Raw genomic sequence first — 55,956 nt, forward strand, 5'->3', positions numbered from 1 at the left:
ATGCGGAAGAAGCGCAGCGGATAGAGCGCCGCCAGCCCTGCCAGGCCGAATGCCGCGACGACGCCGATGCGCGCGATATCCGGCAGCCGGGAGAAGATGCCGAACCAGGACACGCTCAGGAACAGGCTGGCGACAACAAGCAGCGGGAGCAGCAGCGGCCAGCCGCGCTCGACCATCATCGAGACCCGTGTCGCCAGCCGGCTCAAGGCAAGGCGCCCGGCCAGGCCGCGGTCGTTGCTGAAGGTGGGTCGTTCGGTCATCGGCCCTTCCTAGAGCCTGTTCCATCCCGAAAGAAACGGGGTGGGGCTCTATCTCTTTGAGCATGATCTGTTTTCGGGATCATGCCGTGGGGCGGGGCAGGATAGCCCAAGCCTCACGACTCGAAGAATACCAGCAAACACGGCAAAGGCGAGGCAGTTTGAAAAAACGTGAACCCGGCCGAAACGGCTGCAATCAGAAATTGGCGGGGTTTGCGTTGGCGCCGCAGACCAGCACGGCGACCCGTTCGCCCGGCGCCGGCGCATAGCGACCGGACAGCACCGCGGCGAAGGCTGCCGCCCCGCCCGGCTCGGAAATGATGCGAACGCGGTTCCACAGGGCCTTTTGGGCAGCAATGATATCGTCGTCGCTGACCAGGATGGAGCGTTCGACGAAGGCTTCGGCGATCGGGAACATCATTTCGCCGACGCGCTTCGGCGCCAGCGAATCGGCTGCGATGCCTTCGGCCGGCGCGTCGACTGGATGGCCGGCCTCGAAGGCGCGATGAAGCGTCGGCGCACCCTCGGGCTCGACGGCGACGATACGGATGCGGCCGGCGTACCAGGCGGCGATGCCCCCGATCAGGCCGCCACCGCCGACGGCGACCAGCAACGTGTCGATCTGAGGCAAGTCCGCCTCGATTTCGAGACCGAGCGTGCCCTGGCCGACAAGCGTTTCCTCCTGGTTGAAGGCGTGGATCTGCAAGGCGCCGGTTTCCTCGGCGAAACGTTCGCTGGCGGCCAGCGCTTCCGCATAGCGAGCGCCACCGACGACAAGGTCGGCGCCATAGCCGCGAATGCGGTCGAGCTTGGCTTGCGGGCTCACTTCGGGAACGAAGATCGTCGCCTTGTGGCCGAGCCGCATGGCGGCATAGGCGACGGCGGCGCCATGATTGCCGCCCGATGCCGCGACGACACCGGCCGCCGGAACCTGCCGCTCGAGCAGATTGGTGAAGGCGCCACGCGCCTTGAACGAGCCGGAATGCTGCAGGCATTCGAGCTTGAGGTCGATGGCCAGCGGCGGCCGGCCGAAGTCGGCCATGTCGACGCGCAGCACCGGCGTGTGGCGCACATAGGGGCGGATGCGCGGTTCCATCGCGGCAATGCGTTCGCGGGCGACGGTGTTGCCTTGCGCCATGACTTGCTCCTCGTCGTGAGATTGCGCCTTATGCGAGCCAGTCGGGGACCGAATCCAGCCCGATCAGGTCGTCATAGGTCAGGCGCGGGCGCACGACGTGGAAGCGGTCGCCGTCGACCAGCACCTCCGGCACCAGCAGGCGGGTGTTGTAGGTGCCGGCCTGCACGGCGCCATAGGCGCCGGCCGTGGAAACAGCGACGAGGTCGCCGGCCTTCAGCCTGGGCAGGTCACGGTCGAGGCCGAGATAGTCACCGGTCTCGCAGACCTGGCCGACAACATCAACCATCATGCGCGGCGTATCGGCCGGCGGCTGCACGACCGGCCTGATGTCGTGGAAGGCATCGTAGAGCGTCGGCCGTATCAGATCGTTCATGGCGGCGTCGACGATGAGGAAATTCTTCGCGTCGCCTTCCTTCACGAAGATCACTTCCGAGACGAGGATGCCGGCGTTGCCAACGATCAGCCGGCCCGGCTCGAACATCACCTTCAGCCCGAGCTTGGCGACATGCTTCCTGACGATCTGGGCATAGGCGTCGGGAAGGGGCGGAGGGTTGTTGTCGACGCGGTAGGGAATGCCCAGCCCACCGCCGAGATCGACGTGCTCGATCGAATGGCCATCGGCACGCAGCGCGCCGACCAGGTCGACAAGAAGGGCGAAGGCGTCGTCGAAGGGCTGCAGTTCGGTGATCTGGCTGCCGATATGGGTGTCGATGCCGGTGATCTTGATGCCCGGAAGCGTTGCGGCGCGGGCATAGACCTGCCGTGCGCGCTGCCACGGAATGCCGAACTTGTTCTCGGCCTTGCCGGTGGAGATCTTCTTGTGGGTCTTGGCATCGACATCGGGATTGATGCGCAGCGAGATCGGCGCCACCTTGCCGAGTGCCACGGCGCGGGCCGAGAGGAGGTCAAGCTCCGGTTCGGATTCGACGTTGAAGCAAAGGATGCCGGCTTCGAGCGCGAAGTCCATTTCGCGCGCGGTCTTGCCGACGCCGGAGAACAGGATCTTGCTCGCCGGAATGCCGGCGGCCAGCGCACGGCGCAATTCGCCTTGCGAGACCACGTCGGCGCCGGCGCCGAGCTTGGCCAGGGTCCGCAGCACGGCCTGGTTGGAGTTGGCCTTCATGGCGTAGCAGACCAGCGTGTCGAGGCCGGCAAAGGCCTGGGCGAACACCCGGTAGTGCCTGGTCAAGGTGGCGGTGGAATAGCAGTAGAACGGCGTGCCGACCTGAGCGGCGATATCGGGGATTGCCACGTCCTCGGCATGCAGCACGCCGTCGCGGTAGTCGAAATGGTTCACGAGAGTCGTTCCGGAAAGTTGGAGCACGATGAGATCGGGTTCAGAAGACCAAACCCGGTCCGATCGGTTCTAGATCAGCGGGTCAAGGATGAATTTCTTGTCCTTGACCGGTTTTTCCGGCTCCGGCGGCAGGGGCTGCTTGGCCCTCTCGGCATCCTTGCGCGCCTGGACGGCCGCCTCGTAGGGCGTGTCGAGACCGGCCCTGCGGCCGCAGGCGGTCACGACGGCCATCGCCGCCAGCAGCGTCAGCGTCACCAAAATCCTGCTTCCGGTCATCGATCCATCCGTCCGAAACGTTCTGTCAGCCGCCGCTTTTAGCCGAGTTCTCGGCGCATTGCACCCCGGATATTGCGATCGCAATATCGGGCATCACGCCTTCGCCAGCCGCTTTTTCCAGTAGCGGATCTGCTTCCTCACTTCCGACGGCGCGGTGCCCCCGAAGCTGGTGCGGCTCTTGACCGAATTCTGCACCGCCAGCACGGAGAAAATATCGGATGTGATGCCTGGATTGATCGACTGCAGGTCCTCCAGGGAAAGCTTCTCCAGCCCCACCTTCTTGTCTTCGGCAAGCGCCACCGCACGGCCGGTGACATGATGCGCCTCGCGGAACGGCAGGCCCAACGTACGCACCAGCCAGTCGGCGAGGTCGGTCGCGGTCGCGTGGCCGGAGCCGGCGGCCTTCTTCATGGCGGCGGCGTTGACCGTCATGTCCGAGATCATGCCGGTCATCGCCGCCAGCATCAGGTCGAGCGTCTCGGCGGCATCGAAGACCGATTCCTTGTCCTCCTGCATGTCCTTGCCATAGGTCAAAGGCATGCCCTTCATCACCGTCAGCAGGCCGACCAGATGGCCGTTGACGCGGCCGGTCTTGCCGCGCACCAGTTCGGCGGCGTCGGGGTTCTTCTTCTGCGGCATGATCGAGGAGCCGGTGGAGAAACTGTCCGACAACCTGATAAAGCCGAATTGGGGCGTCGACCAGATGATGATCTCCTCGGCCAACCGCGACAGATGCGTGGCGCAGATCGCCGCCATGCCGAGGAATTCCAGCGCGAAATCACGATCGGAGACGCTGTCCAGCGAATTGCGCATAGGCTCGCGGAAGCCGAGCGCCTTGGCCGTTTTATGGCGGTCGATGGGGAAGCTGGTGCCGGCCAGGGCGGCGGCGCCAAGCGGGCTCTCGTCCATCCGCTCGATCGCATCGCGCACGCGCGACAGGTCGCGCGAAAACATCTCGACATAGGCCATGCAGTGATGGCCGAAGGTCACGGGCTGTGCTGCCTGCATGTGGGTGAAGCCCGGCATAACGGTCGCCGCGTGCTCCTCGGCCCGCTCCAGCAGCGCGGTGATCAGCCCTTTCAGCGCCTCGGCGACGCGAAAGCACTCGTCCTTGACCCACAGCCTCAGATCCACCGCCACCTGATCGTTGCGCGAGCGGGCGGTGTGCAGGCGGCCGGCTGCGGGGCCGATCAGGTCGGCGAGGCGAGCCTCGACATTCATGTGGATGTCTTCAAGCTTGGTCGAAAACTCGAAGCCGCCGGCCTCGATCTCTTTCAGGATCGTGTTCAGGCCGTGAGCGATTTTTTCTTGATCGGCCACCGAAATAATGCCCGTTTGCGCCAGCATCTCGCTATGGGCGATCGAGCCGCGTATGTCCTGCGCGTAGAGTTTGCGGTCGAACGAGATCGACGCGTTGATCGCTTCCATGATCGCGGCCGGACCCGAGGCAAATCGTCCGCCCCACATCTGGTTGCTGGTCTTCTTGTCGCTCATCGCTATAAAACCCGTGCTTCGGAGCAGTTTTGAGAAAATGGCAGACGGAAACAGATTTTTCCCGGCCCCGCGCCTGATCCTCGCCGCCCTGGTGGCGGGAGCGCTGGCCGGCGCGGTCGCGGTATATGTCAGCGAGAGCCGGTCTGGCAACAACGCCGCGCCCCAAGCGGCGGTCGGCGAGAGCAAGGACGACATCGCCTGTGCCGCCAAGAACGACCGCGCCAAGAAGGTAGCGGCCTCGGCCACCGGCGAGGTCGCCGCACTTTTGCCCGCCGATCCGCCGCAATCCATGAAGAGCCTCGCCTTCAATGGCCCGGATGGCAAGCCGATGACGATCGCCGACCATGCGGGCAAGACAGTGCTGCTCAACCTCTGGGCCACATGGTGCGCGCCGTGCCGCGCCGAAATGCCTGCGCTCGATGCGCTGCAGAAGGAGAAAGGCAGCGCCGCCTTCCAGGTCGTCGCCGTCAATGTCGATGCCGGCGACGATGTGAAGCCGAAGAAGTTCCTCAGGGACACCGGCGTCGAGGCGCTCGGCTATTACCGGGATTCGACGGTGGCCCTGTTCAACGACCTCAAGGCACGGGGCCTGGCACTCGGCCTTCCCGTCACCCTGCTGATCGATGGCGAAGGCTGCCTGATCGCCCATATGAACGGTCCGGCCGAATGGTCGGGGCCTGACGCCAAGCGGCTGGTCGAGACGGCGCTCGGATCGTGAACATCAGAGTGTCTTGAGGCAATTCCCGGGGAAAACCGTTTTACCCATTTCCTCGAATTGCTCACGCGGAGCGCACGTTTGGTTTGAGCAAGACGAGATTGCCGTCCTGGGGAGCGACGCGCACCGGAGCGCGCTTGCCATGGCCGGTCAGATCGTCAAACGCCTCGATCGGCGCCGGCTTGCCGAGATAGTAGCCCTGGCCGATCTCGCAGGCTTCCGCGTCCAGGAATTTGAGCTCGCCAAGCGTCTCGACGCCTTCGGCAAGGACCGGCAGGCCGAGGCCACGTCCCAACCCCAGCACGGCGCGCACGATCGCCGCTACCTGACCGTTCGTGTCGACCGCCTTGATGAAGGAGGCGTCGATCTTGATCTTGTCGAACGGGAAGGCGCGCAGGTTGGAGAGGGAGGAATAGCCGGTTCCGAAATCGTCCATGGCGACGCGCACGCCAAGCGCCTTGACCTGCCGCAGGGTTGCCAGCGCGCGCGGCATGTCCTTCACCAGCGCTGTTTCGGTGATCTCGAGTTCCAGTCGTGTCGGGGCAAGGCCTGTCTTCAGCAGGGTCTCATGGACCTTGCGGCTGAAATTGGGATTGTGAAGCTGTACCGCGGAGACGTTGACGGCGACCATCAGCGGATTCTCCCAGCGGGCGGCTTCCTCGCAGGCCGCGTCGAGCACCCAGTCGCCGATCTGCCCAATGGCGCCGCTGTCCTCGGCGACCGGGATGAATATGGCCGGGGAAACGTCGCCGCGTTCGGGATGGCGCCAGCGGATCAGGGCTTCGAAGCCAACCATCCTGCCGCTGCTGATCTCTTTCTGCGGCTGATAGACGAGGTAGAATTCGCCACGCGCGACGGCCTGGCGCAATTCGTGCTCCATCACGCGCCTGTCGCGGGCCTCGGTGCCCATCGACGCCTCGAAATAGCGATAGGTGTCCCTGCCTTCGGTCTTGGCCCGGTAGAGTGCCGTATCGGCATGGCTGATCAGGCTGGTCTGGTCCCCGGCATCGAGCGGATAGATCGCGATGCCGATGCTGGCAGAGACCAGCCCGCCACCGGCCGCTGACCGGTTTTCTTCACGCATGGCGGCGAGAACCGAGCCTGCGATGCGGCCCGCCGCCTGCGGGTCGGGCAGGTTGGGGGCGATGATGGCGAATTCGTCGCCGCCAAGGCGTGCAAGCAATTGTCCTTGGCGCAGAACGCCCGCCGCGCAGCTTGCCACCTTGTGCAGCATCGCATCGCCGGCGCCGTGTCCGTAGAGGTCGTTCACTTCCTTGAAACGGTCGAGGTCGAACAGCAGAAGTGCGAGATGCCGGCCTTTGACGGCCGTCTCGGCAGTGCCGGCCCGGTTCATGGATGCGATTTCCGCGTCGAGGCGGCTCGAGAAACTGCGGCGATTGGCAAGCCCTGTCAGCGGGTCGAAATGGGCGAGGCGAAGGATTTCCTCCTCAGCCTTCTTGCGTTCGCGGATGTCGCGGACGGCGATGACATTGTGGGGTTTGCCGCAATAGTCGATGCTTCGGGCGATCAGTTCGACGGGAATTTGCGCGCCGTCGCTGTTCCTCAACTCCGCCTCTCGCGGCTGGCCTTCCAGGCTGGCCGCGTCGGTTGCGGTGCGTTCGTCGAAGAGCTCGCCCAGTTCCTTGCCGTGCAGCGCCGCGGCTGGCGTGCCGGCCAGCTTGCCCATGCTGTCATTGGCGCTGACGATGCGGTTGCCGTCGCAGACGATCAGCCCCTCCACGGCGGCATTGGCCAGGCCGTGCATGCGGTCGACCTCGAGCTTCTGGCGACGGAAACGCAGGTCGATCCACAGCGCCGATGCCGACAGCACCAGGATGACCAGCGTGGCGGCGGCGACCGCGAAGGCCTGCGAGGTCGGCGCGATCGTATATTCGGAGATGGTGATCGAGGAATCGGGAAAGATCGAGACGGCGCTCATGCCGATGAAGTGCAAGGTGCAGATCGCCAGCGTCAGAAGCACCGCGCCGACGGACGTCGCCGGCAAGGAGGGGCGGCGCAGCACGACACGCAGCGCCAGCGCCGCGAGCGTTACGCCCGCCAGCAGGGAAACGGCGACCAGCAACAGGTTCCACTCGATCCGGCCCTGAACCTCGAATGCCGCCATGCCCGTGTAGTGCATGGCCGCGATGCCACCACCTAGAACGGCGCCGCCGACGAGATGATAGTCAAGTTCGTCCCGCAAGGTGGCGATCCAGATACCTGCCGCCGTCAGCGTCACCGAAGCGGCCAGCGAGAGCACGGAGAGCCCCGGATCGTAGGCGCTGGGTATGCCCGGCGTGAACGCAAGCATGGCGATGAAATGCGTTGCCCAGATGCCAAAGCCGGTCGAGGTGGCCGCGATCATCAGCCAGGCAAGCCGGTTCCTGTCCGTCGAGCGGCTGATGTGGTGAAGCAGATTGACAGCAGAGAAACAGGAAATTCCGCAGATCAGCGCGGCGAGTGCGACCAGTCTCAGATCGTGCTGGTTCACGATGCAATTATAGACCGTCAACATCTTATTTCCCCAAGCCCATCGGAAATAAAAAACGAAATATGACTGATTAATGCTTGGCCGTTGAAGGATCGATGAAGTCGCCTGCAACTGTAGCGTGCATTTCCGGCGTGAAGCCCGTAGCATGCCAGGATTTCGGTCGCCCTAGCTATCCAAGGCGCCGGTGCGACGTTTTGATGCCGGCCAAGCCGCCGAGCGAGAGCAGCGAGCAGCCGTGCAAAGGCCTGAGCGCCACAGCAGAACTGTCACATACCTTCTCTAAGAGAGCGGGCAAGGACTTGCGCAAGACCCTTGTCACCAGCCACTCAAGAGGGAAAAACCATGACCATGATCAAGCGGGGCCTTGCTGCCCTTGCCGCAGGTGCGCTCAGCACCGCGCTGGCGATGCCTGCCTTTGCGGAGCCGGTAAAATTCGATTTCTGGTTCGGCCTTTCGGGCGACCTCGCCCGCGTCGTCGACACGCTGTGCAAGAATTTCAACGAGTCGCAGAAGGACTATGAAGTCGTCTGCACCAGTCAGGGCAACTACGACGCCACGCTGCAGAACACCATTGCCGCCTTCCGCGCCGGCAAGCAGCCGGCCGTCGTCCAGGTCTATGATGTCGGCACCGCCACCATGATGCTGTCCGGCGCCTACAAGCCCGCCGACAAGCTGATGGAAGAAAACGGCTACAAGATCGACTACGCGGACTATTTCCCCGGCATCGCGCGCTACTACGCGACGTCGAAGGGCGAGATGCTGTCCTTCCCGTTCAATTCCTCGACCGCGCTGATGTACTGGAACAAGGATGCCTTCGCCAAGATCGGCAAGGCCGAGGCGCCGAAGACCTGGGAAGATGTCGGCGCCGATCTCAAGGCGATGAAGGAAGCCGGCTACGAATGCCCGATGGCGATCAACATCTCGGCCAACGAAAGCTGGCAGCTGATGGAACAGTTCTCGGCGCTGCACAACCAGCCGATCGCCACCAAGAGCAACGGCTATGACGGCCTCGACGCGCGCCTGGAAGTCAACAAGACCAAATTCGTCCAGTACGTCACCGATCTCAAGAAGTGGTATGACGCCGGTCTCATCAAAATCAAGTCCAAGGATCTTGGCCAGGACATGGTCCAGGCCTTCGCCTCGGGCACCTGCCAGGTCATCCTGACCTCGGTCGGCGACCATGGCACCGTCGGCAAGACGCAGAAGGAAGGCATGAACTGGGATGTCGCCGAGCTGCCCGTCTATGCCGGCACCGAGCGCAAGAATTCGCTCGTCGGCGGCGCCTCCCTGTGGGTTCTCTCGGGCAAGTCGGATGCGGAATACAAGGGCGCGGCCGCGTTCCTCAACTTCATCCACGACCCCAAGACCGCCTTGTTCTGGTCGACCAACACCGGCTACATCCCGGTGACAAAGTCGGGCTTCGACTACATGAAGTCGAGCGGGTTCTACGACAAGGCTCCCTACAAGGGCCGTGAAGTCGCGATCGCCAGCCTGACCGCTTCCGAACCGACCGAAATCACCCGCGGTGTGCGCCTGGGCAATTTCACCCAGATCCGCGCCGAGTTCGGTACGCAGATGCAGGCGATCTTCGCCAACAAGGTCAGCGTCCAGGAGGGCCTCGATACGTTGGTCAAGAATGGCGATGCCATCCTCGACCGCTTCCAGCAGACCTATCCGGGCAAGACCCTGCCCTAATCCCGGATAGCGGAGCGGCCGTCCGTCGGGACTCGACGGACGGCCATTTCGTACAAGTTTTGATTTACGCATGCCCTTATCCCGAAACCGGGATCCGTTTCGGAGACATGCAGTAGTCTTCCGCCGGGAAAGCGGACCGGCGGTTCAACGGCATCGGCGGATCGATGGAAAAACGCGTCACTTTCGGCAAATGGACGATCGGCATCCTTTTCGCGGTGCCGCAGCTCCTCCTGATCTTCACGTTCTTCTATTGGCCCGCCGGCCAGGCCGTTTACTGGTCGCTGACGCTGCAGCAACCCTGGGGCGGCGGCAACATCTGGGTCGGGCTCGACAATTTCCGTTCGATCCTGTCCAACGCCGATTACTGGAACTCCATCACCGCCAGCCTGATTTTTGCCGGGATCAGCACCGGGCTTGCAATGTTCATCGCGCTGGTGCTCGCGGCCCTGACCGATCGGCAACTCGCCGGCTCGCGTCTCTATCGCGTGGTGCTGATCTGGCCCTATGGCATCGCCGCGCCGGCGCTGGCGATGGCGTTCCGCTTCATCCTGGCGCCGGAAGCCGGCTTCATGGCCGTGGTCAACCGGGTCTGGCCCGGCTTCTGGGATCCCGGCCTCGACGGCGCCGACGCCATGGCTTCGATCATCGTCGCCTTCTCGTGGAAATACGTCGGTTACAACTTCATCTTCTTCCTGGCCGCCTTCCAGGCCATCCCGCGTTCGCTGATCGAGGCCGCCGCGATGGACGGTTCCGGTGTCATCAGGCGTTTCCGGGACATCCAGTTCCCGCTAATCACGCCGACGATCTTCTTCCTGCTGGTCATCAACATCACCGAAAGCTTCCAGGATTCGTTCGGCATCGTCGACATCATGACCGCTGGCGGCCCGGCGAACGCCACCAATCTGATGGTCTACAAGATCTATTCAGACGGCTTCAAAGGCCTCGATTATTCGGGCGCCGCCGCGCAGAGCATTATCCTGATGCTGCTTATCATCGTGCTCACCATCTTCCAGTTCCGCTTCATCGAGCGGCGCGTGCATTACAGGTGAGATCGCCATGGTCGAGCGCACTCCGTTCCTCAATTTCTTCACGCACCTGATCCTGTTCATCGGCTTCGTCTTCTGCATCGCGCCGTTCGTGGTCGTTGCGATCGCCGCGTCGCACAATCTCAGGGATGTCAACGACGTGCCGATGTCGCTGCTGCCGGGCAGCGACTTCTGGGTCAATATCAAGACCGCCTGGACGACGGCAGACCTCGGCCCCAAGCTGCTCAACAGCTTCATCATGGCGGCAGGTGTCGCCGCCGGCAAGGTGATCATCTCGGCGCTCACCGCCTTCTCGATCGTCTATTTCCGCTATCCCGGGCGCACCTTCATCTTCTGGCTGATCTTCGTGACGTTGATGCTGCCGCTGGAGGTGCGCATCGTGCCGACCTACGCGGTCGTTGCCAATGTGCTGTCGCCCTATCAGGCGATTCTGGACGTGACCGGCCTGAGCTGGCTGATCGAGAAGGTGTCGGGCGTGCAGGTCTCGCTCAGTCTCGGGCTGCTCAATTCCTATACCGGGCTGATCATGCCGCTGATCGCGACGGCCACCGGCACGTTTCTCTACCGGCAGTTCTTCCTGACGGTGCCGGATGAACTGACCGAGGCGGCGCGCATGGACGGCGCGGGGGCACTGCGGTTCTTCATCGATATCCTGTTGCCGCTGTCGCGCAACAACATGGCGGCACTTGGCACCATCATGTTCCTATGGGCCTGGAACCAGTATCTTTGGCCCCTGCTCATCACCACCGACCAGTCGCACGCCACGGCGGTCACCGAGCTCAAGCAACTGATCCCCAATGTCGGCGGCATTCCGGAATGGAACATCGCCATGGCGGGGACGCTGATCGTCATGCTGCCGCCGCTGATCGTCGTGGTGCTGATGCAGCGCTGGTTCGTGCGCGGTCTGATCGCCACCGAGAAATAAGAGGAGACAAAAATGGCCTCCATCGCAATACGCGGCGTCAAGAAGAACTATGCCAGGACGCAGGTCGTGCACGGTGTCGACCTCGACTTCGCCTCCGGCGAATTCGTCGTCATCCTCGGACCGTCCGGCTGCGGCAAGTCCACGCTGCTACGCATGATCGCCGGGCTGGAAGAGATTTCCGGCGGCGAGATCGCGATCGACGGCACTGTCGTCAACAAGTTGGAGCCACGCGAGCGCGGCTGCGCCATGGTGTTCCAGAACTACGCCCTCTATCCGCATATGAGCGTCGCTCAGAACATCGGCTATTCGCTCAAGGTCGCCGGTGTGCCCTCGGCCGAACGCACGCAGCGGATCCAGTCGGTTGCCCGCACTTTGGAGCTTGAACATCTGCTCGACCGCAAGCCGATGGCGCTTTCCGGCGGCCAGCGTCAGCGCGTCGCCATGGGCCGCGCGATGATCCGCGAACCGAAGGTGTTCCTGTTCGACGAACCGCTGTCCAATCTCGACGCCAAGCTGCGCGTGCAGATGCGCTCGGAAATCCGCAAGCTGCATCGCCGCCTGAACGCCACCTCCGTCTTCGTCACGCACGATCAGGTCGAGGCGATGACGCTCGCCGACCGGCTGGTGGTGATGAATGGCGGACGCGTCGAACAGGTCGGCACACCGGGTGAAATCTACACCCGCCCGGCCAGCCGCTTCGTCGCCACCTTTGTCGGCGCGCCGGCGATGAACATTCTGGAAGGCACGGTCGAGCTCGACGGGCTGTCGCTGCTTGGCGGCGGACGGCGCCTGGCTATCGCTCGCGCCGGCCTGCCGGTCGGCACGAAGGTGGCGATGGGCATCCGGCCGGAAGCCGTACGGCTGGTGGCACCGGGCACGGCCGGCGCGCTCGACGCCACCGTGGACCTGGTCGAGGAATTGGGCGCGGGGAGGGTGATCCATGTCGATCTCGACGGCGCGCCGTTTTCGGTGATGACGTCCGAGGCGGTCCGCCCCGAGCCCGGCAGTGCTGTTGGCTTGAAGATCTTGCCCGAGGACATGCATTTCTTCTCGTCGGAGACGGGAAGCCGCCTCGATGTCTTCAAGGCGTCCGTGCCCGAACCGGCGCTCTGATCTTCAGGCCTCCTCGAGCAGTGGCCGATCTGGTCAGCCGATACCCGCGAACGCATCGCCTGAACTGTCCATTGCGCGCCGGCGGTGCCGTCGCGCTTCAGGCGAACACATGCGCCTTTCCCGACACGGTGAGCCGCACGATCTCGCCGACGGCCGGCGCGTCCATACCGGATTTGCGCAGGATCAGCGGCGTGTTGCCTATCGCGGCGGCGTCCGGCGGATCGGCGTTGTTCAGGAGCCGCACCGCGATCGTGCACGTCGCGCCGGCGAATTCCGATTCCGTCACCTCGCCGAACAACATGTCCGGCGTGCCTGACATACCTTCGCGCGACGTCCGTTTCAGCCCGATCTGCTCCGGCCGCAGCATGATGCGGGCGACATCGCGACTGTCCGAAGTGTCGACGGCGATGCGGCCAAGCGGCGAGCTGGCGAAGCCGCCCGAGATGCTCGCCGGCAGGATGATGGCATCGCCGAGGAACTCCGCGATCATCCTGTCCTTCGGCTTGAGGTAGAGATCGCGCGGCGTGCCGACCTGCGAGAATATGCCGTCGCGCATCACCGCCACCTGGCTGGCGAAGGACAGCGCCTCGGCCTGGTCGTGCGTCACCAGGATGGTGGTGATGCCGGCCGCCTCCAGAAGCTCGGCCACCGCCTTGCGCATCGAGGCGCGCAGGCCGGTGTCGAGTGCCGAGAACGGCTCGTCCAGCAGCATCAGCCGCGGCTTCATCGCCATGGCGCGGGCCAGCGCCACACGCTGCTGCTGGCCGCCTGAAAGTTCGTGCGGGCGGCGCTTGAGGATCGCCTTGTCCAGCCCCACGATGTAGGCGAGCTCGACGATGCGCTCGGCGCGCTTGTCCTCGCCCCGGTCCATGCCGAAACCGATATTGTCCGATATGGTCAGGTGCGGGAACAGGGCACCGTCCTGTGCCACCACGCCGATGCCGCGGCGATGTGCCGGGACGGCGGCGCCGCCATTGGCCAGCACCTTGCCGTCGAGCATGATACGGCCCTGGTCCGGTGCCTCGAAGCCCGCGATCAGCCGCAGCAAGGTCGTCTTGCCGCAGCCGGAGGGGCCGACGATCGCGGTCCGGCTGCCGCTGGCGACATCGAGGTCGATGCCGGCAAGGGCCGCGACCGGGCCGTAATGCTTTTTCAGGCCGCTGATTTCGAGGAAGCTCATCGTCCCGCCATCCGTTTCGACTGGACATAGAGCAGCCATGTCAGAGGCAGCGACATCGCCACCATGATGAAGGCGTAAGGTGCCGCCGAGGCGTAATCGATCTCGCCGCTGTAGGACCAGAACGCCATCGCCAGCGTGCGGGTGCCGTTTGGCGCCAGCATCTGGGTCGCGGTCAGCTCGTTCATGATGCCGAGCGCCACCAGCGCCATGCCGGCCGCGGCGCCGGGCGCCGACAGGCGGATGGTCGTCGACCACAGCGCGTTGAGCGGCGGCCTGCCGAGGCTGGACGCGGCGCGCTCGAGCTCGACCGGGGCCTGGGCGATCGAGGCGCGCAGGCTGACCAGCGCGCGCGGCAGGAACATGAGTGCATAGGCGACCAGGATGGTGAACAGCGTCTGATAAAGCGGCAGGGCGATACGCACGGTGATGGTGACCAGCGCCAGCGCGATGACGACACCCGGCAGCGAGCCGACGATGTAGTTGCACCCCTCAAGCAGGCGCTGCAACGGTCCCGGCGCGCGGATCGAGATCCAGGCCATCGGCATGGCGGCGACGGTGGCAAGCAAGGCCCCGGCAAGCGACAGGAACAGCGTCTGGCCCAGTGCCAGGCTTATCTCGTCGAGACGCCAGACTTCGGCGCCGCCGGCGATGAGCCAGCGGCCGATGGTCACGAACGGCACGCCAAGCGCCAGCAACGTGGTGACGGCAAGCAAGGCCAGGCTCGGGATGGTGGCGCGGCCGAGGCGCGTGCGTTGCTGGTGGCGCGCCGCGCCGGAGCCGACGCGGGCGTAGCGCTCTTCTCCGCGCACCAGCACTTCGAGGCCCAGAAGCACGAAGCAGCAGGTCACCAGCACGCCGGCCAGCATGTTGGCGGCGGGTCCGTTGAAGGTCGACTGGAACTGGTCGACGATCGCCGTGGTGAAGGTATCGAAGCGGATGAAGACGTAGAGGCCATATTCGGCCAGCAGATGCAGTCCGACCAGCAGCGAGCCGCCGCAGATGGCCAGCCTGAGTTGCGGCACCACGACACGCCAGAACACGCGCCAAGGCCCGAGGCCAAGGGCTGAGGCCGCGTCCTCCAGGGCGGGGTCGAGGCGGCGCAGCGCCGCCGATACGGGCAGATACAGGAAGGGGAAATAGGCGATCACGGACACCAGTACGCCGGCCCACAGGCCGTGCAGCCCGGGAACCATGGTGATCCAGGCATAGGAGTGCACGAAAGCCGGAATGGCAAGCGGCGCCACGCACAGCCAGGCCCAAAGCCTGGCGCCAGGCAGGTCACTGCGCTCGGTCAGCCAGGCCAGCGCGACAGACAGCACGATGGCGATCGGCACTGCCAGCAGGACCAGCAGGGTGGTGTTGACCAACAGTTCGCCGACGCGAGGCCGAAAGACCAGCGCCGAAACGGTTTCCCAGCCCGTCTGCACCGCGGTCCAGATGATGAAGGCGAGCGGCAGAAGGGCGAGCAGCGAGACCAGAAGAGCGGCGGTGACAAGCCAGGGTGCCGCCCGCCGCCGCGCGTTTCGGCGCATCGTCGGCGGCAAGCCAGCGCGCGCGAGATCGACCGCGGGCTGCATCGGCTCAGACACCACACGGTTGGGGTGCGGTGGCGGCAATAGAGGGACCACGATCGCGGTCAGGAACGCAGCGTGTCGTCATCGACGAATGCCATCTCGAAAAACAAAACGCTCCCGCGGAAGGCGAAGTCCCGCGGGAGCTCGGTCGGTCTGTCCTTATTAGGACGAACAGCAACTAAAGCAAGCCGGCTGCCGTCATCAGGTCGGTGACCTTCTTGGAGTTCAGCGTCGCGGCGTCGACCTTCGGTGCCTGCAGATCGGCCAGCGGCACCAGTTTCGGATTGGATTCCGTGCCCTTGCCGACCGCGTATTCGAAGGAGGTTCCGTTCTTCAGCACTTCCTGGCCGCCCTTGGCCGTCACCCACTTCAGGAAAGCCTGGGCTTCCTTCGGATGCTTGCTCGAGGCGAGCACGCCGCCGCCGGAGACCGAGACGAAAGCGCCCGGATCCTGGTTCTTGAAATAGTGCAGCGCGACGTTCTTGCTGTTCTCGCCGGTCTTGGCCTGATCGCCAAAGTAGTAATAGTGGTAGATCACGCCGCCTTCGATCTCGCCGGCATTGACCGCCTTCATCACGGTGCTGTTGCCCTTGTAGGCGGTGAAGTTATCCTTCATCGCCTTCAGCCAGTCCGCCGTGGCGGCCTCGCCCTTGAGCTGCAGCAGCGCACTGACGATGGCCTGGAAATCGGCGCCCGAGGGCGATGCCGCCCAGCGGCCCTTCCAGCTCGGGTCGGCAAGGTCGAGCAGCGACTTGGGCAACTGGTCGGCCTTGAGTTTGGTGGTGTTGTAGGCAAAGACGGTGCTGCGCGCGGCCACGCCCACCCATTTGCCGCTGGCCGCCTGATAGTCCTGCGGCACCTGAGCCAGCGTGTCGGCGTCGACCGGCGCGAACAGGCCGGCATTCTCGACCAGCACCATGGCCGGCGAGTTTTCGGTGAGGAACACGTCGGCGGGCGAGGCGGCACCCTCGGCGACGATCTGGTTGGAGAAGTCACTGTCGCCGCCATTGCGCAGCGTGACCTTGATGCCGGTTTCCTTGGTGAAACCTTCGGCCCATTCCTTGGCCAGACTTTCATGCTGGGCGTTGTAGACGATGATGCCCGCATCCTCGGCCATTGCCGGACCGGCAGCCAGGCTGATTGCAAATGCGGCGACACCGGCAAGGGCAAGAAGGGGCGATTTCATGGGGTACTCCTCGGGTTGTCCGCGCTGCGGATGCGACCGAGTATCAATTCATGAATGCACTAGTCAAGATTGAATTCCGTTCATCACGGTTTTGCGCTTCGCGGCACCGAGACGACATGCCACCCGATAGGTGGCCCGGTGGCCGTGGCTCCGGGATACAGCCATCGACATGGAATTCATGGGCCGCCTCGCAAACTTTCGTGACTTGCCCATAGTTTGGCTTGGACATTATTTCGCCGGCCACGTAACAAATCTGCGCCGAGGTGCGAAAACCGGGGAGTGAACTCTTGTGAGCGGCAAGGACGAGGCCGAGCTTTCCCGGCTGTTGCGGGCCGCCATCGCGGGAGATGAAAAGGCCTATGCCGACTTTCTCCACCGGATTGCCGCACTGATCCGCGGTTTTGTGAGGCGCAAGATCGTGCAGGGCGGGGTCGATCCCGAGGATGTCGTGCAGGAAACCTTGCTGGCCATTCATGTGAAACGGCATACCTGGCGCCAGGACGCACCGGTCCTGCCCTGGGTCTATGCGATCGCCCGCTTCAAGCTGATCGACGCGTTCCGGCGGCGCGGTCGGCGCATCGAGATCGATGTCGACGATATCGCCGAGACCTTCGCCGAACCGGAAACCGAAACCGTCAGTGAGCGCGACATCAACCGTGCCCTTGACGGGCTGCCGCCGGCACAGCGTTCCGTGGTCTCGGCCGTATCGGTGGAAGGCCGCTCGATCGGCGAGACGGCAGCGAAGTTCGGCATCAGCGAGACGGCGGTGCGTGTGTCGCTGCATCGCGGGCTTGCCGCCATAGCCAAGCGATTTGGGCAAGGGCGATTTGGGCGGGAATGACATGAGGACCGAGGATCTCATCAAGGCGCTCGACGCCGATGCAAGCAGCAAGGCGATGCCGTTGCGCTCGGCCTGGTGGCTGGCTGCCGGTGCGGCCATTGTCATCGCGGCCGTCGTTTTCCTGCTGACGATCGGCCCGCGCCCCGACTTCATGGTGGCCGCGCATACGATGCGCTTCCTGTCGAAATTCGTTTTCACCATCGTGCTGGCCGTCAGCGCCTTCGCCCTGATCCGCGCTTTGTCGACGCCGGGTGCGTCGACGGGTCGGGCGATGGCAGGGATGTTGGCCGCGCCTCTGCTGGTGGCCGTGGCCGTGGTTCTGGAGCTCTTCATGGTGCCGGAGGCGTTGTGGGGCACGCGCATGGTCGGTTCCAACATGATGATCTGCATGAGCTTCATTCCGCTGATCGGCATTGGCCCGCTGGCGATCTTCCTGTGGATGCTGCGCTACGGCGCGCCGACGCGGCCGGTGCTTGCCGGCGCTGTCGCGGGCCTACTTGCCGGTGGACTGGCGGCGACCTTCTACGCCGCGCACTGCTTCGACGATTCGCCGCTGTTCGTCGCCACCTGGTACACGATCGCGATCGCTGCGCTCGCCTTGCTTGGCGCGCTCGGCGGGCGGTTCTTCGTGCGCTGGTAGCAGGATACCTGCGACCACCCCATAGCGCATACCGATCCTTAATCATGCCGGCAATTGTTTGCCGGTTGTCCATGTCGCCAACGCCCCGGGGCAACCTTTCCTTAAAATCGATCCTTCAGGGTTTTAGCGGGAAAAAGCGATTGCCCACGGGGGTGGTACGGATCGTGACTTTGCGAGGAATGATCGGGCCGGGAGCCTACAAGCATCCAGCGCTGGCGCTGCTTGTGGCCGGTTTTGGCGTGATGTCGGCCTCCCTTGTGCTGTCCAGGCTGGACCTTGGCGCCGAAGCGCTCAGACTTTGTCTTCAGATATCGGTAGCGGTGACAGTCTGCGCGCTTTTCTTCGCCTATCTTTTCATCGGTCGCATCTCGGAAGATCGACGACAGATGGCGGAGGGAGAGCAGCGCTTTCGCCGGGCGATGCAGGATTCGGTGATCGGCATCGCCATTGTCGCGCTGGACGGGCGCATACTCGAAACCAATCCGGCCTTCGCGACCATGCTTGGCTACAGCCGCGAAGAAATCGAGGCGCTGACCTTTTTCCAGATCACGCATCCCGACGATCTGCAGATCGGCCGCGAAACGATGGAGGATTTGAAAGCCGGGACCGCCCATGCGTTCCACTTCGAGAAGCGCTACCTGCGCAAGGACGGCACGCCGGTCTGGGCGCATCTCGCCGGCTCCGTCATTCGTGACGAGAAAAGCGGTCGTCCGCTCTATCTCGTCTCGCAGATCGAGGACATCGACGCGCGCAAGCAGGCCGAGGCGCGCATCGCCGAGGCTGAGACGCGCTGGAATTTCGCGCTCGCCGGCGCCGGTCAGGGCGTGTGGGACCTCGACATGCGCAAGGGCGGCACAACCTATTCCTCGACCTGGGTCAAGATGCTGGGGTTCGATGAGGGCGAGCTTGATGGCGATCCCGACCGCTGGCTGACCATGATCCATCCCGACGACCGCGAGACCGTCGCCGAAGCGGATCGTGCCCACCTTGACGGCAAGACGCCATTCTTCGAAGCCGAATTCAGGATGCGCCACAAGGACGGCCGCTGGATCTGGATACTCGATCGCGGCAAAGCCATCGAGCGCGACGAGGACGGGCGTCTGATCAGGGCCATCGGCAGCTTGACCGACATCACCCGGCGCAAGGAGATCGAGGAGCGCCTGACCGTGTCGGCGGCAATGCTGGCCGATGAGAAGGAGCGGCTGCGGGTGACGCTGCAGTCGATCGGCGATGCCGTTATCTGCACCGATGCGGCGAACCGCGTCACCTTCATGAACCCGGTTGCCGAGAAACTGACCGGCGTTTCCGGCGAGGCGGCTCTCGGCAAGACGCTCGGCCATGTCTATTGGGCGGTCGACGAGGAGACGGGTCACAGGATCGGCGTGACGCGGCCGGCGATCGGCGGGGAGGCTCCCGCCGACCAGAACAGCCGCGCCGTCTTGGTCCGCCGCGACAACACGCGTTGCAGCATCCGCCAGGTCGTGTCGCCAATCATGAACGAGCGCAATGAATTCTGCGGGCTGGTCATCGTCTTCCAGGACTTCACCGATGCGCGCGCGCTGCAGCGCCAGCTTGCCCACGCCGCAGCACATGACGCATTGACCGGCCTTGCCAATCGCTCGAGCTTCATCCGAACGATGGAGGAACTGGTCGAGCAGTCACGCAAGGACGGCACGCCGGCCGGGGGCGGCCATCAGTTCATGTTCATCGACCTCGACCATTTCAAGCTGGTCAACGACACGGGTGGTCACGCCGCCGGAGACGCCTTGCTGAAGCGGGTCGCCGAAGCCGTGCGCGGCGTGCTTGGTCCCGAGGACATCGTCTCGCGCCTTGGGGGCGACGAATTCGCCGTCATCCTGAAATCGGGTTCGACCGCCGGTGCCAGGATCGCGGCGCGCTCCATCATCGATGCGATAGCCGGCCTGAACTTCACCTGGGATGGCCGGCCGCACGCGATCGGCGCCAGTATCGGGCTGGCGGCGATCAATGCCGATTGCGGCGAAGCCGATGAGATCATCGCAAGGGCCGATGCGGCCTGCTATGCGGCCAAGGCCGCCGGCCGCGGATGCGTCTGCGTGGCGCCGGACGGCAGTATTGCCGACCACGGATCGGCAGCGCCCAAGCCGCTCGCCGCGGCGTCGTGAGCGGCGGCCGGCCGAAACGCCAGGGCACTTCACCGTTTCACGGAAACGGTGAACCACTCTAACGCCTTGTTCTGACGCAATTCCCTGGGGAAAGCGCTACGCGCTTTTCCCGGGAAATCCGCCCACATTTTCCTGGAGTTGCTCTAGCGCGTCGGAACGGGATGCTCGCCGCGATAGTCGTAGAAGCCACGCCCGGTCTTGCGGCCGAGCCAGCCCGCCTCGACATATTTCACCAGCAACGGGCAGGGGCGGTACTTCGAATCCGACAGGCCGTCATGCAGCACCTGCATGATCGACAGGCAGGTGTCGAGGCCGATGAAATCGGCCAGTTGCAGCGGCCCCATCGGATGGTTGGCGCCGAGCCGCATTGCGGTGTCGATGGCGTCGACCGAGCCGACACCCTCATAGAGCGTGTAGATCGCCTCGTTGATCATCGGCAACAGGATGCGGTTGACAATGAAGGCCGGGAAGTCCTCCGAGACCGTGATCGTCTTGTCGAGCTGCTTCACATAGGTCTTCGCCGCCTCGAAGGTCTGGTCCTCGGTGGCGATGCCGCGCACCAGTTCGACCAGCTTCATCAGCGGCACCGGGTTCATGAAGTGTATGCCGATGAAACGCTCCGGCCGGTCGGTCTGCGCGGCAAGCCGGGTGATCGAGATCGACGAGGTGTTGGTCGCCAGGATGGCTTCGGGATTGAGCTGCGGACAGAGCTGCGCGTAGATCTTGCGCTTGACGGTCTCGTCCTCGGTTGCCGCCTCGATCACCAGATCGGCGCCGGCGAGATCCGCCATCGTCGGTGCCGAGGCAATGCGCGCCATTGCCTGGTTGCGCAGCTTCTCATCGAGCTTGCCGGAGCCCACCTGGCGGGCCATGTTGCCGCTGATGGTGGCGATGCCCTTCTCGATGCGGTCGGGCGATATATCGTAGATCAGCACCTTGTAGCCCGAAAGCGCGGAGACATGGGCGATACCCCCACCCATCTGGCCTGCGCCGATGATGCCGATCGTCTCGATCTTGCTCATTACACCGATCCCGTCAAAAGGCCTTTGCAGCCTGCTTTTTGTGCGGTGCAAACTAAAAGGGCGGGGCGACTTCGTCTACCCCACCCCAAGCATTTAATACGCTTTGCCAGAGAGCGTCAAAGCGCCTTCTGCAACTCCGGCAGAATGACGAAGAGGTCGCCGACGAGGCCGTAGTCGGCAACCTGGAAGATCGGGGCCTCCTCGTCCTTGTTGATGGCGACGATGACCTTGGAATCCTTCATGCCGGCGAGGTGCTGGATGGCGCCGGAGATGCCGACCGCGATGTAGAGATCGGGGGCGACGACCTTGCCGGTCTGGCCGACCTGCCAGTCGTTCGGCGCATAGCCGGCATCGACGGCGGCGCGCGATGCGCCGACCGCGGCGCCGAGCTTGTCGGCTACCGGCAGGATGACCTCCTGGAACTTCTCCGACGAGCCGAGCGCGCGGCCGCCCGAGATGATGATCTTGGCAGAGGTCAGTTCAGGACGATCGGTCTCCGAGAGTCTGTTCTCGACGAAGGAGGACAGGCCCGGATTGGCGGCCGCCTTGACGGTCTCGACAGCGGCAGAGCCGCCCTCGGGCGCCGCCTGGAAGGAGGCGGTGCGCACGGTGATGACTTTCTTGGCGTCGGTCGACTGCACCGTCTGGATGGCGTTGCCGGCGTAGATTGGACGCTTGAATGTGTCGGGCGAGACCACTTCGATGATCTCGGAGACCTGCGCGACGTCGAGCAGCGCCGCGACGCGGGGCGCGACATTCTTGCCCGACGAGGTCGCCGGGGCGATGATGGTGTCGTAAGCGCCAGCCAGCGATACGACGAGGGCTGCCGTCGGTTCGGCGAGGCGCTCGGCGAGTTCGTCGGCTTCGGCGAGCAGCACCTTGCTCACGCCCTTCAATTTGGCGGCGGCGTCGGCAGCGCCCTTGGCGCCCTTGCCGGCCACCAGCACATGCACGTCCGAACCGATCTGCAGCGCCGCCGACAGCGCCTTGGCGGTCTGGTCGGAAAGGGTGGCGTTGTCGTGTTCCGCGATAAGGAGAATTGCCATTTTATCTGTTCCTTCCGATCTCAGAGCACGCCGGCTTCATTCTTGAGCTTGTCGACCAGTTCGGCGACGCTCTTGACCTTGACGCCCGCCTTGCGGCCGCCCGGCTCCTCGGTCTTGATGACCTTGAGGCGCGGCTTGACGTCGGCGCCGTAGTCGGCCGGCGATTTCTCGTCGAGCTGCTTCTTCTTGGCCTTCATGATGTTGGGCAGCGAGGCGTAGCGCGGCTGGTTGAGGCGAAGGTCGGCGGTGACGATCGCCGGCATCTTCAGTTCCACCGTCTGCAGGCCGCCGTCGACTTCGCGCGTCACCTTGGCCTTGTCGCCGTCGAGCACGAGCTTGGAGGCGAAGGTGCCTTGCGCCCAGCCGAGCAGTGCCGCCAGCATCTGGCCGGTCTGGTTGGAATCGTCGTCGATCGCCTGCTTGCCGAGGATGACGAGGCCGGGCTGTTCGGCCTCTACGACGCCCTTCAGCACCTTGGCGACGCCGAGCGGCTCGGTCTGTTCGTCGGTCTTGACCAGGATGGCGCGGTCGGCGCCCATGGCGAGCGCGGTGCGGAGCGTCTCCTGCGCCTGCTGCGGGCCGATCGAGACGACGATGATCTCCTCGGCCTTGCCGGCTTCCTTCAGCCGGATGGCCTCTTCCACCGCGATCTCGTCGAACGGGTTCATCGCCATCTTGACGTTGGCGAGCTCAACCGCCGAACCATCAGCCTTCACGCGAACCTTGACGTTCGCATCCACAACCCGCTTCACGGGCACAAGGATCTTCATTTGCCTGTCACCTCTTCACGCTAGTTGGGCGCGCTATAACAGCCTGCGCCCTTTCTGAGTTGTCGAAAGCCGACATTCCTGACCGAATTCCGGCCAGACGGAATTCTGGCCGGATGGAAATTCTGGTCTTTGCCCGTCTTGACTGCTCCTTAACAGCCCCGGGCTCGGACGGAGACGTTTCCGTAGTTGGGGCAACCCTTGACGTCAATACGCTGAAAGCGGCTCAAATCGGTTCAGTTTGGGCCAGAAGGGTTTCCCCGGCCCCAGCGCGCCGTGGTGGCGGGCGGTTCGGGCGCCGCTGGCCGAGCGGCAACCGTCGGCTGGTCGGGAGTGGGAACCACTGTATCCTCATCGGCGCCGGCAAAAAGCGGTACGCCGCGGCTGCGCAGGACAAGCACCAGCACCGCGCCTGCAATGATGCCGCCGATGTGGCAGGCCCAGGAAATCTGATCCTCGCCACCAGCGGCGAACATGAAGACTTGGAACAGCACCCACAGGATAAGCGGGATGAAGGCCGGAATGCGCAGTGGTATGCGGGCAAAGGCAAGCACCCAGACCTTCACCCTGGGATAGAGGATCAGGTAAGCGACGACCACGCCGGCGATGGCGCCGGAGGCGCCGATCAGCGGCACCTGCGAGTCCCAGGCGACGAAGCTCTGGAAGGCGGCGCCGGCGACGGCGCACAGGAGATAGAAAATGAGGTAGCGGATGTGACCGAGGGCATCCTCGACATTGTCGCCGAACACCCACAGGAACAGCATGTTGCCACCAAGGTGGAAGATGTCGGCATGCAGGAAGGAATAGGTGAGGTAGCTCAGGCTTTCGGGGATGATGACAAAGCGAGGGTCGAGTTCGGCCGTGTCATGGACGACTGACGGAATGAAGCCAAGGCCAAGCACGGCGGCGTTGGTGAAATTCTCGCCGCCGAGCGCGGTGGCGCAATAGACCAGCGCGTTGACCACGATCAGGCCGATCGTCACATATTGCAGGCGGATGTGGCGCAGCCTGTTGGTGTCGTAAAGCGGGATGAACATGCGTGTTTGGCCCCTCCCGCTTTCGGTCCGTTCAGCGGTTCTTGCCAGGAACCCATAGCACGTCGGCATTTCCATTGTCATTGACCGCCCGGGCGGCGACAAACAGGAAGTCCGAGACGCGGTTGATGTATTTCAGCCCGTCGCGGTTGACATGCTCGGCCGGATCTTGAGCCAGCGCCACCATCAGCCGTTCGGCCCGCCGTACCACGGTGCGGGCAAGATGCAGGGCAGCGGCAGCCGGCGTGCCGCCGTTGAGCACGAAGGATTTGAGCGGCTGCAGATCCTTGTTGAGGAGGTCGATGTCCTTTTCGACCCGGTCGGTCTGCACGGGCGTGATCCGCAAAGGCTCATATCCCAGCGGCTTGCCGTCGTCGGGTACGGCAAGGTCAGCGCCGAGGTCGAACAGATCATTCTGGATGCGCGAAAGCATGGCATCGATCGCCGGGTGGCTCACTGCCGTGTGGACACGGGCAACGCCGATGCAGGCATTGGCCTCGTCGACCGTACCGTAGGCATCCACCCGCAGGTCGGATTTCAGCCGCCGTTCCCCGGTACCGAGTCCTGTCGTGCCGTCATCGCCGGTGCGGGTGTAGATCTTGTTGAGCTTGACCACATCGCCTCCCGAACGGTCCTCATTTGCGGGTGAAATACACCGCAAGCAGGATCAGCACCAGCGCCACGGCCTGCAGCATGACGCGTGCCTGCATCAGCTTGTTCGAGGTGACGCCGGTACCGCCGCGCATCATGTTGACGAGGCCCCGGATCAGCACGATCACCACGGCGGCCATGACCAGAATGGCGAGGATATTGAAGACGGTTGCCATTGTTGCGTTTCCAGTTGTTTTCGCGTTCAGGCGCGTTTGGCCATCAGGCGGTAGAGCATCGATGCCGGCAGGATGCGCTTGAATACAACGCCGATCCTGGCCGGCACTGTTACCACATAGTGCGGGCGCGGGCGCCGCGACAGAAGTGCATGGCGCAGAACCTTGTGGACCACCTCCGGCCCAGGCTTCAGCGTCGATTGGCTGCCGCCGGCCCGCAGCCGTTCCAGCTGCGCGGCATAGTCCGCACTGTGCACGGAATTCTCGATATCGATGTTTTTCAGGAACCAGGGCAGGCCGTTGCTGGCGATCTTCGATTTCACCGGCCCCGGCTCGATGAGCGAAACATGGATGCCGCTGCCTTCCAGTTCCTGGCGCTGGCAGAGCATCAGCGCCTCGAGCGCATGTTTCGACGCTGAATAGGCGCCGCGAAAGCGCACCGGCACGAGGCCGAGTATCGACGAGCAATGGACAATGCGGCCGTGACCCTGGTGGCGCATCACCGGCACCAGACGGCGGGTCAGATCGTGCCAGCCGAAGAAATTGACCTCGAACTGCTCCTTGAGCGCGGCCACCGACAGGTCCTCGACCGCACCGGCCTGCGCGTAGGCGCCATTGTTGAACAGGGCGTCGAGCCGGCCGCCGGTGCGTTGGAGCACTGAAGTCACCAGGACGGCGATGGAATCCGGCTCGCCGTAGTCGAGGTAAAAAGCCTCGATGCCGTCCGCTTCGAGGGCGGCGATGTCTTCCGGCTTGCGCGCCGTCGCGAACACCCGCCAGCCCTCGGCCTTCAACGCTCGGGCGCAATAGGCGCCTACCCCTGAAGACGCGCCGGTGACGATGACGGTGCGCAACTCGGCCGCTGGAGAATTCGTGGTTTGACGAAGGGTTGCCATTTGCCGCATTCACTTCCCATATTCGCGGCGTCTAGACAATCGAAGGGGAGCGCGCGTTTTTGCTGCGGAATATTGTCGCCCTGCGCCGCGTGCTCTACGACGCTCTCGGCCATTTCAACACCGATGACGGCTGGGCTATGGCCAGCCATCTGGCGATCACTTCGCTGATGGCGCTGTTTCCGTTCCTGATCTTCGCCACGACGCTGGGCAGCTTCCTTGGCGCCGAGGCCTTTGCCGACACGGCCGTGCACCTGGTCTTCGACACCTGGCCCGATCAGATCGCCAAGCCGATCGCGCATGAGGTGCTGAACGTGCTGACCGTCCGGCGCACCGACCTGCTGACCTATGGCGTGCTGCTTGCCGCCTACTTTGCCTCGAACGGCATCGAAGCGCTGCGCACGTCGCTCAACCGGGCCTATCGCGTCACCGAGACGCGCGGCATCATCTACCGTCGTGTGCAGAGCATCTTCTTCGTGCTGATCGCCACCGCCGGGTTCCTTGCCATCAGCGTGCTCCTGGTGTTCGCGCCCTTGCTGGCGCGGCTGGCGGAAGCCCATTTCGAGTGGATCAAGCCCTATACCGGCACGATCACGCTGTGGCGCTACGTCATCGCCTCAACCGTCATCATCGGCGGGCTGTTTGCCGTGCACTACTGGCTGCCGGCCGGCAAGCGCCGCTTCGTCTCGCTGGTGCCGGGCATCGTCTTCACACTGGCGGCGTGGCTCATCGGCTCGACGATGTTCGCCACTTATCTCGACCATTTCTCGTCCTATGTGACGACCTATGCCGGGCTGGCCTCGATCATGATCGCGGTGGTCTTCCTCTACATCGTCTCGGCGATCTTCATCCTTGGCGGCGAGCTCAATGCCGCGATCAGCCGTTATCTGGAGGCGCGTGCCCGGGTGGGATGAGGCGGTGCCGGTCGGATTGAGGAATTGAAGAGCTGGAGAATTGAGGAAGTGAAGAAAAGTGGCCATATCCGGCGTGGCGTGCTTCTTCCTCAATTCCTCAATTCCTCCCTTGCCTGCAATCTTCCCCTGGTCTGCCGCGCCGTTGCCAGGCCAACGCCGAAAGTCGTGATGGCCATGCCGACGATCTGCAGCGCGTTGAGCTGCTCGTCGAACAACGCCCAGGCGATGACCGCCGTTACCGCCGGGACGAGGTAGAACAGCGAGGCGACCTTCGACATCTCGCCGTCGCGGATCATCACCATCAACAGGAAGATGGCGCCGAGCGACAGCACCAGTACGAGCCAGGCCATGGCGAAGATCAGTTCGCCGTTGATGACGACGGTGTGCGTCTCGAAGGCAAGCGCGGCGAGGATCATCAGCGAGGCGCCGCCGACATATTGCCACATGGTGGCGGCCACGAGGTCGCCGCCGGAAGCGAAACGCTTCTGCCAGATGGTGCCGGCGCTCATGCCGAGCACCGAGACCAACGAGGCGGTCAGGGTCGCGGCGGTGACGCCGCCGCCAAGCGCCCCAAGTTTTGGCCACAGCACGATGACGATGCCGATCAGGCCAATGCCCAGGCCAAGCCAGTGGCGCGGCAGGATTGCCTCGCCGAGGAACTTGCCGGCAAGCACCGCCGTGATCAGCGGTTGCAGGCCGACGATCAGGGCTGAAAACCCTGCCGGCATGCCCCTGTGGATGGCCCAGAAGACGGCGCCGAGATAGACGCCATGCATGAGCACGCCGGCGCCGGTGGCGTGCAGCGCCTCCTTGCGGGTGGCTCGCTTCGAGCCCAGCACCGGCATCAGGGTAGCCAGCAGGATGGCGGCGATGACGAAACGCGCGGCGAGGAAGGTGAACGGCTCCGCCCATGGCATGGCGTAGCGCGCGCCGATGAAGCCGGTCGCCCACAGGACGACGAAGGTGGCGGGGATGAACCGCTTGATGCTGTGCATTTTCCGGAGACCGCCGCAGAGAGTTGACCGTGGCGATGCTCTAGTCCCGTTCAACGCAGCGCGCAAAACGAAACGATTGATCCATGCATCACGGGAATTCAATCGGCGGCGCGTCCGGCATGCGGTTCTCCCGACCTCGTGGAGGTCAAAGTCCGATCATCCGCCTGATGTCGTCAGGTGTCGCGCCGGCCCCGCGCAGCTTGGCAAGGCCGGTGTCGCCAAGGCTCTTCGACAGTTTTCGCCCGTCCGGCCCGAGGATGAGCCGATGGTGGAAATAGGCGGGTTGCGGCAGCACGAGCAATTCCTGCAGCAGGCGCTGCACGCCGGTGGCGGAAAACAGGTCCTGGCCGCGCACGACATGGCTGACGCGTTGCAGGGCGTCGTCGACAATGACGGCGAGGTGGTAGCTGGTCGGGATGTCGCGCCGTGCCACGATCACGTCGCCCCAATCCTGTGGACGGGCCTCGACAGGGCGCGTCGCGGATAGCGTCTCATCGGTGAATTCGGTCCAGGCGAGATCCCTGCCGACACGCGCCATGGCGGCGCCGACATCCAGCCGCCAGGCAAAAGGCTCGTTGCAGGCGATGCGCCGTTTGCGTTCTTTCACCGGCAGCGCCTTGTCTGCTGGGGGATAGAGCGGCACGCCATCGGGATCGCGCGGCCAGTCACGCCCGCGCCTTTCGCTATCGGCGATGAAGGCCCTGATGTCGCCTCGGCTCATGAAGGCGGGATAGACGAGTTCTTCACGGATCAGCCGGTCAAGCACCGCCCGATACTCCGCGAAATGCTCGGACTGGCGGCGCACCGGCTCTTCCCAGCCAAGCCCCAGCCATTTCAGATCGGCAAGCACGCTGGCCTCGAATTGCGGCGTGCAGCGCGTGGTGTCGATATCCTCGATGCGCAGCAGCAGGCGGCCGCCGCTGGCCTTTGCGAGCTTCTGGTTGAGCAGCGCCGAATAGGCATGGCCGAGATGCAGTTCGCCGTTGGGGCTGGGCGCGAAGCGGAATGTCAGGAGCGTCATGTCTCTGGCGGCAATCGGGTTGTGCTGCTGTTTCGGCGGTTGCTACCTTGCGGCACATTCCAGGACAAGGAAACCATGCAACGCATTGCCACACTGGACGACATTGCCCGCGGGCTCGATGCGCTTTGCATCATCGACCCGCGCCTGGAAAAGGTGCGAGGCATGGCCGGCGAGGTGCCGCTCAGGCTTTCGGAGCCGGGGTTCAGGAGCCTGGCCTCGATCATCGTCTCGCAACAGGTCTCCCGGGCGAGCGCCGATGCGATCTTCGGCCGGCTGACCAGGCTCGTCGATCCGCTGACGCCGCAGGCGATCCTGGCCGCCGGCGAGGACATGTTTCGCGAGGCCGGCCTGTCGCGGCCCAAGCAGCGCGGACTGATCGCGGTTGCCCAGGCCGTGGCCGACGGGCTCGACCTCAATCACCTCTGTTCGCTCGACGCGGTCGATGCGATCACGGCGATGACCGCGGTGCCCGGCATCGGTCCCTGGACGGCGCAAGTGTACCTTCTGTTTGCCGCCGGGCACCCCGACATCTTTCCCGCGCGCGATGTCGCGCTGCAAACGGCGGTCGGCCACGCGCTCGGCATCGACCCGCGTCCGCCGGAGAAAACATTGATCGCATTGGCCGAATCATGGAGCCCGTGGCGAGGTGTCGCATCGCGGCTTTTCTGGTCCTATTATCGCGAAACCAGGGGCAGGGACGCCGCGCCGTCATCCTGAATCCGCAAAAAAGCATAAAAATCGGGGGTTTTTGACGCTTTGGGCAAGCGACAATCCGCTTCACATCCCTGTCATGTCGGGCTTACAGTATCCGCGCCGTTCGGGTCTAGAACCAAGGAGGTAAACACGTGACGGTCGCCGTATCTCCGGATGGGCTTCCAGCACTGGTGCTGAATGCGGATTACCGTCCGCTCAGCTATTACCCCTTGTCGCTCTGGTCCTGGCAGGATGCCATCAAGGCGGTGTTCCTCGACCGGGTGAACATCGTCGCCGAATACGAGCATGCGGTGTCTTCGCCGACCTTCTCCATGAAGCTGCCGAGCGTGGTCAGCCTGAAGGCCTATGTGAAGCCGTCCAGGCATCCGGCCTTCACCCGCTTCAATGTGTTCCTGCGCGATCGCTTCCAATGCCAGTATTGCGGCACACCCGAGGATCTGACCTTCGACCATGTCATCCCGCGCCATCGCGGCGGCGCGACGACCTGGGAGAATGTCGTCGCCGCCTGTTCGCCCTGCAACCTCAGGAAGGGCGGCATGATGCCGGCGCACGCCAAGATGTGGCCGCTGCAGAAGCCTTACCAGCCGACGGTGCACGACCTGCACAACAACGGCCGCCTGTTCCCGCCGAACCATCTGCATGAAAGCTGGATGGATTATCTCTACTGGGATGTCGAACTCGAACCATAGAGTTCGGCAGAAATCCGCCATGCTGGCCGCTTGACGCAGCTTTCTGTGCTTCCCCGTTCTACTGCGTCGCAGTTGGACTTTGCTCACGTACCTAAGTACGCTCCGCTCCGGTTCTCGAAAGCCGCGCCATTCGACTCAGCCTGCCGAATTTTGCTCGAACCATGCGCCGTGGGGCACAATCGAATTTGATCAGTCGCGGGCCAGCGCACCCCGGAAGGCGACAGCGGCCAGGACGAGGCTGGCGATGGCATTCCAACCGGCCAGCGACAGGCCGAGGATGCGCAAAGCCGCCTTGTCGCAGGAGGGCGGCACGAATTTGTCGAGCGCGTCGAGCACGCCCTTGCCGCCGGTGTCGACCGGGCCGGCGCCCGCCGTGCAGTCGGTCGGGCCGGCCCACCACTGCCATTCGACGCCGGAATGGTAGACGCCGAGATAGAGGCCGTAGAGCATCAGGAGACCGCCAATGCCCAGCAGGCCGCGCGTCAGCCAGGCGGGCGCGCGCAGCATCGATGCGATCACCGCCAGCACCATCAGCGGCACGCCGATATAGTAGGGGGTGCGCTGTTCCAGGCAGAGATGGCAGGGGATGTAGCCGCCAATATACTGGAAGCCGAGCGCCGAGCCGACGGTCGCGGCCATGGCGACGGCGAGAAACAGGGCGGTCCGCGTCCGCTGGCGTGCGGTATCGATATTCATGGTCGCTGTCATGGGCTTTCGTCCGTTGTGTTCGCCACCCGCCGGTCCGCTTGCTCCTCAAAACCGTCACCCGGTTTTGAGACCGGGGCCTCAGAGCGCGTATTTGATCAGGATATAGAGCAAAATCAGGGCAGCCGCGGCAGCGCCGACGATCAGGCCAAGGCGCTTTTCGATGAACTCGCGGATCGACTCGCCGTAGCGGCGCAACAACCAGGCCAGCAGCAGGAAACGGGCGCCGCGCGCCACGATGGCCAGCACGATGAACAGCGCCAGATTGACGCCGATGACGCCGGACAGGATCGTCACCACCTTGATCGGCGGCAGGTGCGCCGCGCCCGAGGTGATCAGCATCAGGATGATGAAGCCGATGCCCGACGAGGTGCGCAGTTGCTCGAATTCATCATACTTGCCGTAGAATTCGAGGATCGGCCGTGCCACCGCCTCATAGGCGTAGTGGCCGATGAACCAGCCGGCAATGCCGCCCAGCACCGAGGCGGCGGTGGCGATCAGCGCATAGCGATAAGCACGATCCGGCCGCGACAGCGCCATCGGCAGATAGAGCACATCGGCCGGCACCAGGAACACAGAGCTTTCGACGAAAGCGATGAAGGCCAGCCACCATTCCGCGGATTTGCGGGCCGCCAGCGACAAGGTCCAGTCGTACAGTCCGCGAAGCATAGGCTCTCCTAATGCATGGTCCATAATGCGCAGCCGCCCGGGGACAATGGCAGGGACGAAACAGGGGCCCAGGCTTGCGCGTCGGTGCCTTCAGACCCGCCACGCTTCATGCGCCGCCTGTCTAGAAAGATTTTCCGCGCTGCACAATGGCAGCACCGCCACGAAATCAAAAGGCGAAGATTGGTCGCATCTCGGGGTACCCGAGAATTGGCCTGTTGACGAACAGGCCTCCGACCGTATAGTCCGCGCCCATCCAGGCCGCCCGGCCTGAGCCCCTATGGCGGAATTGGTAGACGCGCTCGACTCAAAATCGAGTTCCGCAAGGAGTGCTGGTTCGATCCCGGCTAGGGGCACCACAGACCGCTGACAAGCCCAGTAATTTCAAGGCTTTCAAGGGCTTAGACATCCCCCGAGGTACATCCTAGAGGTACATCAAGGGGTCCAGCAATGAGCAGCGTGATCGTGGAACACTGGCAAGAGCGCAAGAGCAAGAAACTGGGGAGTTCAAGCTATCGCTACCGGCGCGTCGTCAAACCTGAGCTTCGGTCTACCTTAGGAAAGGGTGAAATCACCATTGCCTTGGGGAACGCCAAGGGTGACGCGCTCGCCAAATACCGTCAGGTGCATCGCGAGGTTGAGCAGATGCTGGCAGCGGCGTAGGACGAGGTGCGCGGCATCAGTCGCCCCAAGACGTCGCGGGAGTTGTTCCAAGAGACCGTCGAGCGGATCAAGGCTCTCGGTCTCAATCCGTACCGGCCTCCGCCGGGGATGGCTGAGGAGATCGCCGCAGCGTTGCCCGTCAGGTTCGTTGAGGCGGGATAGGCGAGATAGGCGGGTTGCCGTTTCCCGCTCAGTAGAGGCTGCGCTGGTGGCGCTGAGGTTTCGCCGCGACCATCTGAGGGTCAAAACTCAATTAGCTGGTTGCCGCAAACGGCCGAGATGGATGGAGAGCGGCCTTCTGCTGCTCATCACTTCAACATGGAGCGCATCGTCAGAAACATTCCGTATAAACTTATGCCGAGGGCCATCAGAAGAAGCGTGACCAGCAAGCGTGTTTCGATCGTCCATAGGGATTGGCGCTTCCACTCATTAAACCCCGTCCAAAGCATGAATGCCAAAAGGACTGTAAGGAAAACGCACATAACAAACATCGCGATGAAGATGCTCTTCGGATACACCGGCTGCAACAGAATGCCCGCTATGCCGATTGCGAGGTTGGCAGCGATGAGCGCCTTATAGCGACCTGGAAGCCTATGCTCGGTCATATCGATACCCCCGATAGCCACCAACCCATGCGGCGCGTATTCATTCCATTCTCCACGGCTAACACGCTTTGGTTGCACCAGAGTTAAGCGGCGGCTTGACCCGAGGTACAGCGCCTGATACCCACTGAGGTACATCGAGACTACAGGCCTTCAGGGGCGATAAGCCAGTAAGGTCTTGTTATTGCTGAGAGATTGTTCGGTCTAGATGCTGGTTCGATCCAGCCCCAGTACCCCGGCTAGGGGCACCATTCCACGTTCAGGGACTGGTCCATGTTGTGGCCTGCTCATGTCCAGAGCAAGCTCGATGAGACCATGGATGGATTTGCTGCGCCGGAGACAGCTGGGACGATTTGGGGCGCAGGACAGCCTGCGCCCCCCGCCAATATCGTCAGAGCGAATGCTTATAGCCGATCGCGATATTCCATTTGTCGCCCGCGAGATCGTTGTAGGGGGCTGAAGTGGTGTCGGTCTTCTTCCAGGAATAGCCAACGCTGGCATAGACCGCGTTGGTGGAGTCGATGCTGTAGGTCAATCCGGTGGCCAGCTTTGGCGTTTCCCAGGTGGTGTTGAAGGCATTGCGGTAGCGGAAGTTGAAGACGTTCCAGGTCCATTGCTTGGAGACCTTCCAATCGCCCGCGATATACAGGGCGTAGTAAGGAACATTCGCATTGGCATCCGCATCCTTGATAATGCCCGTATCGTGCCAGGTGTAGCCGAGCCCCAGGCTGGGGGTCAGGGTGAAGGCATCCGTGACCTTGATTTTGTAGCCGAGGCTGGCTTCGGCGTAGTACTGGGATTTTCCACCGGTCTTGAAGGTGGGCTGGATAAAGATGCCACCGACGAAATTGTTGTCGAAATTGTGCGAAACGCTGAGCTTGAAATAGGTGTCGGCAAGCGACCGGGCGGTGTTGCTGCCATTGTTGATGGCGTAGAATTCCGGGCTCCCCTCTATTCCAATCGTCCAGGTCGGCGCTGCCGGTGGCGGGGCTTCGACCAGATCAGCCGCAAAGGCTGATGTGGCCATGGACAAGCAAACGCCCAATGGGGCGACGATGGTGCGCAAAAGCATGGTCTTTCCTCGAGATGTGGCGGCGCATCTGATAGAGCGGCGCGTTGGGATGTGGCGGCGATTTAGCTAGGCGCGCGCCATTACAGTTATGTGACGGTGTGCCGTTCGTGTGGACGTGTTTGGCCGTACAGCTCTCGGCAGGATCTCGGCGATGCAGATTGGCCACACCGGCGAGACGGCGGCGGCACGCTCAAACCGGCCGGTTGCGCGGCGGCCGGCCAGCCATCCAGCCGATGGCCAGAAGGGTGATCCGGTCCCCGAATAGATATTTGAGCAGGATCAAGAGGCCGATCAACAAGGCCATCCAAAGGCCGGGTTGTCGCAAACCGGGGCCGGCATTCAGCGCCGTCTCAACAGGCTCTTCATACGGTTGCGCAGCAGGCGCGCCATGTTGCGGGTCTCGCGGTAGAGATGCAGTTGCGAGGCGGCCTGGCGGGCGAGGCGGTCGGCGTCCGTGGTCAGCCCGATCACCAGCGTGCCGATCGGCTTGCGCTCGCTCCACAGCCTGCTCATCACCGGATGGTCGGGCACCGCGCAGGAATCGGTCATCATGATGTTGGGATCGTCGAGGTGCTGCCGGGTGACCTCGATCATCAGCAGCGTGCCCGGCGAATAGGCTGCCAGCGTCTCGTCATAGGCCGTCTTCCAGGTATAGGCGACGCCGGCTTCGACGAAGACGATCAGGCAGGCGATGGTGCGGCCGTCGAGCGTCAGCGAATGGATGCGGCACATGTCCTGTTCGGCGAGCCGGTGCACGGCCTCGCGGGCGAAGGCGGCGCGGAAGCGGTCGATCGCCATGGCGGTGCGCTCGCGGCCCTTCCAGCCGGACGCTTCCAGCGTCAGGAAGCTTTCTATGGCGTGGCGGATTTCCTCGGGGCCGCGCGCCACCACATGCTCCAGCCTGCCGAGGTCGGCAAGGCGCCGCTTCAGGCGGCGGAACTCGCGATAATGGTGCGAGCGCAGCGATGCCTTCAGATAGTCGTCGCCGTCGAGCTGGCTCTCCAGCACCGGGCGCAGGGTCTGGCCGGTGGTGACCAGCGTCAGGCCGCGCGTTTCGGCCACGGTGCCGAGCAGGCTCGCCACCGGGCCATCGAGCCTGATGTCGGGGAGCACGAAGACTTTCGGTAGTTTGAGATGCGGGCGCGACAGCATAGAGAAGAAGTCCTCGACGACGCCGACCGGATCGTCGCGGTCGACCAGCGGCGTGCCGAGCGGACCGAAGGGGCTCGACCAGGTACGCAACACCGGAACGCCGAGCGGAACCACCGGGCGCTCCACCGAGATCGGCACCAGGAGGCGCAGCCGGTTGCGGTATTCGTCGCCGTCGCGGATCACGGCCAGCCGCACTTCGCGATCTTCCAGCCGGGGCATTGCGGGTGCCAGGAAGCGCGGGTTGAAGAAAACGTTCGGCTCGATCGTGCGGGCGCAGAGATAGTCCAGTTCCTCGACCAGGTCGAAACCGGCCGATGCCGGATAGATGGCAAGCTTGCGCTCGGGCCGGTTGTTGGCGAAGATCTCGATATGGGCGGGGTCGGGGTCGCGCGCCAGCCCGGCAAGGCCGGACACCATGGCGCCGGCGGTGCCGCCGCTGGTTTCCTCGAGCAACGGGATGGCGGCCATCAGGCGGCTCCTTTGGCTGGCGCGAAGATCGCCATGACGATGCCGAGCTTGCGCCACACCGTGAAGGACAGCGCGCTGGCCTCGAAGATCATGGCAAAGGCGGTGGCCATGGCCGCGCCCCACAGACCGAAATGCGGGATCAGCATCACGTTGAGACCGATGTTGAAGGCCAGTGTCATGGCATAGACGGCGGCGCAGATGTTCTGGTTGCCGCTCATTGTGAGCAGGCTCTCGCAGGGACCGACGGCGGCGCGCGCCACGACGCCGAAGACGAGCAGGAACAGAAGCGGATAGCCCGACGTGAATTCGGGGCCAAACAGCACCAGCATGGGTTTGCCCAGCGCCAGCACCAGCAGCGCCATCAGCAGCGAGGGCCAGAAGGTCCACGACACGGTCTCGCGAGCGAAGGCCGCGAGCTTTTCCGGATCGCCATGGGTGAATTGCGCATAGCGCTGGGCAACGCCGGCCTTGACCGCGAAATAGACGAAATGCACCAGCGCCAGCGTCTTGACCGTGGCGAAATAGACGGCGACGTCGTTGGGATCCATATAGGCGCCGACCATCAGCACGTCGGCATTGGTGAGCAGGAAGAAGAAGCTTTCGACCAGGAAGATCGGCAGCGAGACGACGAACCATTGCGCGAAATGCACCTTCATGGGTCCGGCCGGGATCTGCCTTTCCATGCGGTGGGTGACACCGATGAGCTGAGCGAGCGTGGTGACGTAGGTGGCGGCAATGGAGGCGAAAATCGCCGTCCTGGCATCAGCGGCGTAGCCGGCGAAAAGCATCAGCGCCATGAACAGCAGGATCAGCACCGGCCTTATCAGATAGGTCGGCGACAGGGCGAAAAGCGCCCAGCTGTTCGCCCTGGCCTGGCCTTGCAACAGATCCGACACCGCGATCATCGGCAGGCAGAAGGCGCCGAGGATGAACGGTATCACGTAGTAGTTTTCGATCCAGGGCGCCGCCAGCCAGACGGTGAGCGCGCCTAGCCCGGCGATGATCGTCGAGGCGATCAGCACGAACAGCCGGCTGGCCACCACGATGCCGCGCAGTTCGTCCATCATGCCGCGCTCGCGGTATTCGGGGATGAAGCGGATGACCGAGGTATGGAAGCCGAGGCAGGCGAGGTTGCCGACGATGACCATCGTCACCCAGACAAGCACGAAGATGCCGTATTCGAACGAGCCCATCCAGCGCGCCATCAGCACCTGGCTGATGAAGGCGATGACGGCGCTCACGATGCGGATGGAGAAGGCGATGACCGACATGCGGCCGGCCTCGCCGCGTTCATCGGCGGTGAACAGCACGGCGTCGATGCGGCCGAGCAGCGGCTCCACGCGCAGCGCCAAACGCTGCGGCAAGAACCGCCCGGCAGTCGTGGCCGCGGAAAAGCGCACCCCGATCTCTCTCCGTTTTCCGCCTCTTTTTCAGGTTTTGGTGTAGCGGAGACACATTAAGAAACGGTTGGGTGGGTTCTCCCTTCGCCCCGTTTACGGGGAGAAGGTGCCGGCAGGCGGATGAGGGGCAGCGCCGGCTTTCGGCAATTTTGCACCGATAGGGAAGAGGAAGAAGAGCTATCTGCGGACGAAGCGACTTTGTGGGGCGAGCGTCTCATCGCTTTTGGTCGGAGACACGCGAAAATCATGAAACTCAGCGCCCCTCATCCGCCCTTCGGGCACCTTCTCCCCGTGAAACGGGGAGAAGGAAGAAGCGGCGTCCTTACGCAAACGCCCCATGGCAGTGCTTGTACTTCTTGCCGGAGCCACAGGGGCAGGCTTCGTTGCGGCCGACCTTGCCCCAGGTCGCCTGGTTGTTCGGATCGCGGTCCTCGGGGGCGACGACGGCGTTCTGCTCCTGGCGCACCAGAAGGGCCGTCTCGCCGTCGCCAAAATCGTTCTCGCCGGTGGTGCCGTCGATATGCGAGCCGAACATGTCGGGTGCTTCCGGCGGCGGAGCCTCGGCGGCTTGGCGGACCAGTTCGACGCGCATCAGCTGCGCGGTGACGGCCTGGCGCAAATTGCCGAGCATTGCCTGGAACAGCTCGAATGCCTCGCTCTTGTACTCCTGCAGCGGATCGCGCTGGGCGTAGCCGCGGAAGCCGACCACCGAGCGCAGATGGTCGAGATTGACGATGTGCTCGCGCCACAGATGGTCGAGCGTCTGCAGCACCACCGAGCGCTCGACGTAATTCATCACTTCAGGCCCGAAACGCTCGGCGCGCTCCTTGGCGGCGGTGTCGGCGGCTTGCGTGATGCGCTCGCGGATGTCGTCCTCGGCGATGCCTTCTTCCTTGGCCCACTCCTCGACCGGCAGGTCGAGATTGAGGAATTCGGCGACCTCGGCCTTCAGGCCCGCGACATCCCACTGCTCGGCATAGGCGTTTTCGGGAATCGCCTTGGCGACGATCTCGTCGATGACGCCCTCGCGCATCTCGGCAATGGTTTCCGAGAGGCCTTCGCCGTCCATCAGCTCGATGCGCTGCTCGAACACCACCTTGCGCTGGTCGTTCGAGACATCGTCATACTTCAACAGGTTCTTGCGGATGTCGAAGTTGCGCGCCTCGACCTTCTTCTGCGCCTTTTCCAGCGCCTTGTTGATCCAGGGATGGATGATCGCCTCGTCTTCCTTGAGGCCGAGCTTCTGCAGCATGCCGTCCATGCGCTCGGAGCCGAAGATGCGCATCAGGTCGTCCTGCAGCGACAGGAAGAATTTCGAACGGCCGGGGTCGCCCTGGCGGCCGGAGCGGCCGCGCAACTGGTTGTCGATGCGGCGCGATTCATGGCGCTCGGTGGCCAGCACATAGAGGCCGCCGGCGGCCAGCGCCTTTTCCTTCAGGCGCTCGACATCGGCGTGGATTTCCTTTTCCCGCGCCTCGCGCTCGGGACCCGCAGGCATGTCGCCCAATTCTTCCTCGATGCGCATCTCGGCATTGCCGCCGAGCTTGATGTCGGTGCCGCGGCCGGCCATGTTGGTGGCGATGGTGATGGCGCCGGGCTTGCCGGCCTGGGCGACGATCGCCGCCTCGCGCTCGTGATGGCGGGCGTTCAGCACCTCGAAATCCTTGAAACCTTCCTTGCGCAGGCGGTCGGCCAGCTGCTCGGACTTCTCGATCGAGGTCGTGCCGACCAGGGTCGGCTGACCCTTGGCGCTGGCTTCGCGGATCTCCTTGACGATCGCCTTGTACTTCTCCTCGACCGTCCGGTAGACCTCGTCGTCCTCATCCTTGCGGATGACCGGCAGGTTGGTCGGGATCTCGGTGACTTCGAGACCGTAGATGTTGCCGAATTCCTCGGCCTCGGTCAGCGCCGTGCCGGTCATGCCGGAAAGCTTCTTGTAGAGGCGGAAGTAGTTCTGGAAGGTGACGGAGGCGAGCGTCTGGTTCTCCGGCTGGATCGCCACATGCTCCTTGGCTTCCAGCGCCTGATGCAGGCCTTCCGAATAGCGGCGGCCGGGCATCATGCGGCCGGTGAACTCGTCGATGATGACGATCTCGCCGTTGCGCACGATATAGTCCTTGTCCTTCTGGAACAGCCGATGCGCTTTCAGCGCGTTGTTGACGTGGTGAACGATAGCGACGTTCTCGACGTCATAGAGCGACTCGCCTTTCAACAGGCCGGCGTCGCGCAGCAGGTTCTCCAGCTTCTCGGTGCCTTCCTCGGTGAAGATCGAGGTCTTCTGCTTTTCGTCGATCTCATAATCCTGCGGCTGCAGCTGGATGATGAAGGTGTCGATCGTGTTGTACATTTCCGAACGGTCTTCGAGCGGACCGGAAATGATCAGCGGCGTGCGCGCCTCGTCGACCAGGATGGAATCGACTTCGTCGACGATCGCGTAATTGTGGCCGCGCTGCACCATCTGGGCGCGCTCATACTTCATGTTGTCGCGCAGATAGTCGAAGCCGAGTTCGTTGTTGGTGGCGTAGGTGACGTCGGCAGCGTAGGCGGTGCTGCGTTCCTCGTCGGACAGGCCATGGACGATGACGCCGACCGAGAGGCCGAGGAATTTGTAGACGCGCCCCATCCATTCGGAGTCGCGCGTGGCGAGATAGTCGTTGACGGTGACGACGTGGACGCCCTTGCCGGCGAGCGCATTGAGGTAGACCGGCAACGTCGCCACCAAGGTCTTGCCCTCGCCGGTGCGCATCTCGGCGATGCCGCCATTGTGAAGCACCATGCCGCCGATCAGCTGGACGTCGAAGGGGCGCATGCCGAGCACGCGGCGCGCCGCCTCACGCGCGGTCGCGAAGGCCGGGACCAGCAGGTCGTCAAGGCTGGCGCCATTGGCGATATCCTGGCGGAATTTCTCCGTTCGGCCGGCAAGCTCGGCATCGGAGAGCGCCCGCATCTCGTTTTCCATGGCGTTGATCGCCTCGACGCGGGGCCGGGTTGATTTGACCCGACGGTCGTTGGAGGAACCGAAAACCTTACGGGCGAGACCGCCGAGACTGACCATCCAATGGTCCTTTCGATAGAATTCTCAATCTTGAGACAGGCGCCGGCCGGCCCCATCAAATCCGCGTGAACGCACCGCTTGAATGCGGGCAAACACAAAAAGCGCCCGGAAAACGGTTCTGGACGCCAAGTCGTTGGACAGATAAGAGGGGGCTCAACTGATGTCAACGCCGCGCTGGCCATGCCGGTCGCGCCAAATTCCGCCACAATCTGGCTGATCTGGAAGCCATCCCTCCTTACAATCCTTCACCGGAGTCATCCTTATGTCCTTGTTGTTCCGCCGTGCGTCGCTCGCCAGCCTTGGCTTGGCCTTCGGCTTGTCGGCTCTTTGCCTGTCGCCGCTGATGGCGCAGGAGACCGCTCCTGCTGCTCCGGCCGATGCGGCCGCACCCGCGGCGGCGCCGGTCGATCCGAACGCCGTGGTGGCAACGGTCAACGGCCAGGCCCTGACTGAAGCCGATCTGGTGCTTGCCGAAGGCGAGCTGTCGCAGCAATTCGCGCAGCTGCCGCCCGAACAGCGCCGCGCGGCGGCCCTTTCGGCGGCCATCGAGATCCGTGTCATGGCCGCCAAGGCCGTTACCGACGGTCTCGACAAGGATCCCGACTTCCAGCGCCGCATGGCCTTCCTGCAGCAGCGCGCGCTGCATGGCGAGATGGTCGAGAAGGGCGTCGTCGACAAGGTCACCGACGCCGAGGTCCGCGCCCGCTACGACCAGGAAATCGCCAACACGCCGCCGGCCAACGAGGTGCATGCCCGTCACATCCTCGTGAAGACGAAGGAAGAGGCCGAGGCGATCATCAAGCAGCTCGACGGCGGCGGCGATTTCCAGAAGCTCGCCAACGAGCACACCAGCGATCCCTCCGGCAAGTCCAATGGCGGCGACCTCGGCTGGTTCGGACCTGGCCAGATGGTGCCGGAATTCGACAAGGCGGCCTTCGCGCTCGATGTCGGAAAATACACCGAGCAGCCGGTGCAGACGCAGTTCGGCTGGCATGTCATCAAGCTCGAGGACAAGCGGGCCAAGCAGCCGCCGGCCTTCGACGAGGTGAAGGACCAGGCCAAGCAGGCGGTCATCCGCGACAAGTATTTCGCGCTGGTCAAGTCGCTGCGCGCCGATGCCAAGGTCGAGATCCCCGACGCCAAGCTGAAGCAGGCCGTCGATACGATGGAAGCCGGCAAGTAAGCCTGGACGGTTTTTCAAAGAGGGGCGCGGCAGCCAAGGGTTGCCGCGCCCTTTTTGTTGGTGCGCCGATGCCGTTATCCGCAGGGCGCAGCTATGCCTTGCAGGAGATAGCGGACCATCTTGTGTATCGTCGCCTCAGGCTCGTCGAGCCGGTTGGTCAAGAGATGCCGCCAGGCATAGGAAGCGACGAGGTCGGCGACCACGCCAGGGTCGATGTCGCTCGGGATTTCGCCCCTTGCCTTGGCGCGCTCGATGATCAGGCCGGTATGGGTGCGGCGCCCTCCGGCATAACCGGCGAGGGCCGCGGCCGCGGTTTCATCCGACTGCGCCTCGGCGATCAGCGACCTGAACACGCTGCCCGACGATGTCTCGCGCCAGTGCGCGAACAGATTGACCAGGAAGCCGACGAGATCCTCTTCCAGGCTTCCCGTATCGGGGACGTCGACGCGCTTCTGGCGCTGGTAGACTTCGAGCAGCAGGGCCGCCTTGCTCGGCCACCAGCGATAGATGGTCGGCTTGCCGGCGCGGGCGCGCCGCGCCACCGCCTCGATCGAGAACCCGGCATAACCGGCCTCGATCAGCACGGCCTCGGCGGCCTCCAGAATCGCCTCGGCGCTGTCGGGGTTGCGCCTGGCGCCAATCGATCTGCGTGCCGGATCGGCGATTTCGCTCATTGGCCGTTCCTCCTGAAGCGGTTCTCGTCTCTGCTGGAACAACAACCCGCCAGCAACTCTTTGCCTCACCACATTCTTGCTCGGACAGGAACCATCCGGAGCAAAAGCGCTCGTTTTCCTGTCCGCATTCGTGCGGACGCCAAATGAAGCCATTTGGCCGCAAAAAGCGCTGATGCCAAGATGTGCCACGCATCGAGATGTTCATACATCATCGCTTGACGAAACGGAACGGTTCGTTCTACCCATCGGAACGTTCCGTTCCGATGGGTATCGCCATGACGACCATTATCGCATCCGGCTCCGCGTCCGCCGAGACGACGATTTCGAGTTGGATGACCTTTCTGCTGGCAGCCGCCTGCGGTCTGATTGTCGCCAACATCTATTATGCACAACCGCTGATCGGCCCGATCGGCGCCGAACTTGGCCTGCCGCCACATGCGGCGGGCCTGATCGTTACGATGGCCCAGGTCGGCTACGGGGTGGGCCTGCTGTTCATCGTGCCGCTAGGCGACCTCATGGAGAACCGCGGGCTCGTGCTTGGCATACTCGCCATTGCAACGCTCGCCTTGCTGGGCGCGGCGATTTCGACGCAGCCAATGGCTTTTCTGGCCGCGATGCTGTTTGTCGGCCTCGGCTCGGTCGCGGTGCAGATGCTCATCCCCTATGCGGCGCACCTGGCGCCGGAAGCAAGGCGTGGCCGCGTGGTCGGCAATGTCTCGGTGGGATTGTTGCTGGGTATCATGCTGTCACGCCCGTTTTCCAGCTTCATCACAGCGCTGTCGTCCTGGCATGTGGTCTACTTCACCTCTTGCACCGTCATGATCCTGCTGGCCGTGGTGCTGCGGTTTGCGCTGCCCAGGCGCGAGCCGACGGCGCGTCTAAGCTACGGCGCGCTTTTGGCGTCCATGGTGCATATTGCGCGCACGACGCCGGTCCTGCGCCGTCGGGCTCTCTACCAGGCATTCCTTTTCGCGGCTTTCAGCCTGTTCTGGACGACGACGCCGCTGCTGCTGGGCGGTCCAGATTTCAACTTGACGCAGCGCGGCATCGGCTTGTTCGCTTTGGCCGGCGTCGCCGGCGCAATCGCCGCGCCGCTCGCCGGAAGAGCCGCCGACCGCGGATGGGGCCGGCCGGCCACCGCCTTCGCCATGCTGTGCGTCGCCGTCGCGTTTCTCGTAACCCACATCGCCCACACCGGCTCGACGCTTTCGTTGGCGCTGCTGATTGTCGCCGCCATCGTCCTCGACTTCGGCGTGCAGACCAACCTTGTCCTCGGTTATCGGGACCTGTTCGCGCTCGGCGCCGCACATCGCAGCCGTCTCAACGGGCTCTACATGGCGACGTTCTTCATCGCCGGCGCGATCGGCTCGGGCGTTGGCGGCTGGGCGTATGCGCAAGGCGGCTGGCCGCTGGTGTCCTGGATCGGGCCGGCACTGCCGATTGCAGGACTGCTCTGTTTCGCCACCGAATTCATGTCGCGCGAAAGCACGTGAATTCGCGCCGCGGATCAGCGCTCATTGCATGGCTTGCGAGGTTTCGGATTCGATGCGCCATCCCTCCGCGGCCTTGACCAGCCCGAGCGTGACGCGCCCCCTGCCCATGGGGGCGCAATCATAGCGCCACTGGCGCCGGCGACGCCGACAGGTTTGAAATGCAGGCTTGATCCGGCGTGGTTGGCCGCCCCGGCAGGCGCGGCGAAAACGCCCTTGCGCCCGCGCGCCGTATCGGGCAAACCGGCCTTTCCTTGCGATTTTCCCGCCCGAGGTCTCCATGTCCACGACGATTTCGCCGCTCGCGCCGAAGAAGTACCCCAAGATGCCGGTCATCGAAGGGGTGCGCATCGCCACCGCCGAAGCGGGGATAAAGTACAAGAACCGCACCGATCTCCTGGCCATGGCGTTCGACGCCGGCACCACGGTCGCCGGCGTGTTCACCAAGTCGAAATGTCCCTCGGCGCCGGTCGATTTCTGCCGCCAGAACCTTGGCGCCGGCAAGGCGCGGGTGCTGGTGGTCAATTCCGGCAACGCCAACGCCTTCACCGGCAAGAAGGGCCGCGACTCCACCGCGCTGACCGGCGAGGCCGCGGCCAAGGCCGCCGGCTGCACGGCCGGTGAGGTGTTCCTGGCCTCGACCGGCGTCATCGGCGAGCCGCTCGACACGACCAAGTTCAGCCATCTGCTCGCCGGGCTGGTCAGCGATGGCAAGCCCGACCTGTGGACCGAGGCTGCAAAGGCCATCATGACCACGGACACCTATCCGAAGGTGGCGACGCAGACGATCAAGCTCGGCGACACCGAAGTCACCATCAACGGCATCTCCAAGGGCGCCGGCATGATCGCTCCCGACATGGCGACGATGCTGTCCTTCATCGCCACCGACGCGCCGATCGCGGCGCCGGTGCTGCAGGACCTGTTGTCGCGCGGCACGGCCAAGACCTTCAACGCGGTCACCGTCGACAGCGACACCTCGACCAGCGACACGCTGCTGATCTTCGCCACCGGCAAGGCCGCGAAGCGCGGCGCGCCTGAGATCACCGACCCGAAAGATGCGCGCCTGGGCCAGTTCCGCCGGGCGCTTGGCAAGGTGCTGAAGTCGCTGGCGCTGCAGGTGGTGCGCGACGGCGAGGGCGCCCGCAAGCAGGTCGAAGTCACCGTCACCGGTGCGAAATCGGCCCGCTCGGCCAAGCGCATCGCGCTGTCGATCGCCAATTCGCCCCTGGTCAAGACGGCAGTCGCCGGCGAGGACGCCAATTGGGGCCGCGTCGTGATGGCCGTCGGCAAGGCCGGCGAGCCCGCTGACCGCGACCGGCTGTCGATCTGGTTCGGCGACAACCGGCTGGCGCACGAGGGCGAGCGTGATCCGGCCTATTCGGAAGAAAAGACGTCCGCCTACATGAAGCGCGACGATATCCGCATCCGCGCCGATATCGGCATCGGCCGCGGCAAGGCAACGGTGTGGACCTGCGATCTCACCAAGGAATACGTTACCATCAATGGCGATTATCGGAGCTGACGGTTTTGGCTCCCAGGCATCCGGCAAGCATGCTCGCGATCGTGCGTCGCTACGAGGCGGCCGGCTTTCGCGCCTGGCCGGCGGCGGCCGTCCACTATGACGGCACCTGGGTGGTGCGGCTGACAGCCGGCCATCCGGCCAAGCGGCTGAATTCGGTCAACCCGCTCGATCCCGGCGACATCCAGCACATCGCCGACCGTATCGGCCGGGCCAGCCGCCGTTTCGATGCCTATGGAAGGCCGCTGACGTTCCGCATGTCGCCGCTCTCGGGTCCCGATCTGGCCAATCATCTCGACAAGGAGGGTTGGAGCCGGTTCGACGAATCGCTGGTCATGCGGCTGCCGCTGGCCGATGCCCAACTAGACGCCGCCATGGACCAGATTCCGCTCAAGGACATCAGCCGCTTCATCGGCGCGTCGCTCAAGGTCAGCGGCTCGGACGTTTCGCTGCGGCCCGGCCTGTCGGAGATCATAGGCGCCATTCAGCCCGAGGCCGGGCTGTTCGCGCTCGAGGATGGAGCAGAGGCGCTGGCGACGCTGATCTGTGTGCATGACGGCGATCTTGCCGGCCTGTTCGAGGTCGCCACCGACAAGTCGGCGCGCAACAAGGGCCACGGCCGCAACCTGATACTGTCGGCGCTCAAGTGGGCGAGGCTGCGCGGCGCGCGCGAAGCCTGGCTGCAGGTCGAGGCTGGCAATGCGCCGGCGCTTGCGCTCTACCGTTCACTCGGCTTCGACGAAGTCTACCGATACCACTACCGCCGGCCGCCCGGTCATGAGTGAAGTTAGGCATGAATGACCTGGTGAATACCGGCAAGCGCCTGCTACTGGTCGCGGCCTGCGCGCTGGTCGACGCCGACGGCCGCGTGCTCCTGGCGCAGCGGCCGCCAGGCAAGCAGCTTGCCGGCCTGTGGGAATTTCCCGGGGGCAAGGTCGAACCCGGCGAGACGCCGGAACAATGCATCATCCGTGAACTGCATGAGGAGATCGGCATCGAGACCGAGATCCCGTGCCTGGCGCCGCTCACCTTCGCCAGCCATTCCTATGACGACTTCCATCTCCTGATGCCGCTGTTTGTGTGCCGCCGCTTCCGGGGCATTGCGCAGCCCAGGGAAGGGCAGGCGCTGAAATGGGTGCGGCCAAAGCAGATGCGCGACTACCCGATGCCGCCGGCCGACGCGCCGCTGATTCCGTTCCTCATCGACCTGCTCTGAGGATTTGTTTTGACGCAATTCCGGACAGAAAACCGCTTCACACTTTTCCTGGAATTGCTCTGACGATCGGGACCACGGTCCATATCAGCCAGCGTTAATGGAAGATTTATCTCATCATGAAAAATTGATGCATGGCCGTGTCGTCGCGGCCGCATGGCCGATTTGCCCGGGAGCGACAGCATGAGCCTAGACAGGGATTGGGACTCGATCCGGCCTGACCGGGGCTTTCGTGCCGCCGATGCCGGCATGGGCATCCTGCGCGTCACGCTGCTGTTTGGGTCGGCCGCGGTGGCGCTGGCGCTGATCGCGACCCCTTTCCTCGACAGCCAGACGCGCTCGCAATCGGTGCGGGATGATTTTCCCGGCCTCGACATGACGGCCACTGGCTCGATCGGCCATCGCGGCACCTACACGGTGCGTCGCAGCGTGCTGCAGCCGCTGCCCAGTTCGGTCTGCATCATCGGGTCCAACGGCAGGACCAGCGGTGACTGCTGACATGGTTAAGAATTTTCCGAGAAGGCGGCGGTTTCACCGCCTGTTAAGGCTTTACCGTTAACCTTTCTTAACAGATCGACGGTAAGGTCCTGGCAACGGGGATCAAGGCGATGAAAACAGTGCTGCTGCGTTTTCTGAAGGACGACAATGGCGCCACGGCCGTCGAATACGCCCTGATCGTCATGGTGCTGTCGTTGACGATCATCGGCGGCATCGGCCAGGTGTTCAACTCAATTACCTGGTTGTTCAGCGACAACACCAGCAGGCTTGCGAACGCTTTCGCGCACTGACTTGCGACCCTGTCCGCACCCGCGGGCCGGTCAATGCCCTTCCGGACCCTCCAGTACGGTCTTCAACGAGACCTTGGCCGAGCCAGGTTTGAGTGGCTTCTGCTGCGATGCATCGGGTGCCCAGCCAGACATCCAGACCATCGAGAAACTTGCCCGGATCCGACCGTCCGGGTCTGAAAACCGCTCGGCGTAAATCTCGGCGGCACGGGCAAACAGTCTACGCGTGCCCGGCCGCCGGCTGCGATCGGCAAGCGCGCTGGTTTCGCCCATGGCGCGAAGGTCGGCCATCAGGGCAAACAAATTGGCATAGCGCACCGTCACGGTCTCGACGTCTGCGACCGGCAGAGCAAGACCGGCGCGCTGCAGCAGCGCACCGGCATCGCGCACGTCGGTAAAGGGGATGACGCGTGGGCTGACGCCGCCATACAGCTCGCTCTCGGCCGCAAGCAGGCTTTCGCGCAGCTCACTGAGCGTGCCGGCACCGGCGAAGGCACCGAGAAAGAGCCCGTCCGGACGCAAGGCGCGACGGATCTGGATCAGCATGCCGGGAATGTCGTTCATCGCCTGCAGCGACAGAAGCGATACCGCCAGATCGAGGCTTTGCGGCTCGAAGGGCACTGTTTCCAGCGGCGCGACCAGGCCGGCCGCACCATCCAGGAAAACCGCGTCCGTCTCGACACGGGCGATTTCCGCCACCTTGTCGCTGGCGGCGAGCACACCGGCCGCGGCCGGTGTCTGGCAAAACAGCACGGCAGCCTTGCCGAACCTGCGCTCGACGGCACCCAGCCGGTCGGCAAGGTCCTCGGCGGCGCGGTTCATGAGGAAATCGGCACCCTCGACCGGGTGGGTGAGCGCACGCCGCTTGTGCGCCAGCCACAGTGAGGTATCGATAATAGGCTGCAACGGGCGGATCCTTGTTTGTCCACGCCCTGATATAGTTGGTATGATGGCACGGAGAACCAACCACGTGGCCGATCCGATGCCAGAGATCAAGTCCATCGGGATCAGGAACTTCACCCGATCGGCCCTCGGCTGGCCGGCGCGTATCCTGTTTCCTCCGGTCTGCGCCGGCTGCCGCCGTCATGTCTCGCAACCCGGGGTGCTTTGCGGCGCCTGCTGGCCGAAGCTGAGGCTCCTGGAACGGCCGTGGTGCCCGGTGATGGGCACGCCGTTCACCCACCATATGGGCGAGGGCTTTCTGTCGGCCGAGGCGATCGCCGATCCGCCGCCCTTCGAACGGGCGCGAGCAGCCGTCGTCTATTCCGTCGTTGCCCGCCAGATGGTGCAAGGCCTGAAATATCAGGATCGCACCGATCTTGCGCCCTGGATGGCGCGCTGGATGGCGCGGGCGGGCGCCGATCTCATCGCCGAGGCCGATGTGGTTGTGCCGGTGCCGCTGCACTGGCGGCGTTTTTTCCGGCGGCGGTTCAACCAGTCGGCGGAATTGGCGCGTGCGGTCTGCGAACTCAGCGGGCTGTCTTTCGCGCCCGCCGCCATGCGGCGCGTGAAACTTACCCGCCAGCAGGTCGGGCTGGAGCGGCAGGAGCGCGAGGAGAATGTGCGGGCCGCCTTTCGCGTGCCGGTCGAGGCGGAAATCGAGATCGCCGGCCGCAGGGTGCTCCTGATCGATGATGTCTACACGACCGGCGCCACCGTGCGCGCCGCCACCAAGGCGCTGAAAAAAGGGGGCGCCGGGGCCGTCGATGTGCTGACCTTTGCCCGCGTGTTGCCGGGGGACTTTCGGCCCGACGAGTCCGCGACTATATAAGTCGGCAACGAAAGTGGAAATTCGTCATGGTGGATGTCACGATCTATACGCGCATGATGTGCGGCTACTGCACGGCAGCCAAACGGCTGCTGGAGCGCAAGGGCGTTGCCTATACCGAGCACGACGCTTCCTTTTCGCCGGAGCTGCGCCAGGAGATGATCTCGCGCGCTCACGGCCGCACGACCTTTCCGCAGATTTTCATTGGCGAAACGCATGTCGGCGGCAGCGACGACCTCCACGAGTTGGAGGCCGAAGGCCGGCTCGACAAACTGCTCGCCAACGGCGCGACGATTTGAGGATTTGATGATGGGTGTTTTCAAGGCTGCCGCCGTCCAGATGCGTTCAGGCGAAAGTCCCGAGCGCAATGCGGTCGATCTCGAGCGGCTGGTGCGTGAGGCGGCAGGCCAGGGCGCAACCTATATCCAGACGCCGGAAATGACCGGGGCGCTGATCCGCGACAAGCAAGCGCGCGCAGCCTCCTTCACCTCCGAAGACAAGGACATCATCGTGGCGACCGCGCGCAGGTTGGCGCGCGAACTCGGGATCTTCCTGCATGTCGGCTCGACGGCCATCCTGCGCGCCGACGGCAAGCTCGCCAACCGGGCGCTGCTGTTTGGCCCGGATGGCGCGACGCTCGCCACCTATGACAAGATCCACATGTTCGATGTCGACCTCGACAATGGCGAGAGCTGGCGCGAATCCTCGGCCTACGAACCTGGCACCGAGGCCGTCGTGACCGGGATAGCGGGGGCGAAATTGGGCTTTGCGGTCTGTTACGACCTGCGGTTCCCGCAATTGTTCCGTGCCGAGGCGCTCGCTGGCGCCGATGTTTTGACCGTGCCCGCCGCCTTCACCCGCCAGACCGGCGAAGCGCACTGGCATGTGCTGCTGAGGGCGCGCGCCATCGAGAACGGTGCCTTTGTGGTCGCCGCCGCGCAAGGCGGCCTGCATGAGGATGGCCGCGAGACCTATGGCCATTCGCTGATCGTCGATCCCTGGGGCCGAATCATCGCCGAAGCCGCGCATGACGAGCCGGCGGTGATCGTTGCAGAGATCGACCCGGCGCAGTCGCTTGCGGCGCGCAAGAAGATCCCCAATTTGAAGAATGCGCGGGATTTCGACATCAATGCCGGCGAGGTCGACGCGCCGCGTCTCAGGGGTGCCGCCTCTTGATCCGCTTTTCCCTGATCTGCGAGAACGAGCACGAGTTCGAGGGCTGGTTTCGCAGCAATGACGATTTCGATACCCAGAAGAAGCGCGGCTTTGTCGATTGCCCAAGCTGCGGCTCACACAAGGTGGAGAAGGCCCTGATGGCGCCCGCCGTTTCGACGGCCCGCAAGCAGGAGACCATCGCGCTCGCCATGGGCGAGGCGCAGAAACAGGCGCTGGCGCAACTCAAGGCGATGGCCGAGAAAGTGCGCGAGAATGCCGACTATGTCGGCGACAAGTTCGCCGAGGAAGCGCGAAAAATCCATTTCGGCGAAACCGATCCGCGCGGCATCTATGGCGAGGCGACGCTCGAAGAGGCCAAGAGCCTTGCCGAGGACGGCGTCGAGTTCATGCCGATCCCGGTGTTTCCGGACGACCGCAACTGAGCGGTTAGCTCACGCTTGCGATCAATTTGCCAAGCAGCCGAGCCAGCATCTCGCGTTCGGCGTCGCTTAGATCGGCGAGAATTTCATGCTCGTTGGCGACGTGGGCGGTCAAGGCCTCGTCGATCAAGGCCAGACCTTTCCCGGTAAGCTGCACGACAATGCCGCGACGGTCATTGGGGTGCGGGCCGCGCAAGATCAATCCGGCCTTCTCCAGCCGGTCGAGCCGGTTGGTCATGGCGCCAGATGTCACCATCGTCGCTTCATAGAGAGCGGTGGGGGTCAGCGCGTAAGGGGCTCCGGAGCGGCGCAGCGTAGCCAGCACGTCGAATTCGCCGGCCTGGAGCCCGAAACGGGCAAACAGCGGGGCGAGGCGATCCCGCGCGATCAGCGACGAGGCCTCGTTCAATCGCCCGAGCACCGCCATCGGCGAGACGTCCAGATCCGGCCGTTCCCGTTTCCACTGCTCGATCGCTTTTGCCGCGCGATCCATTTGTCTCACCGCTAAATATCTTGACGTTAAGAATCTTTGCGTTATCTTACCTCAAGATACGGAACCGGCCAAGCGTCGCGAGTGCCGAATTCGCAATTTGAGTGACGGGACCATCCGATGAAATTTCTCTGGGATTCGGCGCTCGGCCTGCTGGTCGTCACCGGCGGCCTGCTCGGGCTGACGCTGCCCTTCGGCAAGCTCGCCACGGCAGCCGGCGTGCCGGCCATGGTCTGGGCCTTCGTCATCTCGCTCGGTGCCGGCGGCGTGCTTTTGTGCGTGCTCTTGTTGCGCGGGGAGCGTGTCCGCCTCACCGCGCACAAATTGCGCTATTTCTTCGTCACGGCCGCCGTGTCCTATGCCGTCCCCAATCTCCTGATGTTCTCGGCCATTCCGCACCTTGGCGCCGGCTACACCGGCATCATGTTCACGCTGTCACCTGTCATCACGCTGGTGTTGTCGATCCTGCTGCGTGTGCGGCGCCCGAACATACTGGGCATTGCCGGCATTGCAGTCGGCTTCGTCGGCGCCGTCATGGTGGCGGTGACGCGCGGAGAGGCCGGCCAGCCGGCCGATCTCTTCTGGGTGGTCATGGGCCTGCTCATCCCGGTCAGCCTTGCCGTCGGCAACATCTATCGCACGGTGGATTGGCCTGAAGGCACCGGCCCGATCGAACTCGCTGTCGGCAGTCATCTGGCGTCGGCGACGCTGCTGCTCGCCGGTATTCTCACCCTGTTCGGCATCAAGGCCTTCGCGCCGCTCGACGGCGTGCCGCTGGTCGTCGTCGCGCAAGTCGCATCCGCGTCGGCGATGTTCGCCTTCTTCTTCCGGCTGCAGGCGGTCGGCGGCCCCGTCTATCTCAGCCAGATCGGTTATGTCGCGGCCGCGGTCGGCCTGTTTGCCGGCACGATCTTCCTTGGCGAGCACTATCGGCTGCTGACCTGGGTCGGCGCCGTCATCATCACCGCCGGCGTTTTCATCACCACCAAGGCGCAAAGCCAGAAAGCCTGACGTCTCAGTTTGTGCCGTCGTCGGCATCGCCACCGGGCTCCGGCTGCGGCCGAGGATGCCGACCGCCCGCGCGCCCGCGGTACGAATTCCGGAACGCCTGCTCGGTCAGACCGATCCCTTTTCCGCCAGCACCATGTAGTTGACGTCCATATCCTTCGATCGCGCCCAGCGGTCGGCGAGCGGATTGTAGGTGACGCCGGTGCGGTCGATGATCGTCAGGCCGGCGCCGCCAAGCGCCTTTTCCAGCTCTTCGGGGCGCACCAGCTTGCCGAACTGGTGGGTGCCGCGCGGCAGCCAGCGCAGCACGTATTCGGCGCCGATGATGGCCAGGCCCAGCGCCTTCAGCGTGCGGTTGATGGTGGCCACGAACATGATGCCGCCGGGCCGGACCATCTGCCCGCATTTGGCGACGAACAGTTCGATGTCGGCGACATGCTCGACCACTTCCATGTTGAGGATGACGTCGAATGTCTCGCCGGCGTCGGCAAGGTCCTCGGCCGTCGTGGCGCGATAGTCGACGCTCACATTGCCTTCGGCGGCATGCAGTTTCGCCACTTCGATGTTTGTTTCGGAGGCATCCGCTCCCACGACCTCGGCGCCAAGCCGCGCCATCGGCTCGCACAAAAGACCGCCGCCGCAGCCGATGTCGAGGATCCGCAGGCCCTCGAACGGCCGCGCGGCGCGTGGGTCACGGCCGAAGCGCGATGCTATCTGGTCGCGGATATAGGAAAGCCGGACCGGATTGAATTTATGCAGCGGACGAAACTTGCCGTTCGGATTCCACCATTCGGCGGCAAGGGCGGAAAAGCGTTCCACTTCTCCGGCATCGATCGTCGATCGTCGGGGCTCTGGCATCGGTTGTCTCCTAGAGCTCTTGTTGGTCGCAATTGCGAACGGAAAACCGCTTCACACTTTTCCTGGAACGGCCTTAGAGCGCTAGGAAGTCGGGCGTGGGGGAGCGAATGTCAAGGCAGCTTTTTTCAATGCTGCCAAACACGGTCCGTCGGACTCAGCTGGTCCTGTCCAGCACGTCGCGCAGCTTCGCGTCCAGTTGCTCGATGGTGAACGGCTTGGCCAGGAAGTGCACGTCATGGTCGAGCACGCCGTTATGGACGACCGCATTCCTGGTGAAGCCGGTGGTGAAGATGACTTTCAGTCCGGGCTGGCGCGCGACCGCCTCCTCGGCGAGCTTGCGGCCGTTCATCACCGGCATGACGATATCGGTGAACAGCAGGGCGATGCCTGACGACGCGTCGAGCTTCTCGAGCGCCTCCGGACCGCTCGCGGCATGGATGACGGTGTAGCCGAGTTCGCGCATGGCGTCGGTCGTGGCGGCCCGCACCCGGGCGTCGTCCTCGACGACGAGGATCGTCTCGGTGACCTTGACGGAGCTCTTGCCGCGCCCGACGGGTACTGCTGGCTCCTCCGAGCCGAAAAACCGCGGCAGGTAGATCTTGATCGTCGTGCCTTCACCCGGTTCGGAGTAGATCTTGACGTGGCCGCCCGACTGTTTGACGAAGCCGAACACCTGGCTCAACCCAAGTCCCGTGCCCTTGTTGACCGGCTTGGTCGTGAAGAACGGTTCGAAGGCCCTGGCGATGACCTCCGGTGGCATGCCGGCGCCGGTGTCGGTCACCGCCACCATCACATATTGGCCAGGCGTGACTTCGGCGTGTGTCGAGGCGTAGGCCTCGTCGAGATGGCTGTTGGCGGTCTCGATGGTCAATTTTCCGTCATTGTCCATGGCATCGCGGGCATTGACGGCCAGGTTGAGGATCGCGTTCTCGATCTGGCTCGGATCGGCGTGGATTTTCCACAGGCCGCCCGCCAAAACCGTTTCGATACGGATGCCTTCGCCGAGCGCTCGGTGCAGAAGGTCGGACATGCCGGTCACCAGCCGGTTGGTGTCGACGACCTGCGGCGCCAGCGGCTGCAGACGGGAGAAGGCAAGCAATCGGGAGGTCAGATTGGCGGCACGGCTGGCCGCATCCGTCGCGGCCTCGATGAACTTCTCGATGTCGTTCTCGCCGCGCTTCAGCTTGCGCTGGGCAAGGTTCATGGCGCTGAGGATCACCGCCAGCATGTTGTTGAAATCGTGGGCGATGCCGCCGGTCAGCTGGCCGACGGCTTCCATCTTCTGCATCTGGCGGATCTGGGATTCGGCCTTCTCGCGGGTGTCGATCTCGTTGCCGAGCTCGATGTTCTTGCCCATCAGCTCTGCCTGGGCGGTGGCGACTTCGCGGAAGCGGCGGCGGGATTCGCGGATTGTGTAGGTGGCGAGCAGGAAGATCGCGAAGAGGGCCGCCAGCGAGCCGATGCGCAGCCAGGTCTCGACCTGGTCGGTGTGCTCGTCGCGCTCGGCAATCGCGGCGCCTTCCATACGCCGGATGGTGTCCATGCTGGCGCGGATCTCGTCCATGGCGGCTTTGCCCTGGCCGCTGCGGACCAGCCGCAAGGCCCCGGCGACGTCGCCCTTGTCGTAAAGGGCGATCGTTACGGCCAGTTCAGCCTGTTTTTGCGCCAGCGCGTCTTTGATGTGACTGATCTGCTGGACCAGCTGGTCGTCGGAAGCCGTCATGGCATCGATGCGGGAGAGCTGTCCGGGGATTGCCTCGACGGCCTTCCGATACGGTTCGAGATAGGATTTTTCCCCGGTCAGCAGGTAGCCGCGCTGACCACTTTCGGCATCCTGCGCCATTGAAAGGAGCCCGGAAAGCAGTTCCTGGTACTCGATCGTCTCGCGAGCGGCGGCACGATTGGCCCTCTGGCCCTCGACAAGCACGGCACGCGTTCCGACGATCAATGCCAGCACGGCGAAGCCGGCGACAAGCGGGAGCGATTGCAATCGCATGGCGCGTCGAAGACGAGCAATCATCTGTTATGCCGAACCAAAAGGATTCCCCGCGGGCAGCATTTGGTAAGCGGCACGGGCCTGGAAGGCAATATGCCGTCTTCTTGACGCCGGCATTCCGCCGCCAGCCTTGCGAAACCTTCATCATTTGGCTAAGGAGGCCGCGCATTCAGCAGCCGGCACCAGCCGGGCGCTTTCCTCCGCTTTCGGCTCCCAGTTTTTGGCAAGGGGCCGGCTTCAGTCAAAGGCATTTCGCTTCCATGGCGCGTATCGTGATGAAATTCGGCGGAACCTCCGTCGCCGACATCGCCCGCATCCGCAATGTGGCGCGTCACGTCAAACGCGAGGTCGACGCGGGCCATGAGGTCGCGGTGGTGGTTTCGGCCATGGCCGGCAAGACCAACGAACTGGTTGCCTGGACGCGCGAGGCCTCGCCGATGCATGACGCACGCGAATATGACGCTGTCGTCGCTTCCGGAGAACAGGTCACCGCTGGCCTGCTGGCCATCACCTTGCAGAACATGGGCGTGCACGCCCGCTCCTGGCAGGGCTGGCAGATTCCGATCAAGACCGACAACGCGCATGGCGCGGCGCGCATCCTCGACATTGACGGCGCCTTCCTGGTCAAGCGCTTCGGCGAGGGCCAGGTGGCCGTCATCGCCGGCTTCCAGGGCATCGGGCCCGACAATCGCATCGCCACGCTTGGCCGCGGCGGTTCGGACACAAGTGCCGTGGCCATCGCCGCGGCGGTCAAGGCGGACCGTTGCGACATCTATACCGACGTCGACGGGGTCTACACCACCGATCCGCGCATCGAGCCCAAGGCGCGGCGGCTGGCCAAGATTTCCTTCGAGGAGATGCTTGAGATGGCCTCGCTCGGCGCCAAGGTTCTGCAGGTGCGTTCGGTCGAGCTTGCCATGGTGCACAGGGTGCGTACCTTCGTGCGGTCGTCCTTCGACGATCCCGACGCGCCCGGAATGGGGGATTTGCTCAATCCTCCGGGAACGCTCATTTGCGACGAGGAAGAGATCGTGGAACAGCAGGTCGTCACCGGAATTGCCTACGCCAAGGACGAAGCCCAGATTTCGCTGCGTCGCGTCGGCGACCGCCCAGGCGTCGCCGCCGGCATTTTCGGGCCGCTGGCCGAGGCCAACATCAATGTCGACATGATCGTCCAGAACATCTCCGAGGACGGCAAGTTCACGGACATGACCTTCACGGTGCCATCGGGAGACGTCGACAAGGCGCTGGCCGTGCTCGACCGGCTGAAAGCCGAGGTCGGCTACGATGTCGTGCAGTCCGAGGCCGGCATGTCGAAGGTCTCGGTCATCGGCATCGGCATGAGGAGCCACGCCGGTGTCGCCGCCACCGCCTTCAAGGCACTGGCGGACAAGGCGATCAACATTCGCGCCATCACCACCTCCGAGATCAAGATTTCGATACTGATCGACGGTCCGTACACCGAACTTGCGGTTCGCACTTTGCATTCCGTCTACGGTCTGGATAAGCAGTAGCAGACTGAATCAGTTGTTGCGCGCGTGCCGGCAGCGGCGGAAACTGCGCCGGCAGGTGTTTCATTGGAGAAGAAGCCGCGATGCGTGACCAGGCCAGTGGCCCGCGCGTTTTGCTGAAACGGCTCCGCGAGCTCATGCAGGAGCCGCTG

Annotated in this window: 56 protein-coding genes and 1 tRNA gene (2 of these 57 cut by a window edge); 27 read left to right on the top strand and 30 right to left on the bottom strand. The window is 63.9% G+C overall.

Features of this window, described 5'->3' with window-relative positions; genetic code table 11:
* From AC07SZ_RS14765 to argH, 5 genes are all read right to left on the bottom strand, one after another.
* Positions 1-260: the beginning of a TIGR02302 family protein gene (locus AC07SZ_RS14765; protein WP_494914813.1), read on the bottom strand. Its footprint begins 2,341 nt before the window's first position; 260 of the gene's 2,601 nt are visible here — the first part of the coding sequence; its start codon is at positions 258-260; the stop codon falls past the left edge of the window.
* A gap of 193 nt (positions 261-453) precedes the next feature.
* Positions 454-1,395 carry a threonine/serine dehydratase gene (locus AC07SZ_RS14770; RefSeq protein WP_494914815.1) on the bottom strand — a complete coding sequence of 314 codons (942 nt, stop codon included), beginning with the start codon at positions 1,393-1,395 and terminating at the stop codon, positions 454-456.
* Between the two features lie 28 nt (positions 1,396-1,423).
* The gene (gene lysA, locus AC07SZ_RS14775; protein WP_494914817.1) at positions 1,424-2,692 is read right to left on the bottom strand and encodes a diaminopimelate decarboxylase; all 1,269 of its coding nucleotides are present in this window, start codon (positions 2,690-2,692) and stop codon (positions 1,424-1,426) included.
* A gap of 69 nt (positions 2,693-2,761) precedes the next feature.
* The gene (locus AC07SZ_RS14780; protein WP_056576116.1) at positions 2,762-2,968 is read right to left on the bottom strand and encodes a hypothetical protein; all 207 of its coding nucleotides are present in this window, start codon (positions 2,966-2,968) and stop codon (positions 2,762-2,764) included.
* Between the two features lie 93 nt (positions 2,969-3,061).
* Positions 3,062-4,462: an argininosuccinate lyase gene (argH, locus tag AC07SZ_RS14785; protein WP_494914819.1), complete on the bottom strand. Its 1,401-nt coding sequence runs from the start codon at positions 4,460-4,462 to the stop codon at positions 3,062-3,064.
* Positions 4,463-4,499: 37 nt separating this feature from the next.
* On the opposite strand from argH, the gene tlpA reads away from it, so the two are divergent.
* A complete protein-coding gene (tlpA, locus tag AC07SZ_RS14790) occupies positions 4,500-5,180 on the top strand; it encodes a thiol:disulfide interchange protein TlpA (protein ID WP_494914821.1) in 681 nt (226 codons plus the stop codon).
* Between the two features lie 61 nt (positions 5,181-5,241).
* On the opposite strand, the gene AC07SZ_RS14795 is transcribed toward tlpA, so the two are convergent.
* On the bottom strand, positions 5,242-7,692 hold the full coding sequence (locus AC07SZ_RS14795; RefSeq protein ID WP_494914822.1) for an EAL domain-containing protein: 2,451 nt from the start codon (positions 7,690-7,692) through the stop codon (positions 5,242-5,244).
* 318 nt (positions 7,693-8,010) lie between these two features.
* Here AC07SZ_RS14795 and AC07SZ_RS14800 point away from each other — a divergent pair, with 318 nt between their 5' ends.
* The 4 genes from AC07SZ_RS14800 to ugpC all read left to right on the top strand — a co-directional run bounded on the left by AC07SZ_RS14800 (position 8,011) and on the right by ugpC (position 12,447).
* The gene (locus AC07SZ_RS14800; RefSeq protein WP_494914824.1) at positions 8,011-9,363 is read left to right on the top strand and encodes an extracellular solute-binding protein; all 1,353 of its coding nucleotides are present in this window, start codon (positions 8,011-8,013) and stop codon (positions 9,361-9,363) included.
* A gap of 164 nt (positions 9,364-9,527) precedes the next feature.
* On the top strand, positions 9,528-10,412 hold the full coding sequence (locus tag AC07SZ_RS14805; RefSeq protein WP_056576131.1) for a carbohydrate ABC transporter permease: 885 nt from the start codon (positions 9,528-9,530) through the stop codon (positions 10,410-10,412).
* Positions 10,413-10,419: 7 nt separating this feature from the next.
* Positions 10,420-11,334, top strand: a complete 915-nt coding sequence (locus AC07SZ_RS14810; RefSeq protein ID WP_202325807.1) for an ABC transporter permease subunit — start codon at positions 10,420-10,422, stop codon at positions 11,332-11,334.
* A gap of 12 nt (positions 11,335-11,346) precedes the next feature.
* A complete protein-coding gene (ugpC, locus tag AC07SZ_RS14815; RefSeq protein WP_494914825.1) occupies positions 11,347-12,447 on the top strand; it encodes a sn-glycerol-3-phosphate ABC transporter ATP-binding protein UgpC in 1,101 nt (366 codons plus the stop codon).
* Positions 12,448-12,544: 97 nt separating this feature from the next.
* Here the strand turns inward: ugpC and AC07SZ_RS14820 are convergent, their stop codons facing one another.
* From AC07SZ_RS14820 to AC07SZ_RS14830, 3 genes are all read right to left on the bottom strand, one after another.
* Positions 12,545-13,627, bottom strand: a complete 1,083-nt coding sequence (locus AC07SZ_RS14820) for an ABC transporter ATP-binding protein (RefSeq protein ID WP_172372063.1) — start codon at positions 13,625-13,627, stop codon at positions 12,545-12,547.
* Positions 13,624-15,204, bottom strand: a complete 1,581-nt coding sequence (locus AC07SZ_RS14825) for an ABC transporter permease (RefSeq protein ID WP_494914827.1) — start codon at positions 15,202-15,204, stop codon at positions 13,624-13,626. Before AC07SZ_RS14825 ends, AC07SZ_RS14820 begins: the two co-directional genes overlap by 4 nt.
* Before the next feature lie 175 nt (positions 15,205-15,379).
* Positions 15,380-16,387 carry an iron ABC transporter substrate-binding protein gene (locus AC07SZ_RS14830; RefSeq protein ID WP_056576143.1) on the bottom strand — a complete coding sequence of 336 codons (1,008 nt, stop codon included), beginning with the start codon at positions 16,385-16,387 and terminating at the stop codon, positions 15,380-15,382.
* 289 nt (positions 16,388-16,676) lie between these two features.
* Between AC07SZ_RS14830 and AC07SZ_RS14835 the strand changes: the two genes are divergently transcribed.
* The 3 genes from AC07SZ_RS14835 (at position 16,677) to AC07SZ_RS14845 (ending at position 20,012) form a co-directional block, all read left to right on the top strand.
* Positions 16,677-17,228, top strand: a complete 552-nt coding sequence (locus AC07SZ_RS14835) for a sigma-70 family RNA polymerase sigma factor (RefSeq protein ID WP_056576145.1) — start codon at positions 16,677-16,679, stop codon at positions 17,226-17,228.
* Position 17,229: 1 nt separating this feature from the next.
* Positions 17,230-17,868 (top strand): NrsF family protein, encoded by a 639-nt coding sequence (locus AC07SZ_RS14840; protein ID WP_056576147.1) that lies wholly within the window; start codon positions 17,230-17,232, stop codon positions 17,866-17,868.
* Between the two features lie 164 nt (positions 17,869-18,032).
* Positions 18,033-20,012: a PAS domain S-box protein gene (locus tag AC07SZ_RS14845; protein WP_246738926.1), complete on the top strand. Its 1,980-nt coding sequence runs from the start codon at positions 18,033-18,035 to the stop codon at positions 20,010-20,012.
* Between the two features lie 143 nt (positions 20,013-20,155).
* Here AC07SZ_RS14845 and AC07SZ_RS14850 read toward each other — a convergent pair whose 3' ends face one another.
* From AC07SZ_RS14850 to AC07SZ_RS14880, 7 genes are all read right to left on the bottom strand, one after another.
* Entirely contained in the window at positions 20,156-21,034 is an 879-nt protein-coding gene (locus AC07SZ_RS14850) for a 3-hydroxybutyryl-CoA dehydrogenase (RefSeq protein ID WP_015315562.1), read from the bottom strand.
* 116 nt (positions 21,035-21,150) lie between these two features.
* On the bottom strand, positions 21,151-22,080 hold the full coding sequence (locus AC07SZ_RS14855; RefSeq protein ID WP_056576154.1) for an electron transfer flavoprotein subunit alpha/FixB family protein: 930 nt from the start codon (positions 22,078-22,080) through the stop codon (positions 21,151-21,153).
* Positions 22,081-22,100: 20 nt separating this feature from the next.
* The gene (locus tag AC07SZ_RS14860) at positions 22,101-22,850 is read right to left on the bottom strand and encodes an electron transfer flavoprotein subunit beta/FixA family protein (RefSeq protein WP_056576157.1); all 750 of its coding nucleotides are present in this window, start codon (positions 22,848-22,850) and stop codon (positions 22,101-22,103) included.
* Between the two features lie 233 nt (positions 22,851-23,083).
* Complete coding sequence (locus AC07SZ_RS14865; RefSeq protein WP_056576161.1) at positions 23,084-23,884, bottom strand: rhomboid family intramembrane serine protease; 801 nt, start codon at positions 23,882-23,884, stop codon at positions 23,084-23,086.
* Between the two features lie 31 nt (positions 23,885-23,915).
* A complete protein-coding gene (locus tag AC07SZ_RS14870) occupies positions 23,916-24,497 on the bottom strand; it encodes a cob(I)yrinic acid a,c-diamide adenosyltransferase (protein ID WP_056576164.1) in 582 nt (193 codons plus the stop codon).
* 19 nt (positions 24,498-24,516) lie between these two features.
* Complete coding sequence (locus tag AC07SZ_RS14875) at positions 24,517-24,708, bottom strand: twin transmembrane helix small protein (RefSeq protein WP_056576167.1); 192 nt, start codon at positions 24,706-24,708, stop codon at positions 24,517-24,519.
* A 26-nt stretch (positions 24,709-24,734) separates the two neighbouring features.
* Complete coding sequence (locus AC07SZ_RS14880; RefSeq protein ID WP_494914831.1) at positions 24,735-25,601, bottom strand: SDR family oxidoreductase; 867 nt, start codon at positions 25,599-25,601, stop codon at positions 24,735-24,737.
* 59 nt (positions 25,602-25,660) lie between these two features.
* On the opposite strand from AC07SZ_RS14880, the gene AC07SZ_RS14885 reads away from it, so the two are divergent.
* A complete protein-coding gene (locus tag AC07SZ_RS14885) occupies positions 25,661-26,512 on the top strand; it encodes a YihY/virulence factor BrkB family protein (protein WP_056576173.1) in 852 nt (283 codons plus the stop codon).
* A gap of 89 nt (positions 26,513-26,601) precedes the next feature.
* Here AC07SZ_RS14885 and AC07SZ_RS14890 read toward each other — a convergent pair whose 3' ends face one another.
* Positions 26,602-27,507 (bottom strand): DMT family transporter, encoded by a 906-nt coding sequence (locus AC07SZ_RS14890; RefSeq protein ID WP_172372069.1) that lies wholly within the window; start codon positions 27,505-27,507, stop codon positions 26,602-26,604.
* Between the two features lie 145 nt (positions 27,508-27,652).
* Positions 27,653-28,528 (bottom strand): tRNA glutamyl-Q(34) synthetase GluQRS, encoded by an 876-nt coding sequence (gene gluQRS, locus AC07SZ_RS14895; protein ID WP_494914834.1) that lies wholly within the window; start codon positions 28,526-28,528, stop codon positions 27,653-27,655.
* A gap of 75 nt (positions 28,529-28,603) precedes the next feature.
* Here gluQRS and AC07SZ_RS14900 point away from each other — a divergent pair, with 75 nt between their 5' ends.
* Together AC07SZ_RS14900 and AC07SZ_RS14905 are read left to right on the top strand one after the other, a co-directional pair.
* A complete protein-coding gene (locus tag AC07SZ_RS14900) occupies positions 28,604-29,245 on the top strand; it encodes a DNA-3-methyladenine glycosylase family protein (RefSeq protein ID WP_494914835.1) in 642 nt (213 codons plus the stop codon).
* A gap of 128 nt (positions 29,246-29,373) precedes the next feature.
* A complete protein-coding gene (locus tag AC07SZ_RS14905) occupies positions 29,374-29,931 on the top strand; it encodes an HNH endonuclease (protein WP_008874122.1) in 558 nt (185 codons plus the stop codon).
* A gap of 189 nt (positions 29,932-30,120) precedes the next feature.
* On the opposite strand, the gene AC07SZ_RS14910 is transcribed toward AC07SZ_RS14905, so the two are convergent.
* Positions 30,121-30,639, bottom strand: coding sequence for a disulfide bond formation protein B (locus AC07SZ_RS14910; protein ID WP_056576183.1), 519 nt, complete (start codon positions 30,637-30,639; stop codon positions 30,121-30,123).
* A gap of 78 nt (positions 30,640-30,717) precedes the next feature.
* Positions 30,718-31,305 (bottom strand): YqaA family protein, encoded by a 588-nt coding sequence (locus AC07SZ_RS14915; protein WP_056576186.1) that lies wholly within the window; start codon positions 31,303-31,305, stop codon positions 30,718-30,720.
* Between the two features lie 271 nt (positions 31,306-31,576).
* On the opposite strand from AC07SZ_RS14915, the gene AC07SZ_RS14920 reads away from it, so the two are divergent.
* Both AC07SZ_RS14920 and AC07SZ_RS14925 read left to right on the top strand, forming a co-directional pair.
* A tRNA-Leu gene (locus AC07SZ_RS14920) sits at positions 31,577-31,661 on the top strand.
* Between the two features lie 91 nt (positions 31,662-31,752).
* Positions 31,753-31,965, top strand: a complete 213-nt coding sequence (locus AC07SZ_RS14925) for a hypothetical protein (RefSeq protein WP_494914838.1) — start codon at positions 31,753-31,755, stop codon at positions 31,963-31,965.
* Between the two features lie 308 nt (positions 31,966-32,273).
* On the opposite strand, the gene AC07SZ_RS14930 is transcribed toward AC07SZ_RS14925, so the two are convergent.
* The 5 genes from AC07SZ_RS14930 to secA all read right to left on the bottom strand — a co-directional run bounded on the left by AC07SZ_RS14930 (position 32,274) and on the right by secA (position 39,714).
* On the bottom strand, positions 32,274-32,570 hold the full coding sequence (locus AC07SZ_RS14930; RefSeq protein WP_494914839.1) for a hypothetical protein: 297 nt from the start codon (positions 32,568-32,570) through the stop codon (positions 32,274-32,276).
* Between the two features lie 388 nt (positions 32,571-32,958).
* Positions 32,959-33,633, bottom strand: a complete 675-nt coding sequence (locus AC07SZ_RS14935) for a TonB-dependent receptor (RefSeq protein WP_172372078.1) — start codon at positions 33,631-33,633, stop codon at positions 32,959-32,961.
* A 345-nt stretch (positions 33,634-33,978) separates the two neighbouring features.
* Entirely contained in the window at positions 33,979-35,259 is a 1,281-nt protein-coding gene (locus AC07SZ_RS14940) for a GNAT family N-acetyltransferase (protein WP_056576193.1), read from the bottom strand.
* Complete coding sequence (locus AC07SZ_RS14945) at positions 35,259-36,659, bottom strand: oligosaccharide flippase family protein (protein ID WP_172372080.1); 1,401 nt, start codon at positions 36,657-36,659, stop codon at positions 35,259-35,261. Before AC07SZ_RS14945 ends, AC07SZ_RS14940 begins: the two co-directional genes overlap by 1 nt.
* Positions 36,660-36,981: 322 nt before the next feature.
* Positions 36,982-39,714: a preprotein translocase subunit SecA gene (gene secA / locus AC07SZ_RS14950; protein ID WP_494914840.1), complete on the bottom strand. Its 2,733-nt coding sequence runs from the start codon at positions 39,712-39,714 to the stop codon at positions 36,982-36,984.
* 262 nt (positions 39,715-39,976) lie between these two features.
* Between secA and AC07SZ_RS14955 the strand changes: the two genes are divergently transcribed.
* On the top strand, positions 39,977-40,897 hold the full coding sequence (locus AC07SZ_RS14955) for a peptidylprolyl isomerase (RefSeq protein WP_494914842.1): 921 nt from the start codon (positions 39,977-39,979) through the stop codon (positions 40,895-40,897).
* Between the two features lie 74 nt (positions 40,898-40,971).
* On the opposite strand, the gene AC07SZ_RS14960 is transcribed toward AC07SZ_RS14955, so the two are convergent.
* The gene (locus AC07SZ_RS14960; RefSeq protein ID WP_494914843.1) at positions 40,972-41,571 is read right to left on the bottom strand and encodes a TetR/AcrR family transcriptional regulator; all 600 of its coding nucleotides are present in this window, start codon (positions 41,569-41,571) and stop codon (positions 40,972-40,974) included.
* Positions 41,572-41,846: 275 nt separating this feature from the next.
* Between AC07SZ_RS14960 and AC07SZ_RS14965 the strand changes: the two genes are divergently transcribed.
* From AC07SZ_RS14965 to AC07SZ_RS14990, 6 genes are all read left to right on the top strand, one after another.
* Positions 41,847-43,064, top strand: a complete 1,218-nt coding sequence (locus tag AC07SZ_RS14965; RefSeq protein ID WP_494914844.1) for an MFS transporter — start codon at positions 41,847-41,849, stop codon at positions 43,062-43,064.
* Positions 43,065-43,341: 277 nt separating this feature from the next.
* Positions 43,342-44,583, top strand: coding sequence for a bifunctional glutamate N-acetyltransferase/amino-acid acetyltransferase ArgJ (gene argJ / locus AC07SZ_RS14970; RefSeq protein WP_494914846.1), 1,242 nt, complete (start codon positions 43,342-43,344; stop codon positions 44,581-44,583).
* 29 nt (positions 44,584-44,612) lie between these two features.
* Complete coding sequence (locus AC07SZ_RS14975; protein ID WP_494914848.1) at positions 44,613-45,365, top strand: GNAT family N-acetyltransferase; 753 nt, start codon at positions 44,613-44,615, stop codon at positions 45,363-45,365.
* An 8-nt stretch (positions 45,366-45,373) separates the two neighbouring features.
* Complete coding sequence (locus AC07SZ_RS14980; protein WP_202325824.1) at positions 45,374-45,796, top strand: (deoxy)nucleoside triphosphate pyrophosphohydrolase; 423 nt, start codon at positions 45,374-45,376, stop codon at positions 45,794-45,796.
* 180 nt (positions 45,797-45,976) lie between these two features.
* A complete protein-coding gene (locus AC07SZ_RS14985) occupies positions 45,977-46,291 on the top strand; it encodes a hypothetical protein (protein WP_494914850.1) in 315 nt (104 codons plus the stop codon).
* 110 nt (positions 46,292-46,401) lie between these two features.
* On the top strand, positions 46,402-46,581 hold the full coding sequence (locus AC07SZ_RS14990) for a Flp family type IVb pilin (RefSeq protein WP_056576216.1): 180 nt from the start codon (positions 46,402-46,404) through the stop codon (positions 46,579-46,581).
* 30 nt (positions 46,582-46,611) lie between these two features.
* Here AC07SZ_RS14990 and AC07SZ_RS14995 read toward each other — a convergent pair whose 3' ends face one another.
* The gene (locus AC07SZ_RS14995; RefSeq protein ID WP_056576219.1) at positions 46,612-47,484 is read right to left on the bottom strand and encodes a methyltransferase domain-containing protein; all 873 of its coding nucleotides are present in this window, start codon (positions 47,482-47,484) and stop codon (positions 46,612-46,614) included.
* A 64-nt stretch (positions 47,485-47,548) separates the two neighbouring features.
* On the opposite strand from AC07SZ_RS14995, the gene AC07SZ_RS15000 reads away from it, so the two are divergent.
* Genes AC07SZ_RS15000 through AC07SZ_RS15015 form a run of 4 tightly spaced genes read left to right on the top strand, consistent with a single transcriptional unit; the run spans position 47,549 to position 49,944 of the window.
* Entirely contained in the window at positions 47,549-48,349 is an 801-nt protein-coding gene (locus AC07SZ_RS15000; RefSeq protein ID WP_494914853.1) for a ComF family protein, read from the top strand.
* 26 nt (positions 48,350-48,375) lie between these two features.
* Complete coding sequence (gene grxC / locus AC07SZ_RS15005) at positions 48,376-48,645, top strand: glutaredoxin 3 (RefSeq protein WP_056576221.1); 270 nt, start codon at positions 48,376-48,378, stop codon at positions 48,643-48,645.
* Positions 48,646-48,655: 10 nt separating this feature from the next.
* Positions 48,656-49,522 carry a carbon-nitrogen hydrolase family protein gene (locus tag AC07SZ_RS15010; RefSeq protein ID WP_494914855.1) on the top strand — a complete coding sequence of 289 codons (867 nt, stop codon included), beginning with the start codon at positions 48,656-48,658 and terminating at the stop codon, positions 49,520-49,522.
* Positions 49,519-49,944, top strand: a complete 426-nt coding sequence (locus tag AC07SZ_RS15015) for a DUF1178 family protein (protein WP_056576228.1) — start codon at positions 49,519-49,521, stop codon at positions 49,942-49,944. The genes AC07SZ_RS15010 and AC07SZ_RS15015 overlap by 4 nt, the downstream gene beginning before the upstream one ends.
* A gap of 4 nt (positions 49,945-49,948) precedes the next feature.
* Here the strand turns inward: AC07SZ_RS15015 and AC07SZ_RS15020 are convergent, their stop codons facing one another.
* On the bottom strand, positions 49,949-50,434 hold the full coding sequence (locus tag AC07SZ_RS15020; protein WP_494914857.1) for a MarR family winged helix-turn-helix transcriptional regulator: 486 nt from the start codon (positions 50,432-50,434) through the stop codon (positions 49,949-49,951).
* A gap of 117 nt (positions 50,435-50,551) precedes the next feature.
* Between AC07SZ_RS15020 and AC07SZ_RS15025 the strand changes: the two genes are divergently transcribed.
* Positions 50,552-51,442, top strand: a complete 891-nt coding sequence (locus AC07SZ_RS15025; protein ID WP_494914859.1) for a DMT family transporter — start codon at positions 50,552-50,554, stop codon at positions 51,440-51,442.
* 105 nt (positions 51,443-51,547) lie between these two features.
* Here the strand turns inward: AC07SZ_RS15025 and ubiG are convergent, their stop codons facing one another.
* Both ubiG and AC07SZ_RS15035 read right to left on the bottom strand, forming a co-directional pair.
* The gene (gene ubiG, locus AC07SZ_RS15030; protein ID WP_056576239.1) at positions 51,548-52,297 is read right to left on the bottom strand and encodes a bifunctional 2-polyprenyl-6-hydroxyphenol methylase/3-demethylubiquinol 3-O-methyltransferase UbiG; all 750 of its coding nucleotides are present in this window, start codon (positions 52,295-52,297) and stop codon (positions 51,548-51,550) included.
* A gap of 154 nt (positions 52,298-52,451) precedes the next feature.
* Positions 52,452-54,293, bottom strand: a complete 1,842-nt coding sequence (locus AC07SZ_RS15035) for a CHASE3 domain-containing protein (RefSeq protein ID WP_494914860.1) — start codon at positions 54,291-54,293, stop codon at positions 52,452-52,454.
* 260 nt (positions 54,294-54,553) lie between these two features.
* Here AC07SZ_RS15035 and AC07SZ_RS15040 point away from each other — a divergent pair, with 260 nt between their 5' ends.
* Together AC07SZ_RS15040 and ptsP are read left to right on the top strand one after the other, a co-directional pair.
* A complete protein-coding gene (locus AC07SZ_RS15040; protein WP_056576245.1) occupies positions 54,554-55,807 on the top strand; it encodes an aspartate kinase in 1,254 nt (417 codons plus the stop codon).
* 80 nt (positions 55,808-55,887) lie between these two features.
* Positions 55,888-55,956, top strand: partial view of a phosphoenolpyruvate--protein phosphotransferase gene (ptsP, locus tag AC07SZ_RS15045; RefSeq protein WP_056576250.1) — the start only. The gene runs 2,202 nt beyond the window's last position; the window shows 69 of its 2,271 coding nt (coding positions 1-69); its start codon is at positions 55,888-55,890; the stop codon falls past the right edge of the window.

Source organism: Mesorhizobium sp. GW821-FHT07A06 (genome assembly GCF_059419085.1).

Coding starts and splice junctions, on each gene's coding strand:
- AC07SZ_RS14825 (WP_494914827.1), bottom strand. CDS start 15,204: ATGCAGCCCGCGGTCGATCTCGCGCGCGCTGGCTTGCCGCCGACGATG.
- secA (WP_494914840.1), bottom strand. CDS start 39,714: ATGGTCAGTCTCGGCGGTCTCGCCCGTAAGGTTTTCGGTTCCTCCAAC.
- AC07SZ_RS14875 (WP_056576167.1), bottom strand. CDS start 24,708: ATGGCAACCGTCTTCAATATCCTCGCCATTCTGGTCATGGCCGCCGTG.
- ubiG (WP_056576239.1), bottom strand. CDS start 52,297: ATGCCAGAGCCCCGACGATCGACGATCGATGCCGGAGAAGTGGAACGC.
- AC07SZ_RS14985 (WP_494914850.1), top strand. CDS start 45,977: ATGAGCCTAGACAGGGATTGGGACTCGATCCGGCCTGACCGGGGCTTT.
- AC07SZ_RS14990 (WP_056576216.1), top strand. CDS start 46,402: ATGAAAACAGTGCTGCTGCGTTTTCTGAAGGACGACAATGGCGCCACG.
- AC07SZ_RS14925 (WP_494914838.1), top strand. CDS start 31,753: ATGAGCAGCGTGATCGTGGAACACTGGCAAGAGCGCAAGAGCAAGAAA.
- AC07SZ_RS14850 (WP_015315562.1), bottom strand. CDS start 21,034: ATGAGCAAGATCGAGACGATCGGCATCATCGGCGCAGGCCAGATGGGT.
- tlpA (WP_494914821.1), top strand. CDS start 4,500: ATGGCAGACGGAAACAGATTTTTCCCGGCCCCGCGCCTGATCCTCGCC.
- AC07SZ_RS14855 (WP_056576154.1), bottom strand. CDS start 22,080: ATGGCAATTCTCCTTATCGCGGAACACGACAACGCCACCCTTTCCGAC.
- AC07SZ_RS15035 (WP_494914860.1), bottom strand. CDS start 54,293: ATGCGATTGCAATCGCTCCCGCTTGTCGCCGGCTTCGCCGTGCTGGCA.
- AC07SZ_RS14860 (WP_056576157.1), bottom strand. CDS start 22,850: ATGAAGATCCTTGTGCCCGTGAAGCGGGTTGTGGATGCGAACGTCAAG.
- AC07SZ_RS14800 (WP_494914824.1), top strand. CDS start 8,011: ATGACCATGATCAAGCGGGGCCTTGCTGCCCTTGCCGCAGGTGCGCTC.
- AC07SZ_RS14955 (WP_494914842.1), top strand. CDS start 39,977: ATGTCCTTGTTGTTCCGCCGTGCGTCGCTCGCCAGCCTTGGCTTGGCC.
- argJ (WP_494914846.1), top strand. CDS start 43,342: ATGTCCACGACGATTTCGCCGCTCGCGCCGAAGAAGTACCCCAAGATG.
- AC07SZ_RS14960 (WP_494914843.1), bottom strand. CDS start 41,571: ATGAGCGAAATCGCCGATCCGGCACGCAGATCGATTGGCGCCAGGCGC.
- grxC (WP_056576221.1), top strand. CDS start 48,376: ATGGTGGATGTCACGATCTATACGCGCATGATGTGCGGCTACTGCACG.
- AC07SZ_RS15025 (WP_494914859.1), top strand. CDS start 50,552: ATGAAATTTCTCTGGGATTCGGCGCTCGGCCTGCTGGTCGTCACCGGC.
- AC07SZ_RS14975 (WP_494914848.1), top strand. CDS start 44,613: ATGCTCGCGATCGTGCGTCGCTACGAGGCGGCCGGCTTTCGCGCCTGG.
- AC07SZ_RS14890 (WP_172372069.1), bottom strand. CDS start 27,507: ATGCACAGCATCAAGCGGTTCATCCCCGCCACCTTCGTCGTCCTGTGG.
- AC07SZ_RS15020 (WP_494914857.1), bottom strand. CDS start 50,434: ATGGATCGCGCGGCAAAAGCGATCGAGCAGTGGAAACGGGAACGGCCG.
- AC07SZ_RS14980 (WP_202325824.1), top strand. CDS start 45,374: ATGAATGACCTGGTGAATACCGGCAAGCGCCTGCTACTGGTCGCGGCC.
- AC07SZ_RS14820 (WP_172372063.1), bottom strand. CDS start 13,627: ATGAGCTTCCTCGAAATCAGCGGCCTGAAAAAGCATTACGGCCCGGTC.
- AC07SZ_RS14910 (WP_056576183.1), bottom strand. CDS start 30,639: ATGACAGCGACCATGAATATCGATACCGCACGCCAGCGGACGCGGACC.
- AC07SZ_RS14770 (WP_494914815.1), bottom strand. CDS start 1,395: ATGGCGCAAGGCAACACCGTCGCCCGCGAACGCATTGCCGCGATGGAA.
- AC07SZ_RS14965 (WP_494914844.1), top strand. CDS start 41,847: ATGACGACCATTATCGCATCCGGCTCCGCGTCCGCCGAGACGACGATT.
- AC07SZ_RS15040 (WP_056576245.1), top strand. CDS start 54,554: ATGGCGCGTATCGTGATGAAATTCGGCGGAACCTCCGTCGCCGACATC.
- AC07SZ_RS14810 (WP_202325807.1), top strand. CDS start 10,420: ATGGTCGAGCGCACTCCGTTCCTCAATTTCTTCACGCACCTGATCCTG.
- AC07SZ_RS14930 (WP_494914839.1), bottom strand. CDS start 32,570: ATGACCGAGCATAGGCTTCCAGGTCGCTATAAGGCGCTCATCGCTGCC.
- AC07SZ_RS14880 (WP_494914831.1), bottom strand. CDS start 25,601: ATGGCAACCCTTCGTCAAACCACGAATTCTCCAGCGGCCGAGTTGCGC.
- AC07SZ_RS14805 (WP_056576131.1), top strand. CDS start 9,528: ATGGAAAAACGCGTCACTTTCGGCAAATGGACGATCGGCATCCTTTTC.
- AC07SZ_RS14780 (WP_056576116.1), bottom strand. CDS start 2,968: ATGACCGGAAGCAGGATTTTGGTGACGCTGACGCTGCTGGCGGCGATG.
- AC07SZ_RS14795 (WP_494914822.1), bottom strand. CDS start 7,692: ATGTTGACGGTCTATAATTGCATCGTGAACCAGCACGATCTGAGACTG.
- AC07SZ_RS14900 (WP_494914835.1), top strand. CDS start 28,604: ATGCAACGCATTGCCACACTGGACGACATTGCCCGCGGGCTCGATGCG.
- AC07SZ_RS14830 (WP_056576143.1), bottom strand. CDS start 16,387: ATGAAATCGCCCCTTCTTGCCCTTGCCGGTGTCGCCGCATTTGCAATC.
- AC07SZ_RS14940 (WP_056576193.1), bottom strand. CDS start 35,259: ATGGCCGCCATCCCGTTGCTCGAGGAAACCAGCGGCGGCACCGCCGGC.
- AC07SZ_RS14840 (WP_056576147.1), top strand. CDS start 17,230: ATGAGGACCGAGGATCTCATCAAGGCGCTCGACGCCGATGCAAGCAGC.
- AC07SZ_RS15010 (WP_494914855.1), top strand. CDS start 48,656: ATGGGTGTTTTCAAGGCTGCCGCCGTCCAGATGCGTTCAGGCGAAAGT.
- argH (WP_494914819.1), bottom strand. CDS start 4,462: ATGAGCGACAAGAAGACCAGCAACCAGATGTGGGGCGGACGATTTGCC.
- gluQRS (WP_494914834.1), bottom strand. CDS start 28,528: ATGACGCTCCTGACATTCCGCTTCGCGCCCAGCCCCAACGGCGAACTG.
- AC07SZ_RS14865 (WP_056576161.1), bottom strand. CDS start 23,884: ATGTTCATCCCGCTTTACGACACCAACAGGCTGCGCCACATCCGCCTG.
- AC07SZ_RS14915 (WP_056576186.1), bottom strand. CDS start 31,305: ATGCTTCGCGGACTGTACGACTGGACCTTGTCGCTGGCGGCCCGCAAA.
- ugpC (WP_494914825.1), top strand. CDS start 11,347: ATGGCCTCCATCGCAATACGCGGCGTCAAGAAGAACTATGCCAGGACG.